This is a genomic window from Paractinoplanes ferrugineus (genome assembly GCF_016862195.1).
GTDB lineage: Bacteria > Actinomycetota > Actinomycetes > Mycobacteriales > Micromonosporaceae > Actinoplanes > Actinoplanes ferrugineus.
This window is the reverse complement of record NZ_BOMM01000014.1, coordinates 56,524-114,194: the sequence shown is the minus strand read 5'-3', so window position 1 is coordinate 114,194 and position 57,671 is coordinate 56,524. Positions and strand designations below refer to the sequence as shown.

Genomic DNA, 57,671 nt, shown 5'->3' with positions numbered 1-57,671 from the left:
CCTCGTAGACGACGCCGTGCCAGACGACCTTGTAGCCGCCGATGTACATCGCGGTCATCCGCCAGATCGGGTACGGGCTGACCTTCGGGTCGTCCACGGTGGTGGCCTGGTTGGGGATGTCGACCGCGTCGTGGGTGCCGCTGCCGGCGGCCTTGCCGGGCAGGCCGGCGAAGACCTTGGAGAACGCCAGCGCGTCCTGCTCGACGCCGCTGCACGTGTTGGCGTGCACGACGACGTTCTGGAAGGTGCCCCGGCAGGACGCGTCCCGGTTGAGCGACCACATCGAGACCCGGCCGAGGCCGTTGTCGACGGCGAACTTCGCCAGGCCCTGGGCGTCCTCGAGGGTGAAGCGCTCGGCGTCGACGTCGTTCTGGCCGATCATCGGGGTGGCCCCGATCCGGGACCAGACCTGCGGCGAGGTGAGTTTCTGGCCGAGGCGCAGGTAGAGGTCGGAGATCTGCTTGTGGGTGCCGTTCAGTGCGCTGGTGCTCAGCGACAGCATCTTCGGGTGGGCGTCGCCGCTGTTGAAGTCCATCGTCATCACGTTGACGCCGCGCAGGTCGACGTCGCCTTCCAGCATGCCGCGGACGGCCGCGACGCCGTCGTCGGTGAGGCCGCTCGGCGCGACCGGCAGGGTCAGCCAGACGGTGAGCGGTTTGCCGGACTTCGCGCGTTCCTTCTGCACCGTGGCGACGGCTTCCACCCGGCGTCCCAGGGAGGCCTGGTCGGCCAGGGCGGTTCCCTCGATGTCGAGGTCGAGGGTCTTCACGTCGTACCGTTTGACCAGCTGGCGGTAGGAGTCGGTGAGCCGGGCCTGGTCGGTGCACGCGACCGCGAGCTCTTTGTTGTTGAGCCCGCCGAGGCTGAGCGTGATGTCCCCGCCGGCCTGACGCAGCTGGTCGATGCGGCGGTCCAGTTCGAGCGAGGAGGCCGCCTCGTCGAGCGAGTAGGACCCGCCCCAGCTCGGGGTGCAGGGCTTGTCCGGGTCGGCGACGACGAATCCGAGGGCGACGTCGTTGGCCGGGTTCGCGGTCGGGTCCTGGAACTGGAACGTCGGGGTCAGGGTGACGTCGACGTACGGCACCGCCCAGGACTTCGCGGTCGGGCCGGCCGTGTTCCGCAGGTGGATCACCTCGAAGGTGCCACCGGCCCCGATCGCGCCCAGCACCAGGATCAACAGACCGAGTCTCGTCCACGACAACCGGCGCCGCGGCTGCTCCGGTTCCTGCCAGTCCGGGTCGGCGAGCGGGTCGTACTCCGGCCGCACGGCTACGGATGTGGCTCGGTCCGTCATGAAGGCCCTTTCGTTTACTGAGTCGCCACACGCTGGCGTACCTCAGCGGCTTCCACGATCGGGCAAAGGGTCAGGAACTCCGGGCCGCGGGCCCGCGGCTTCGACCCGGATTCCGGAGCGCCAAATCTGGCTCTTGCCGTGACAATTCCGCCGGACATCGCCGTCCGGGGCAGCAACAAACCAGCATCGAAGGGCCCAAATCGCATGCCACGCACACTGGCGGACCAGCGCAAGCCGGACGCCCAGCGCCAATGGGGGGCCGACCGGCGGACGGAGCCTCATCCGATCGTCCCGCCCCCGGTCTCCGAAGGCAGGATCACCCGTGGCCGTTTAGCGATCGTGGTGACGATCACGGTCTGGGCCTGTTACCTCACATACACGATCATCCAGCAGTTCATCGCGGGTCACGCCGCCAGCGTGCGGCTCGCGATCGAGGCGATCGTCTACATGCTCGTCGTCACCGGCCTGGCCGCGTCCGCGATCGCCTACCTGATCACGCGGATCGGCTACTTCTATCGGGCCCGCGGCCACCAGCGAGCGCCGCGGATCATGCTCGACGAGTTCATCGGCGGGAAAACGCCATCCGTGACAGTTCTGGTGCCCTCATATCAGGAAGACGAGCGGACCAACCGCACCACGCTGCTGTCGGCGGCGCTGCAGGAATATCCCGGCCTGCAGGTGACGCTGCTGATCGACGACCCGCGGCAGCCCAAGACCCGCGCGGCCCGCGACATGCTGCTGGCGGCCCGCGCCCTGCCCGGCATGATCGAGGCGGAGCTCAGAGTCCCGTTCCGGCGGGTGTCGACCGCGTTCGCGAACTTCGACGAGCAGGTGCGCTTCCGCGGCGGCTACCTGGTCGTGATCGAGGACATGCGCCGGCTCGCCGATGAATACCGGTTCGCCGCCGACTGGCTCTACGATCTCGGCGCCCGGCAGGAGATCGTCGACCACACCGACACGTTCTTCGTCGAGAACATCCTGCACCCGCTGGCGGCCGAGCTCGGCCAGATCTCCGGCGCGCTCAACAAGGGCGCCGACGAGCAGGTCGCGCTGCCGGTCGCCCGGATGAACCAGCTGTTCCGGCGGCTGTGCGCCATCTTCGACGTGCGGATCAGCAGCTTCGAACGCAAGAAGTACGTGTCGCTGTCGCACGAGCCGAACAAGGCGATGAACCTCAACAGCTACATCGGGCTGATGGGCGGCGCCTACCAGGAGACGAGCACGCCGCTGGGCATCGCGCTGGTGACGGCCGGACCGAACCGGGCCGATCTGGTCGTCCCCAACCCGGATTACGTTCTCACCCTCGACGCGGACAGCGTTCTTCTTCCCGAGTACGCGCTGCGCCTGGTCCACCTGCTCGAACAGGGCGCGTACGCGCAGCACGCCGTGGCGCAGACGCCGTACAGCGCCTACCCCGGGTCGGCGACCCGGATCGAGCGCATCTCGGGCGCCACCACCGATATCCAGTACATCGTCCACCAGGGCATGACGCATTACGGGGCGACGTTCTGGGTCGGGGCCAACGCCGTACTCCGCAAGAAAGCTCTTGATCAGATCTGCGAGACCTCATATGAGGGCGATTGGGAGATCAAGCGCTACATCCAGGACCGTACGGTCATCGAGGACACCGAGTCGACCATCGACCTCGGGGTGCACGGCTGGTCGCTGCACAACTACCCGGAGCGGCTCGCCTACAGCGCCACCCCGCCCGACTTCGGTTCGCTCACCATCCAGCGGCAGCGCTGGGCCAACGGCGGCCTGCTCATCCTGTCGCGGCTGAAGGACCAGTTCCGGGCCAAGTCGAAGCGCGCCGACAAGAACCGCTTCGGCGAGTACTTCCTGCGGGTCAACTACATGGCGTCCATCTTCTGGAGCTCCGTGTGCCTGGTGGTGATGCTGGCGTACCCGTTCAACAACGAACTGCTCAACCCGATCCTGCTGCTCGTCTCGGTGCCGTACTTCCTGATGATGGCCGCCGACCTGAAGCACCTCGGCTACAAGCGGTCCGACATGCTGCGGATCTACGGCTTCAACCTGATCCTGCTGCCGGTCAACCTGTCCGGCAGCATCGCCTCGCTGCTGCAGTTGCTGACCGGTGAGAAGAGTGCGTTCAAGCGCACCCCCAAGGTCCGCAACCGCACCACCACGGCGACCAGCTATCTGATCCTGCCGATCGCGCTGATCGTGCTCTGCGTCTACACCACCTGGCACGACATCCAGCTGCACCAGTGGAACAACCTGGTGTTCGCCGGCCTCAACCTGCTGCTCTCGCTGTACGCGTTGATCGCCTTCGTGGGTCTCGGCAACACGGTCGTCGACCTGCTGACCCACCTGCGCGACTGGCTGGTGCGCCCGGTCACCCCGAAGAAGTCCAGGAAGAAGGCGCGGCCGAAGGCTGCCACCGGGGCCCAGGCCGCCACCGCCGGCGCGATCGGCGACTGGGCGACGGTGCTGCACTACCGCAACGACAACGGGCCGTCCGCCGGTCAGGTCACCGTGCGCCTGCAGCGCGCCGAGTCGGGGGACTGGTCGGCCGACCGGGCCAAGTCGTCGGCCAGCCGCGCCCACTCGTTCGAGGAGTTCAGCTTCTTCACGGTCTTCCAGCCGATCTACAACATGATCAACGGCCATGTGGTCGGTTACGAGGCGTTGAGCCGCTTCGCCGACGGCAGCAGCCCGCAGGAGGGCCTGACCGCCGCGGCCGAGCGCGGCGTGCACATCCCGCTCGACGCGGCCCTGGTCCGGGCGGCCATCGCCTCCTCGGCGGCGCTGCCGAACGGCACCTGGCTGTCCATCAACGTCACCGCCGACCTGCTGCGCTATCCGCAGGAGCTGGCTCCGCTGCTGGCCGAGTCCCGCCGCCCGGTGGTGCTGGAGATCGGCGACGCGAGCCCGGCCGGCCTGGCCCAGTTGGGCAACGGCATCCGGCTGGCGGTCGACGACCTGGGTGCCGGTTACGAGACGCTGGCCCTGATCGAGTCGGTCCGGCCGACGTTCCTCAAGCTGGGCGTGGGGTCCCTGGTGGGCGTCGAGAACCAGACGGCCCGGCAGGCCGCGATCCGGGCGCTTGTCGAGTTCGCCGACCAGCACGGCTGTGCCGTGATCGCCGAGGGCATCGAGACGGCGGCCCAGCGAGACGCGCTGGTGGCCTGCGGCGTGCCCTTCGGACAGGGCTTCTACCTGGGCAAACCGGTCCCGGTGGAACGAGTCCTGGCCGGCGTCGGCGGCTGGTGACGAGGTCGACACGGGGCAAAGGCTTTCTGCTGGGCCCTTTCCCCTGCAGTAGAGACGCGGCCGCATCCCAGGGGAAGGATGCGGCCGCGAGCTTCGAGGGGTCGGGTCAGTTCGGGTTTCCGACGCCGGTCAGGATGCGGCTGCGGATGTAGCGCCCGGCCTCGGTCAGGACGGCGGTGCCGGCGAACTTGGTGCCGGCGCAAGTGCCCTGCCTGAAGGCCGAGTTGGTCTCGCGGCCGTCGGAGAGGCTCCACATGCCGTACGAGATCTTGTTGGCCTTCAACAGGTCGAGCCACTGATCGGTGCTCTTGAAATCGTTGTTGCCGTCGCCGGTGAACGTCTGGGTGCCGAACTCGCTGACGAACAGCGGCAGCTCCTTCGCGGCCCGGGCCACCACCGCGCGCCGGTCGGCGCCGTGCGAAGCGGCGTAGAAATGGAACGTGTACATGACGTTCTTGAAGTCGACCGGGTCGGCCAGGATCTCCTTCTCGTCGGCGCCGTCGGTGAGGCCGAGCGAGGAGAAGCCGCGGGTGCCGACGAGCACGACGCTGTTCGGCGAGTTCTTGCGGATCACCGGGATGACCTGGTCGGCGTAGTTCTTGATGCCGTCCCAGCTCACGCCGTTGGGCTCGTTGGCGATCTCGTAGAGCACGTTGTTGTTGCGGGCGTGCTTGGCGGTGACGTTGGCGAAGAACGTCTTGGCCAGCGCCGTGTTCGCGTTGGGGTCACCCGGGGTGAGGATGTGGAAGTCGACGATCGCGTAGAGGCCCAGCTTCGTCGCCTGGTCCACGAGGCCGTTGACCTTGTTGGTGAAGCCTGTCGGGTCGGTCTCGAGGCCGCCCTCCTGCACGTACATGGACAGCCGGATGAAGTCGGCCTTCCAGTCGTTGCGCAGCGCGTCGAGCGAGCCGGCGTTGACGCAGTTCGGGAAGAACTGCAGGCCGTGGCTGCTCATGCCGCGCAGCTGGATCGCCTTGCCGGCGGCGTTGCAGAGGTTGTTGCCGCAGACGCTGAGCTGACCGTTGACCTGGACCGGCGAGCCGGCCGGGGTGCCTTCAGCGGCCGGCGTCGCCGGCGCGGGGGCCTGGGTCGTCGGAGCCGCCGTGGGTGCCGCCGTGGGTGCCGCGGTGGGCGCGGCGCCGCCGCCCTGGTTGAGCTTGCACGCCGAGAGACCTTCGGCGTTCAGGTCGGGCTTGGCCGCGTTGCGGCCGATGGCCGTCTCGATCCGGTTGATGGTGGCGAACCGCTTGTCCTTCAGCGGTCCGAGGATCGCGTTCTGGATGAAGTTGGGTCCACCTTGACCGACGGTGGTGCGCAGGCGCTCGTCGGCCTCGGCGATCTGCGTCTTCAGCAGCGCCAGGTTGCGGTCCACATCGGCCCGCTGCTGGGCCGGGACGGCTCCGACCTTGACGTCGGGGCAGCTCACCGTGGGCGTGCCGGTCGCGGCGGAACCGGCGGTCGCGGCCGCCGACGGGACCGCGGTGTTCTGCGCCGGCGACTTGCCGCCGCCCTGGTTGAGCTTGCACGCCGAGAGGCCTTCGGCGTTCAGGTCGGGCTTGGCCGCATTGCGGCCGATGGCCGTCTCGATCCGGTTGATGGTGGCGAACCGCTTGTCCTTCAGCGGTCCGAGGATCGCGTTCTGGATGAAGTTGGGTCCACCTTGACCGACGGTGGTGCGCAGCCGCTGGTTCGCCTCGTTGATCTGCGTGTTGAGCAGTTCGAGGTTGCGCTGGACGTCGGCCTTCTGCTGGGCCGGCACCGCGACCTTGAGCGCGACCTGCGGGCAGTTGACCGTGGGCACCGCCTCGTTCGCGGAGGCGACACCCAATCCGACGCCGACGATGACCACGGCGACTCCGGCGACGGCGCCGATCTGCCACCGGCGCATCTTCGACCGGCCAAGACCGGACCTGGATCTGTACATTGGAATCGTGCCTCCCGACGAATGCCTACGGCCGGCAATACGGGAGCGCTCCCACGAGCGGATCAAGCCTTAAGGTTTATTTCATCTACGCAGGTGATTGCCGGGCACGTGACCGGTCCGTTTGGTCCGACATCGAGGGTTGAGAACGTTCTCACAATTCCCACGATGCAGGAGGCGAACCGCGGCACTTCCTCCCTCGCATAGGCGTTGACCTCGGTGGATGCCGTCAAGGCCGGCGATCGACAAATCGGCGAGTGGGATTGCGGCAGATCCAGGTCATGGCGTACGGCCGGTACGGTGCCGTCGTGTCCGAGGTGATCGCCGAACGTTACCGCCTGGTAGCGCCGCTGGGCGAGGGCGGCATGGGCCGGGTCTGGCAGGCGCGCGACGAACTGCTGAGCCGGGACGTCGCGCTCAAGGAGATGGTGCTGCCCCGCGGTCTGACCGGCGCCGAGATCCGCGAGCTGCGGGAACGGGCCATCCGGGAGGCGCGGGCCATCGCCCGCATCGAGCACCCCAATGTCGTACGCATCTTCGACGTGTTCCTCGACGACGGTTCGCCCTGGCTCGTGATGGAGCTGGTGCTCGGGCGCTCGCTGTTCGAGGAGCTCCGCGACGACGGGCCGATGGCACCGCAGCGGGCCGCCGCGATCGGGCTCGACCTGCTGGCCGCCCTGCGGGCCGCGCACCGGGCCGGCGTGCTGCACCGCGACGTGAAACCGGCGAACGTGCTGCTCGGCGATGACGGCGGGGTGAAGCTGACCGACTTCGGGCTGGCCGCGGCGAGCGGTGACTCGGGCATGACGACCACCGGCGTGGTGCTCGGCTCGCCGTCCTACCTTGCGCCGGAGCGGGCGCTCGACGACGAGATCACCCCGGCCGCCGACCTGTGGTCACTGGGCGCGACGCTCTATGCCGCCGTCGAGGGGCGCCCGCCCTATGCCAGGTCGACGCCGATGGCGACACTCGCGGCGTTGGCCACCCAGCCGCCCCGCCCGGCCGAGCAGGCGGGCGTGCTGCTGCCGGTGCTGACGGGGCTGCTGCGCAAGGATCCGGCCGAGCGGATCGGCACCGACGAGGCGGAGCACCTGCTGCACGCCGCCGCCGACGGGGCGCTGGGCGAGGTGAGTGCGCCGCCGCGAACCGCGGTGCCTCCGGGGCCGGCCGAGCCGGCCGACGAGAGCGGGCCTGCCGCCCGTCGCAAGGGTCTTGTCTGGTGGGCCGGTATCGCTGCGGTGCTGCTCCTGGTCGGCGTGATCGCCGGCCAGCCCGTCCTGCACTCCGACGCCGGCGAACTGGCTCCGGCACGACCGCTCTCGGCGCCGGCCGAACTGCCCTCGACCGGTTCCACGGGGCTGCCCATCTCGGCGGGGGCGTCGTCGCCCGTACCCCGGAAAAACCCGACAAGCGCCACCGCGAAACCCAGACCGAGCACCGCCAAGCCCGCGCCCGGCCCGCCGCGGACCAGCGCCGTGGCCACCGTGGCGCCGGCCGTCGGCCGGCCGGTGCAGAACATGCAGACCGGGTCTTGCCTGCAACTCGGCGGCGGCGCCGCCATCGAGCTGTGGAGCTGCAACGACAGTGACGCGCAGAAGTTCGACTTCCCGGGCGACGGCAGCATGCGCGTGCTCGGGCAGTGCGTGCGGATCCTGGGCCACGACAACGGCGCCCACCTCGGCGCCGGGGCGTGCGACGGCTCGGCCGCGACCCGGTGGGACCTGAACAGTTCGGCCGACCTGGTCAACCTCGAGGTGGTGAAGTGCGCGGACGTGCCGGACGGCAACGGGGCGGACGGGGTGGCCGCGCAGATCTGGGCGTGCAACGGCACCGGCAACCAGAAGTGGCGCCATCAGGAGGCGCGGTCCCTCAGTTAAGGCGCTTCCCGGCCGAACAGTCCGATCGTGCGGCATGCCCGAATCCTGGACACCGAGAGGCTGAGCGCCCTGCGGGCCACCAACCTGCTCGACGCTGCCGTTCCGCTGCCGTCCTTCGACCGGTTGACCGGGCTGGCGGCGCGGTTGCTCGGTACGCCGGTGGCGATGGTCACGCTGATCGACGCGGACCGGCAGCAGTTCGCCAGCGCCTGCGGCTTGCCCGCGGCGCTCGACGAGAAACGGGAATCGCCACTGACCTATTCGATCTGCCGGTACGTGGTCGAGGACGACGCCCCGCTGATCGTGCCGGACACCAGCCGCGACGAGCGGTTGCGGGAGAACCCGGCGGTGACCGTGCTGGGCGCCGCCGCCTATGCCGGCTTCCCGCTGCGGACGCCGGACGGCCGCGTGCTGGGCTCGTTCTGCGTGGTGGATTCGAAGGTCCGCGAGTGGACGGCCGAGGAACTCGGTACGATCGCCGACCTGGCCGGTGCGGCCGAGTCGGAGATCGCGCTGCGCCTCTCGTACGGCGAGCATGTGCTGGCCGCGGCCCGGATGCAGGCCGTGCTGGACACCGCGCACGACGCCTACGTCTCGATCGATGCCGACAGCGCGGTGGTGGCCTGGAACGGTGCCGCCGAGCGGTTGTTCGGCTGGAGCGCCGCCGAGGCGATCGGCCGGACGATAGGCGAGCTGATCATTCCGGAGCACCTGCGGGAGGCGCACCTGGCCGGGATGGCCCGGGTCCGCACCACTCTGAGATCACGGCTCTCCGGTAGCCGCCTGCAGCTGTCCGCGGTGGATCGCGCCGGTCGGGAGTTCCCGGTGGAGATGAGCCTTCAGGTGTGCTTCGAGCGTGATGTCCCGTATTTCCATGCGTTCCTGCACGACATAAGTGACCGGATCGACGCGCTCATCGAACTGGAGCGGCAGCGTCGTGAGCTCGACGACGACCACACCTTCCTGCATTCGCTGCTGGACAGCCTCGACACCGGCGTCGCCGCCTGCGACAGCGACGGCAACCTGACCTTCTTCAACCGCGCGCTGCGCGAGGCGCACGGCCAGGACGCGACGCAGGGCGAGTCCGGGGAGACCTGGGCGCAGCAGTACGACCTGTACGCGCCGGACGGCGTCACGCCGCTGCGGGCCGACGAGATCCCGCTCGCTCGCGCCCACGCCGGGCAGGTCGTCCGCGGCCAGCAACTGGTGGTCCGGCCCGCGGTGGGGGAGCAGCGCCGGTTCGTCAGCAATGCCCGCGCGATCGACAGCCCGGACGGCCGTCGGCTGGGTGCGGTCGTGACCATGCACGACATCACCGAGGCCCATCGCCACGAGGAGTTGCGCCGGGCCCGGCACGCGGTCGCTCAGGTGTTGTCCGAGGCCACCAACGCCGACCAGGCCGCGATCAGCGCGCTGCGGGTCATCACCGACCGGCTCGGGCTGGCCTGCGGCGAGTACTGGCAGGTCAGCGAGGACCGGACGCGGATCGAGCGGCTCAGCTCGCACGTCACCGGCGGCCTGGACCTGTCCCGGTTCACCGGTGACGAGCCGCTCGCCTTCGCGTTCGGGGAGGGCGTCGCCGGCCTGGTCTGGAAACTCGGCGGCGAGATCTGGACCGGCGAACCGCCGGCCACCGACGGCCGGGGGCAGGCCGCCGTCGACTGCGGCCTGCGCACCGCGATCGGCCTGCCGGTGCGGGCCGGCCGCCGGGTGATCGCGGTGCTCGCCTTCTATTCCGCCGAGGACCTCCCCCACGACCCGGACATCTCGGCGATGCTCGACACCGTCGCCGCCCACCTGGGCCGGTTCGTCGAGCGCCGCCGCGCCGAGGACCTGACCCTCGACCTCGCCGAGGTGCGCCGCGAGCAGGTCGAGCAGTTGCGCGAGCTGGACCGGATGAAGGAGGAGCTGTCCGCCGTCGTCATCCATGAGCTGCGCAATCCGCTCGGGGTCATCCGCGGTTACACCGAGATGTTGCTGGAGAACCCGCGCCTCGACGACCTCGGCCGGCGGCACGCGTCCACCGTCGAGCGCACCATCGGCCACCTCCAGCGACTCGTCGACGACCTGCTCGACCTGGCCCGGCTCGACGCGGGGCACCTCAGCATCCAGCCGTTGCCGATGCCGCTGGGCAGCCTCGTGCACGACGTGGTGGACAACCACCGCCCCGGCGCCTACGCCAAGCGGCTGACGATCACCGAGCGGCTCGACACCCATCTCCCGGTGCTCGGCGACGCTCAGCGGCTCCGGCAGGCGCTCGACAACCTGATGTCCAACGCGATCAAGTACACCCCCGAGTCCGGCACCATCACCGTGCTGGCGGAGGAGGCCGGCGACCGGGTGGTCATCGAGATCAGCGACACCGGCATCGGCATCCCGCCGGAGCAATATCCGCACCTGTTCAGCCGCTTCTTCCGGGCCAGCAACGCCGCCCAGAAGGGGATCAAGGGAACCGGTCTCGGACTCGCCGTGACCAAGGCCATTGTGGAGGCGCACAACGGCACGCTGGTCGCGCGCCCGGCCGGGCCGGCCGGCGGCACCACCTTCACGATCTCGCTGCCGACCGGCGGGGATCCTCAGACGAGCGCCGGCTCGGCCGGAGCCGGCTCGTCGGCGGACGACTGCTCCACCGAGCGCAGCGACCAGAGCGCCACCGGGACGCCGAGTGCCACCAGGATCGCGGCCACCACCAGCGAGAACTGGTAGCCGGCGAGGTAGCGGTGCAGCTCGGCGCCACTTGCCGCGTTCGATCGGTTGGTCAGGATCGCGCCCAGGATCGTGATGCCGAGCAGACCGAACACCTCACGCGAGACGTTGAGCATGCCGGAGGCGATGCCCGCCCGGCTCGCCGGCAGCGCTCCGACGATCACGTTGTTCAGCGGGACGAGCGCCCCGCCACCGATTCCGTAGAGCGCGAACCAGGGGAGCAGCTGGAGATAGCTGGTTCCCTCGCCGTAGCCGGAGATGCCGAAGATGGCGATCGCCATCAGGGCCAGACCCACCGCGACCGTACGCGCGGCCCCGAACCGGGCCTCGACGCGCGGCGCGACGATCGCGGTCACCGCCATGATCAGGGCCATCGGGATGAACGCCGAGCCCGCCTCGGTGGGCGAGAAGCCGAGCACGTTCTGCAGGTAGATGGCCATGTAGAAGTAGATGCCGAAGACACCGAACGCCCACAGGCCCATCACCAGCAGGCCGCCGGTGAACACCCGCTGGCGCAGGAAGCCCAGGTCCATCATCGGGTTGGCGGAGCGGGTCTCGACGACCACGAAGGCGATCGCCGCCGCGGCCGCCACCGCGAAGGCGGCCAGGATGGTGCCGGAGGTCCAGCCGCGTGACTCGCCCTCGATGAGGGCGTAGGTGAGGGCGAACAGGGCAAGTGACGAGGTGGCGACGCCGGGGACGTCGAAGCCCCGGTTCGTGCCGGAGCGAACCGCCGCCGGAAACGTCGCGAGGGCGAGCGCCGCGGTGGCCACCCCGATCGGTGCGTTGATCAGGAAGATCCAGCCCCACGAGGCGTGCTGGCTGAGGATGCCTCCGGTGAACGGGCCGATGGCGAGGGCGAGCGCGCCGACGCCGCCCCAGATGCCGATCGCCGTGGCCCGCTCCCGCGGGTCCGGGAAGAGCTGGGTGATCAGAGCCAGGGCGGCCGGGGTGAGCAGGGCGGCACCGACACCCTGTACGGCCCGCATGCCGATCAGCACCTCCTGGCTGTCGGCCAGACCGGCGCCGATCGAGGCCAGGGTGAAAACGGCCAGGCCGCCGAGGAACACCCCGCGGGTGCCGAGCACATCGGCGATCCGGCCGCCGGCGAGCAGCAGGCCGGCGAAGACGAGGACGTACGCGCTGGTGATCCACTCCAGACCGGAGATGCTCAGCCCGAGGTCGCGCTGGATCGACGGGAGGGCCACGTTGACCACGTTGTTGTCGAGGTAGGTCATGAAGGTGCCGAGCGCCACCGCGACGAGCGCCCACCATTTTCGGTCCATGTCGATCTCCTGCTCGAGGAACTTACGTCGTACATGTACGACGTACATGTACCTCGTATATGAACCTGTACGTCGTATGGTTGTCAAGTGGCAGCCGAGCGATTGAGCAGGGTGGCAGTCGCCGAGCGCGCGTTGCGCCTCGGCGATGAAGAGGGCGTGGAGGCCATCACGATCCGTCGGCTCGCGCAGGAGCTGGGCGTGACGCCGATGGCGCTGTACTGGCACTTCAAGAACAAGGACGAGCTGCTCGCCGGCATCGTCGACCACGCGCTGTCGAGCGTCCGGGCCGACCGGTCCGCCGGCGACCCATGGCAGAAGCAGTTGCGCGCCATGGTCGAGGCGCTCGTCACGGTGATGCGCGAGCATCCGTTGCTGCCCGAGCTGATGCACGCTGTCGCCAAGGACGAGGGGGAGAGCTTCCGGCGCGCCGGCGACGACGCGCTCGCCCTGCTCACCACGGCCGGATTCGGCCTGCGGGAGGCCTGGTGGGTGGCGACCTACCTGCTGAACGCGGCGATCGGGATGGTGCAGGGTCAGCCCGACTGCCCGGCGAACGTGCCGCCCGGGGCGGCCCCCGAGTGGCGCCGGCGGAAGCGGCTGATGCTGGAAAGCCTGCCCGCCGACCGGTTCCCGATGATGGTGGCTTTCGGTGCCACCTACGCGACCGCGCTGGACAGCGAGCGCTACTACGCGTTCTGCGTCGACCTCGTGATGGCCGCGGTGGAGGCGATGGCACCCGGCGCGGCGTAACGTCGGGGTCGTGACGCGAGTCGACTTCTATTTTGATCCCGCCTGCCCGTTCGCCTGGATCACTTCCCGCTGGATCGTCGAGGTCCAGCGCCAGCGCGAGATCGACCTCAACTGGCACATCATGAGCCTCTACGTCCTCAACGAGGGCCGCGACGTGGACGAGTGGTACCGCGACCTGCTCGACCGATCGCTCGGCACGGTGCGGGTGGTCACCGCCGCCGCCGCGAAGCACGGGGAGCAGGTCTTCGCCGACCTCTACACGGCCCTCGGCACCCGCATCCACAACCAGGGCAACAAAGACTTCGATGTAGTGATCAATGAGGCCCTCGCCGAAGTCGGCCTGCCCGCCGAGTTGGCCTCCGCCGCGACGAGCGACGAATTCGACGAAGAGTTGCGACGCAGTCACCACGAGGGCATGGACCCGGTCGGTAAGGACGTCGGTACGCCGACCATTCATATCGATGGAGTCGCCTTCTTCGGGCCGGTGCTTTCCAGCATTCCGCGGGGCGAGCAGGCACTGAAGGTGTTCGACGGGGCGGTCGCGTTGTCGTCGTACCCGGACTTCTTCGAGTTGAAGCGCACGCGCACCGGTGGCCTCAATTTTGACTAACTAGGACAAATTGCCCAGGACTTCGACAGGTTTGATGCGGCTGAACTCCCGTTTATGATCATTTGCCGTACTCGATACCGGTGGCCGATGCCGCGGGACGGGTGGGCGGCCAGGTGGGGCAAACGGTTGCGCAGCAAGGGGAAAACCGGTCGAAGCCCGCTCCGCAGGTACCGCGGCGGGAAACGGTCAGTCCTTTCTGTGGCGCAAATCGGTACAGGTGCCCTTCCCAATCATGAATGGGTATCGCGACACCGTAGTGTGGCTCCCGGTTGCCATCATGAAATGGCTGTGCTGGAGAGGACCCGGGCTCGGTGCAACAGGTGGATCGCACAATCAGCGTCGTGATCTGTAGTTATGCGGACTGGCGTTGGGACGATTTCCAGCGTGCCTGCGTGTCCGTCGACAAGCAGCTCACTGAAGGTGACGAACTGGTGGTCGTGATCGACCACAACGACGGGCTTCTCGAGCGTGCTCGCGCCGAGTTCCCCAACGCCCGGGTGGTGGCCAACGCCGGCCGCAAAGGCCTCTCCGACGCCCGCAACACCGGCGTCGAGACCAGCCGTGGTGACGTGGTCGCGTTCCTCGACGACGACGCGGTCGCCGCCCCCGGCTGGGTGGCCGGCCTGCGCGAGGCGTTCGCGCCGGACGAGGTGGCCGTCGCCGGCACCCTGGTCCGGCCCAACTGGGAGGGCGGGCACAAGCCCACCTGGTTCCCGGAGGAGTTCGGCTGGGTCGTCGGCTGCAGCTACCGCGGCCTCCCCGAGGTCAAGACCACCGTCCGCAACCCGATCGGCGCGTCCATGGCGGTGCGGCGCACCATCTTCGGGAAGGTGGGCGGGTTCTCCGACGCCATCGGCCGGGTCGGCACCAAGCCGGTCGGCTGCGAGGAGACCGAGTTCTGCATCCGGGTCTCCGCCCACGATCCCAACTACCAGGTGGTGTTCGACCCCTTCGCCGCGGTCGACCACTACGTGCCCGCTGGGCGGCAGACGATGAAATATTTCGTCAGCCGTTGCTACCACGAAGGCCGCTCGAAGCGCATCGTCTCGCTCCTGCAGGGGACGACCGCGGGCCTGTCGTCGGAGCGACAGTACGTCCGGGTGACGCTGCCGTCAGCGGTCGTCAAAGGTGTCGCCGGCTCGTTCCGGCGTCCGTCCGGACTGCTCCGCGCCGGCGTCGTGGTGATCGGCCTGGGCAGCACCGTCCTTGGCTACGTGGTCGAGTCCTTGCAGCGAGGACAGGTCACCGTTTCCCCAACCTAAGTCGTGCCCGCTGACGAGGGCACCTCGTGGGCAACTCGCCGATCCGTCTGCCGTCGCGTCCGCGACAGGCGGCCGGGGGCACTCGGCGACATGTCCGGCCCTCGTCTCACTAGCCGAAACTGGAGCAAGGCAACCGTGGACGCAACACACCCCTTCCGGTTCAGCATCATCGTTCCCACCTACAACAGACGAGAAATTCTGCTCGACTCGGTCGCCTCGATCGCCGCCACCGACCGGCCCTGGCCGTGCGAGCTGATCGTCGTGATCGACGGCTCCCAGGACGGGAGCGCCGAGGCGCTGCGGGCCCTCGACCTGCCGCTGCCGCTCACCGTCGTCGAGCAGGAGAACCAGGGTGCCGCCGCGGCCCGCAACACCGGCGCGCTGGCCGCGCGAGGTGAGCTGCTGCTGTTCCTCGACGACGACATGGTCGTCGAGAAAGACCTGATCACCGAGCACGAGAAGACGCTGATGGCAGGGGCCGACGCCTCGGTCGGACACATGCACATCGACAAGCGCTCGCCGCGCAACCTGATGACCCGCGGCGTCGAGCGGTGGGCGGCACAGCGCCGCGCGCGGCTCGAGAAATCCGGCGGCAAGCTCGGCATGAGCGACTTCCTCACCGGCCAGCTGTCGGTACGCGCCGACTACTTCCGCAAGGTGGCCGGCTTCGACGGCGGGATCACCGCCGACGGCACGTTCGGCGGCGAGGACACCGACCTCGTCTACCGCCTGCTGCAGAACGGCGCCAAGCTTCAGTTCAGCGCCAAGGCGATCTCCCACCAGCGGTACGTCGTACCGGCCGCCAAGAGCATCCGCCAGTGGGAGCAGGCCGCGCACGCCGACGTCGCGCTGTCGCACAAGCACCCCGGCATGGGCACCATGCTGTACGCGAACTACGCCGGCGACTCGGTGATCGGCCGGCTCACCCGGACCCTCGCGGCCCTGCCCGCCGGCGTGTTGAAGCCGGTCCAGGAACGGGTGACCAAGCGGGTCGACAACGGCCGGATGGACACCGCCACCGACGCGGTCTTCACCATGCTGCGCCGCGTCGCCTACTGGCGCGGTGTGCGGTCCCGCGGCGGTTACGACATGGCCTCCGACGCGGGCGTACGAGTGGTGGCCTACCACGGTGTCGAGCAGGTCGACGACCCGCGCATCGGGCAGTACAGCGTCGCGCCGGAGCTGTTCGAGAAGCAGATGGACGCGCTGTCCGGCGCCGGTTACACCTTCATCACCGGGAACGACCTGCTCGAGCACCTGGACGGGCGGCCGCTCAAGCCGCGCAGCGTGCTGCTCACCTTCGACGACGCCTACGAGAGCCTGCTGACCCACGCCGCACCGATCATGGCGCGGCACCAGGCACCCGGCATGATCTGCGTGGTCAGCGACGAGCTCGGCGGCTACAACTCCTGGGACGCCGACTCGGGCGCGGTCAAGATGCCGCTGCTCAGCACGGAGCAACTCGACCACATGCGGCGCACCGGCTGGGAGATCGAGTCGCACACCCGGCGGCACGCGCATCTGCCCCAGCTGAACCCGGCCGCGCTGGCCGACGAACTGGCCGGCTCGCGCGACGAGCTCGACCGGGCCGGATTGGGCACCCCCCGGTTCATCGCCTTTCCCTTCGGCGAACACGATCGACGCGTACGCTCGCAGACGCGCAAGGCCGGTTACTCGGCCGCCTTCGCGCTCCTGACCGACGGTGCGTACCCCGCGAACGGGAACCGCTATGCGCTGCCCCGGGTCGAGGTGCAGCGCGACACCACACCGGAGAAGCTGCTCCGCCAGCTCGACGCCCCGGGGCGGATCGGCCGTGGCGACACCCTCCGGCGGGAACTGATGGGCCTGGCCAGCGGGGTGCTCGCCCGCGTACGGCGTACCCCCGAGCACAGCCACTCGGTGCACAGCCACTCCTAGGACACTGACGGAGCCACGTTGACTCTCCCGACCGTTCGCACCGGTGTCTGGTGCTGCGACTTCGAGCTCTCCGGCGACGGGGCGTTCAGCTCGATGGTGCCCGCCCGCGCCGAGACCAGCATGCGGGTGCTGGTGCGCCTGCACGGTGAGCCGCTCGGCTACCTCACCCTCGGCCGCACCGGCACCGACCGGGACGCCGCCGCGATCCGCGAGGCCGCCTGGGCGGAGTACGCCGATTTCCTGGTGGAGCACCTGACCGCCGAGGGAACCGCGGTGCCCGAGGTGGCCGAGCGCGACGGCTGGCACCCGCCGGTCCAGCCGGCGAGTTGCCCCAACCGGGTCGAGGCCACCGACCTGGTGTCGGTCGTGGTCTGTACCCGCAACCGGAGCGAGTCGCTGCCCGACTGCCTCGACCGGCTGGCCGCGGTGACCTACCCGAACGTCGAGTTCATCATCGTGGACAACGCGCCCAGCGACGACTCCACCGAACTCGTGGTGAAGCGCTACGCGGCCGAGGACGAGCGCTTCCGGTACGTCCGGGAGTCGCGGCCGGGCCTGTCCCGCGCCCGCAACGCCGGGCTGGCCGCCGCCACCGGCCGCTGGCTGGCCTATACCGACGACGACGTGGCGGTCGACAGCGGCTGGATCCACGGCCTGGTCCGCGGTTTCCAGCGCCGGCCCGACGTGGCGTGCGTGACCGGACTGGTGTGCACCGCGGCGATCAGCAACGGCTCCGAGGCCTACTTCGACGCCCGGCTGGCGTCCTGGTCGACCCGGTGCCGGCCGCAGTTCTTCGACATGTCGATGCGGGCGAAGCACGGCGTGCTCTACCCATTCTCGCCGGGCATCTTCGGCACCGGCGCCAGCTTCGCGTTCGACCGGGAACGGCTGGTGCGGCTGGGCGGGTTCGACGAGGCGCTCGGCGCCGGCACGCTCACCCGCGGCGGCGAGGACCTCGACATCTTCGTCCGGGTGATGCTCGACCACGGCGCGATCGCGTACGAGCCGTCCGCCGTCGTGTGGCACCACCACCGGGCGGACGAAGCGGCCCTGCTGCGCCAGATGTACGGCTATGGCACGGGTTTCACCGCGTACGTCACCAAGCTTCTGCTGTCCCCGCACACCCGTGGTGAGGTGTTGCGGCGGGTGCCGGCCGGTCTGGCCAAGATGGTCCGGATCAAGCGGCAGACCGACCAACGCCTCAACGACAACCCGGTGCCGACGCCGGCCGGCGCGATGCGTCGCGAGTTCACCGGCTACCTGACCGGTCCCGTGCTCTATGTCCGTGCACGGAGGGCGGTCCGCCGCGAACTGGTCAGTTCGTGACGACAATCGCTACCCGACTTCGCCGCAACAAAACCCAAGTAAGGTCAGCTGGATGACGGACGTGTCGGCCGGCAAGAGCGAGGAGAAGAACCACCTCGCTCAGCTCTTCGGCCGCGACTCCATCTATCTCGTGGTCTGGGCGATCCAGCTCCTCTGTTCCGCCCTGTTCACCCCGGTGCTGACCCGCATCCTCAGCGCGGGCAACTACGGCACGGTCCAGTCCGGCATCGCGATCATGCAGGTGCTCTTCATCTTCGCCGCCCTCGGCCTGCAGGCCGCGGTGCAGCGGGAGGACTCCGGCAACGACAACCTGCTCGGCGCCCGGCGGCTGGTCGGGTTCGGCGTGGTGGCGGCCAGCGCGATCACCTTCACCGCGTGGTCCACCGTCGGGCTCTGGGCCGGTGCGATCGGCCTGCACGACGGCCACTACGAGATCAAGATGGCGGTCGTCTGGGCCGGCGCGTCCGCGGTCACCAACACCTCGCTGGGTCTGCTGCGCAGCCGGGACCGGCTGGTCCCGTTCGTCGTCGTGGGCCTGATCCAGTCGGTGGGCGGCCAGCTGGTCGCCCTGGCGCTGTGCAAGTTCCTCGAGCCCACCGCCGAGAACTACCTGCTCGGGCAGACGATCTGCCAGGTGCTGGCGATGCTGATCGCGCTGGCGATCTTCCCGCCCGCGTTCTTCTGGGTGCGGCACTTCGACTTCCTCGGCCGGGCGCTGCTGTTCGCGCTTCCGCTGGTGCCGTCGACGCTCTCCACGTTCGTGATCGAGAGCTCCGACAAGCTGGTCATCAACGCGATGCTGGGCAGCGAGTCGGTGGCGCGATATCAGATCGCCTACAACATCGCGAGCATGCCGATGCTGCTCCTGGCGGTGCTCAGCTCGGCCTGGATGCCCCGCTTCTTCAGCCTCAACGAGCCCGGCGAGCGGGCCAAGGTGCTGCGTGACAGCCGCGACGCGCTGAGTCGGCTGATGGTGCCGGTGGTCCTCGGCTTCGCGTTCGGCTCGCCGCTGATCCTGCGGTTGTGGGTGCCACCCTCGTACCGTCCGGATGAACTTCAAATGGTCGTCGCGGTCGTGCTGATCACCGTGGTGCCGTTCGCCGCGCAGCTCGCCGTGGTCCGCACCCTGATGACCTACGGCCGCACCGGATCGATCGCCCTCGTCAACTTCCTCGGCGCCGGCCTCAACCTCGCCGTCAACCTGGTGCTGGTCCGGCACTTCGGGCTGATCGGCCCGGCCGCCGCCACCCTCGTCGCGTTCACCGCCCTGTGGCTGATGTTCGCCTGGGTCGGCCGGGACATCTCGCCCGGCCGCGCGCCGATCGAGCTCCTCGCCCAGCTGGGCGGCGCGTGCGCGGTCGCCATCGCCATCGCCCTGATCCCGGAGAGCCTTCCGGTGATGATCGCCCGCGCGCTGCTCAGCGTCGGCGCCGTGGTCTGGTTCGTGCTGATCTTCCTGAAGATCAGGCAGTCGCCGGTCGACGAGCCGATGATGGTCGAGGAGAGCGTGACGACTCTGATGCCGGCCATCACCGAGACCATCTCGTTCTCGGCGCAGGTGCCGGTGCGGATGCCGGCGATCGGCCGGGCCACGGTGCGCCGGCCGTCGAACATCGAGCAGACCGCGAAGATCTACTACGGCGGACGGTACGTCACCCGGCTCTGACCGACGGCTATGAACGTCAATGTACGCGACCTCGCACCGTCAATCGAAGCGCTGATCAGACGGGGTGCGGTCGCCGATTCGCCGGGCCTCGCCGACTCCGTGGTCGGGTTGTCCGACCTTTCGTCCGGATCGCACTCCCGGTGCGATCTCGCCCCGGCGGATCGACGACCCTTGGGCTCATGAACGGCTGGCACGCCCAAGTGCTCTCGCATGAACGACGTGGTTCCGACGTCGCTGTCTTCACCTGTCGAACGGGCGAGCCCCTGCCATTCCACGCGGGGCAATTCGTGACCATCGAATGCCCGTACCGGCCGTGGCAATCCCGGGCGTACGCCATGGCCAACGCACCCCGGCCGGACCGGGTGCTCGAGTTCCACGTGCGGGCCGACGGCCCGGCCGGAGTGTCGGCCGCCCTGGTCGGCCGGCTGAAACCGGGCGACATGCTGCGGCTCAGCGAACCCCACGGCACTCTCGCGCTCGACCACTTCTCCCGCCGCGACGTGGTCCTCGTCGCCGGCGGCACCGGCCTCGCCCCGGCCAAGGCCCTCATCGACGAACTGACCCGGGTCAACCGCACCCGCTGGATCCACCTGTTCCGCGGCGCCCGCCGGCGCAGCGACTTCTACGACCTCAAGAGCATCGACGCCCTGGCGGACCGGCATCCATGGCTCTCGGTGATCCGGGCGACCAGCGACGAACCCGATGAGAACGGCGACCAGGCCACCGTCGACGACCTCCTCGCGCGCCACGGACCGTGGCCCGACCACGACTTCTACATCTTCGGCTCGAACCCGATGATCGCCGCCACCCTGCGCCGCCTCGACGAGCTCGGTGTCGCCGCCGAACGAATCCGGCACGGGGCCCACCCGCGCGCACACCAAGGAGTAGCGAATCGGTGACACAATGTGGACATGGCGGTGACAAGTGTCGATGGACGTCGCACCACGACCGTTGTGCGCCTCGCCTTCGTCGCGCTCGCCTTCGTCGCCCTGATCCTCGGATACATCGGGCTTGATACCTACTTCGTCGAACAGCGGCTCGAGGGGCACACCTTCCTCAACGTCGCCTACTTCGATCTCCAGCTCTTCGTGCTCGGCTCCGACCCGCTGCAGAACGCCACCTCCCTGCCGCCGACTTTGCAGGTCGCCCGCTTCGCCGCCCCCGCGGTGACGCTGTTCGCGCTGGCCGAGGCGGCCCGGTTGCTGCTGTCCACCGAGTTCAGCCGGTTTCGCACCCGTCGGGCCCGAGGGCACGCGATCGTCTGCGGCGACTCGACCGCCGCCGCCACCCTGGCCCGCAACCTGGCGAGAGCACAGCGTCGCACGGTACTGATCCGCAGCCGGCCGATCGGCCCGCTGGCCACCCGCCGCGAACATCTGCTGAGCGTCACCGGCGACGCCACCGACCCCGACGTGCTGCGCGGCGCCGGCGCGGCGCACGCCAACGTCATCTACGCGTGCACCGACGACAGCGCCACCAACGTGGCCATCGCTGCCGCGGCCGGCCGAGTCATGGGCGACGACTCGGTCGGCACGGCGGTCTACGCGCAGATCCACGACCCCGACCGGGCGGTCGCGTTGCAGGCCCGGCGGCTCGGCGTGGACGACGCGCCGGGCCTGCGGCTCGACTTCTTCAACCTCGACCAGCTGGCGGTGCAGGTGCTGCTCGCCGACCGTCCACTCGAGCCGGTCAGCGGTGCGATCCCGCGCCTGCTCGTCGCCGGGGACGCGCCGTTCGCCCGGGCCCTGCTCGTCTCGCTCGCCCGCGACTGGCGCCTGCGGCGTACCGGGCCGGCGAAACGGATCGTTGTCGACTTCGTCCGGCCCGACGCCCCGGCCGCCCTGAAGTTGCTGCGCTCCCGCTATTCGATCCTCGACCAGGCGTGCACGATCACCGCGTACGACACCGACGTGCACACCCTGCTGGCCGAGCGTCCATCGCTCACCTATGACGACGCCTACCTGTGCTACCAGGACGAGGAGTACAGCCTGCAGGTGGCACTGACCGCCTACGAGCTGTGGCACCGGGTCGCCGGCACGGTCCTGGTCCCGGTCGACCGCCTGGCCGGCCTGACCGACGCATTCGGCGACGAACACGGCCGCCGGCTCCTCGACCAGGTGCACGGGAAGATCAAGCTGTTCCCGAAGCACGCCGCCGCTTGCGACCCCGACCTGATCGCCGAAGACCTGGTCGAACGCTTGGCCCGGCTGATCCACGAGCGCTACGTGGTGGCCTGCCGCGAACACCCCGACGAGCCCACCGACCCGGCCGCCCTCGTCGAGTGGGCCGCCCTCGACGAGGAACGCCGAGCCTCCAACCGCTCCCAGGCCGACTCCATCGGCGCCAAACTCCGCGCGATCGGCTGCACGATCGTCGCGCGCAGCGGCCCGGGCGAGTTCACCCTGTCCACCGAGGAGATCGAAGACCTCGCCCAGGCCGAACAGCAGCGCTGGGCCCGCGAGGCAGCGGCGGCCGGCTGGCGGTACGGCTCCGTCCGCGACCCCCACGCACGCCGTACGCCCTACCTCCTGGACTGGGCCGAGCTACCCGACGAACGCCGCGAGAAGGACCGCTCCGCGGTACGCGACCTGCCCGCCATCCTGGCCGACGCCGGCTTCCAGATCGTCCGGATCGCCGACCCCCAACTGGGCCGCACCGCCGAGCTCGTGTGACTCAGGTGGGCGGTGGCTCGATGTCGCACTCCAGCCGCATGCCGGCCAGGGCCGCCGCCACCTCGGGGTGATCCGGCCCCAGCAGGGCGGTCAGGCGCTCGACGGGCTCGCGACGTGAACTGTTCTGGTCCAGCGCCAAGTTGGCGGCACATGCCCACGTCTCCGGGTGATCGTCGCCCCGCACCTGCCGTAAGCGCTTCAGCGTTGCCGAACCCAGCGCGACGGCGTCCTTCTGCAGGTGATGGTGCGCCAGGTCGTTGGCGAGGCCGATCGCGGTGGCCAACGTGTGCGGATGGTCCGGACCCAGGATCCGGCTGGTCTGCTCGTACGTCAGCTCGTCGATGTTGTACGCCTCCCGCCACTGACCTAGTGCCCGTAAGGCGACAGCCAGATTTGTTGACGCGGCCAGGGTGAGTGGGTTCTCCGCCCCGAACAGCCGCCGGTATCGGTCCAGAGCCTCGGTCGCCAGGCGGCGGGCACCCATCGCGTCCCCCACCGCTCGCAGGGTGTTCGCATAGGTCATGATCGAGGCCAGCGTCAGGTGGTGATCTGGCCCGTTGAGGCTCTGGCAGGTCCGGTAGTTGGCGGCAGCGGTTCGCAGCGCCGCATCGACTCGACCGAGCTTCCGCAGCGCGACCGCCAACGCTTGCTGGACCAATGCGATCTCACTGGCGGCGCGTCGCCCCCGATGCTCGGGCTGGGACCGAACCGCGTCGCTGAACCGGCCGAGGCCGAGCAGGTCCCACATCTGATTCCGCATGGCCACGAGCGTGCGTTCGTTCTCCGCGCCGACGGCTCGGCTGAGCGTGCTCACCAGCGCCGCGTCGTATTCGAGTGCGGCCGCCGGCTTACCGAGCAACCGGAGGTTGACTGCGAGGTTGCCGGTAGCCTCCGTCGTCCTCACATCCTCCGGACCGTGCAACCGGCGCAGAGCTTCGACCCGGCGGCGGTCCTCCTCGAAGGCCTTCTGATATTCGCCGGCGAGCCGTAGATAGAACGCAAGGACGTTGGCCGTCTGAAGCGTGTCAGGGTGGTCGGGACCGTATGCGTCGCTGGTCCGAAGTACCTTCAAAAGATCAACGATCATGTTGCGCGATAGGTTGTACGACCCCAGGGAGCGCAGCGCGTTGGCGAGGTGACGGGTGGCCCGCGTGGTGAGTCTGTGCTCCGGACCTAACTCGCTGTCGGCCCGCCAGGCATCGACGGCGAGTCGGCACAACTTGGCTGAGGCCTCGAAGTCGCCGATTCGCTCCAGATAACGAATCTGATCGAGCACGGCCTCCCGCGCCGGCATCTCCGGGGAGCGGAGAGCATCGGAGGTGACCAGGTGTGGCCCGATCTCGCTGTGCTGAGGCCATGTCCGCGAGTCGTCAGGGTTTTTGGGGTTCACCTCGACGAGGAGCCGATGGACATCCAGGCGACGAACGTAGGCCTCCTGCTCGCTCAGTCTTTCCCGAACCATGACCTGCACGAGGCGATGCATCTGAAGCTGTTGTCCGTCGCTGCTCACTTGCGCCAGCCCGTACCGGCCCAGTTGTAGAGCCAACCTGGTCAGTTCCTCGGAGCTGTAGAGCGACCGGCCTAAAGGGAGCGTGACCTCGGCGCCACGGCCGGCGTGCAGCAGATAGATCGGTACTGGGGAGGGGGCCATGAACGCCAGAAGCTCCAGAAGCTGGGAGGCCGCGACGGACTCCGCCCGGAGACGTCCGGCAGCGACATTCACAAAGGTGGCAACGGTGGTGGTTCGCGAACCTGGTCGCAGCCCCGCAGCCAGCAACTCGTCGAGGTGCTCGGCGAATAGGCGCAGGTAGTCCGCCAGGGGCATGCCGGTCGCGGTCTGCATCGCACACACCTGGTCGACCGCGAGCGGAAGATCGCCGAGCTGCTCGGCCAGGGTGTCGCAGTCGTCGGCCGGCGCGGTCACCCCCCACTCGCGCATGAAGGCGATGCTCTCGTCGCGGGAGAAGACCCCTACGCTGAACGGGGTTCCGGCCGCCGACGCCCAGGCATAGTTGCGCGACGTGACGAGCACTTGGCCGCCGGCCGCGGGAAGAAGCGTGCTCAGGTCTTCCGGTTGATCGGCGTTGTCGTAGATGAGCAGCCAGCGCAGTGCACTTTCCTCGAGCGCGGCAAGAACGTCCCGGACGATCTGCCGCATGTCGTTGGAGAGGCTGATCCCGAGCTGGTCGCCCAGCGCCGCGAGGGCTGCGATCGCCTGCGAGGGTTGTTCGGCCGGCACCCACCACAGCACGTCGTACTCGGCTGCCCAGCGGGCGACGTACTGCAGGGCGAGTTGCGTCTTTCCTACGCCTCCGAGGCCGACCAGCGAGAGCGGCATCCGGTTCGAGCCACTCAGCACGGCTCGGATCTCGGCGAGGAGCCGCTCACGTCCGGTGAAGTGCCGGGCCGGGGCGGGGACATTGGTCAGCGTCGCACCGGGGGCCGGAGCCGGGCCGGCCGGGACCGGCGCCGGTCGCTGAGACGGGACGAAGTCATTCCGTACCCCGGCCGGTACCGTGCCATCGAGACCGTCGTCGTCGGCGGCGAGCCAGAGTTGATGGAAGCGACGAACTTCCCGATCGGCGTCGAGCCCGCTTACCGACCACTCGGCCAACTTCCGCACGACACACTCGACCTTCACCCACTTCGGCAGGCCGGTTCCTCGAAGCATCGCGCTGATCGTCTCGTGGCTGACTGTGTCGCGCAGGGACTCGTCATCCCGGATCGCGATGCTGACCCGGCGGGCTCCGGGCTTTCCGGCGTCTCGGTGCAACTCGTGCAAAGCACGGACAAGTTCCGCCAAAGGGCTGTCGGGGACAGGAGCCGGCCGAGGCGCTCTCACCACGATCAAAGTCCCCCGTTCGCCGGCGCGAGCCGTCAACAATCGTCAAATTCTGCCAACCGCTAGAAGTCCATTGGAAGTCCTCGAGTCAAAAGTCGTCAACTTGTGCCTGGGCTTGACAGAAGGTCAGCAGGCAGTCATCGGCTGAACGACGATAAAGGCGTGGTTCGATCCTGCAACTATGTTTCCGAGTGCGTGCCGGAAGGAGGGACCGATGACCTCTGTTGATCAACCGATGCGGACGCGTGAATTGCTGGCCAAGGAATTCGCCCAGCTCGGTGTACGTGCCGGGGATGTCGTACTGGTACACAGCTCGATGCGATCCATCGGCTGGGTCTGCGGCGGTGCCACCGCGGTCGTTCAGGCACTACTCGACGCGGTGGGGCCGAGCGGAACGCTTGTCGTGCCGGCGCAGACGCCGGAGAACCGTGACCCGTCCCGATGGTCGCATCCGACCGTCCCGCCGGAGTGGTGGGACGCGATTCGCCAGCATCTGCCGCCTTTCGAGCCGGCTCTGACACCCAGCCAGACCATGGGTTCAGTGGCCGAGCGGGTTCGCACGTGGCCCGGCTCAGCCCGAAGTGAACACCCGCTGACCTCCTTCGCGGCCGTGGGCCGCCAGGCCGGCGCTCTGATGGCCGAACATCGGCTGACCTCTCTGCTTGGCGACCACACACCGTTGGCCGCGCTGGAGGATGTCGGTGCCAAGATCCTTCTCGTCGGCGTCGGGTTCGATAAATGCACCGCATTCCACCTGGCCGAGTCGCGTTTGCCGAACCTGCGGGTCGTCGAGATGACCGCCCCGGTGCGAACCAGAAACGGCCGTGAGTGGGTAAGCTATAAAACGCCCGGCCTCGATGATCACGATTTCGGTGACCTTGGCGCCGCGTATGAGGCGGTTGGTGACAGAGACGGCTCTCTCTGCCGAGGGATGGTCGGCGCAGCGTTGAGCCGTCTATTCCCTATTCGCGAGGCGGTTCGTTTCGCGGAAAGCTGGTTGGCTCCCCGGCGACCCGTGTGCCCGAATCCCCGTCGCGGCACGGGCAACGAAAGCGAGAAGCGATGACGTCACCGCACGCCCCCACCATCGAGACCGGACTTCTGCGCGTGGCTGACCTGCCACTCCATGAGCTCCTGGCCTTGCGCAAGGGTGGCGACTCGGCGCTTGATCACTGTCTGCGCCGGCTGTCCGAACGCGATGCCTCCGAAGAGCAGGAGAGCGTCGCAGCCTTCAACGCCGCGCCACTGCGGCGTTCCTGACGCCATGGTTGTCACCAAACTCGGGTTGCCACGAGGCAGGTCCGGGCCGGCTGTCCCCGCCGAGCCGTTCCGCCAGTTCATCGTCAAGGTCCACAGTCGGTGCAATCTGTCTTGCGACTACTGCTACGTCTATCACCACGTCGACCAGAGCTGGCGCGATCGCCCGATGGTAATGAGTGCCCGAACCATCGCGGCGCTTGCCGAACGGATCGGTGAGCACACAGCGGCCCACCAGCCCAGGAAGATCTTTCTCGTGCTCCATGGCGGGGAGCCCTTGCTTGCCGGTCACAGTGTCATTGACGACGTCATCTCGTCGGTGCGGGCGCAAGTACCCGGCAGTACCGAGATCGATGTTTTGCTGCAGACCAACGGCACCTTGATCGACGACGATTTCATCGAGGTGTTCCGGCGGCATCAGGTCGACGTCGGGGTCAGCCTCGACGGTGGCAGCGAGGCAACGAACCGGCACCGGCGTTTCGTCAGTGGACGACCCAGCTTCGATCTGGTCGAGGCGGGCATCGCGCGTCTACGCGCGGCCGGGGACGTTTGGACCGGTCTGCTCTGTGCGGTCGACCTGGACAACGACCCGATCCAGGTGTACGAGGATCTGCTGGCCCTCGGGCCGCCGAGCATCGACCTGCTGTTGCCGCTGGCCAACTGGGTCTATCCGCCGCCCGGCCACAACCCGGCGGCAACTCCATATGCGGAGTGGTTGATCCGCGTCTTTGACCGGTGGTTCGACGCACCCGTCCGCGCGACCGGCATCCGGCTGTTCGAGTCGATCATCATGCTGGCCCTCGGCGGCGCCAGCGATACCGAGGCGGTCGGACTCAACTCGCCGGCAGCGATCACCGTCGAGACGGACGGCAGCCTGGAAGTCACCGATGCGTTGAAGACCACCGCCCCCGGGCTGGGCGCGCTCGGGATGTCAGTGCATGATCACTCGCTCGACGAGGCCGCTGCGCACGTGGCCGTCCGCGCCACTCACCGGATAGTCGCGAATCTGGCGACAGGGTGCCAAATTTGCCCGGTGCAGGCGGTGTGCGGCGGCGGGCAGTACTCCCATCGGTTCGGGACTGACGGCGGTTTCGCCCATCCGTCGGTCTACTGCCGTGATCTGTATCGCCTGATCGATCACGTCCGCGGACGGGTCCGCGAGACCTTCGAGGACCGGGAAGGGCGCTGAGTTGCGGGAGTACGCCCTTACCGACCATCAGTTCCGCAGTCTGGCCGAGGGCGGCGGTTCCCCGGACGCCATCGACCTCCTGGCCGAGGCTCAACTTTCAGGCCGACGTCTACGCCTGCTCGCAATCGCCGAGAACTGGGACGCCTTGCCGCCCGCACTCCAGGATGCGCTCTCGCTTGTGATCCAGATCGACCAGACATCGCCCCAGGCCGGGCTCGACCTGCTGCGATATCCATTCCTTGGTGCCTGTTTAGCTCCCCTGTTGGCGGCGTTGCCCGCGGTGGCGTCCCGCGACCAGCAGGCCGCCCTCCAGGTCGCGGAACAGCTGGGATCTCTGGCCGCCGCCACCGCCATCGCTGCGGGCATCCCGTTCGAGATCGTGCTCACCTGTTCTGGTCGCGATCTTGTACTTCCCCGAATCGGTACGGCGATCGGTGTCGGCCCGGCTCAGGTCCGTGTTCAGTTCGACGGAGCCATCGTGATGGTCGGGCAGACTCTTGAGCTTTCGATTCCCGCCGACGAGCCGCGCTGCGGTTGGCGTCCTGCCCACCTTGTCCGGCTGTCCAACCACACGCTGGAGATCGTCGACACCGACCCACTCCGAGCGCGCTTCCCCGAGCCTCCGCGGGACGCTTTTTCCTCGGCTGACCGGGCCTCATTTGATCGCCTGGTGCGGGACGCGTGGCAGATCCTCGACGACGACCAACCGGAGCACGTGCGGGCCATGCGGACCGCCCTCCGGGCGCTGGTCCCGTTGCGTACGCCGGCGGACGCTGCCCAGGTCAGCGCGTCGGTCCGCGGTTGCTTCGGGGCGATCGGAATATCGGTGCCTGGAGATCCGGAGGTGATGGCGGAACTGCTGGTCCACGAATTCCAGCACGAAAAGCTTGGGGCTCTGCTCGACCTCGTCGACCTCTGTTCCGACAGCGACGATCGCCGATATCACGCACCCTGGCGTCCGGACGCCCGGCCAGCGAAAGCTCTGGTGCAGGGCGTCTACGCGTTTGCCGGGGTCGCCGGCTTCTGGCGGGCCCGCCGGTCTTCCTTTCGCTACTACTCCTGGCGTGAGCACGTGAGCTACGCGCTGGACCAGCTGCTTGGATCAGGCGAGCTGACTCCGGTAGGCGTCCAGTTCTTCCGTGGGCTGGACGCGACGCTCGCCTCATGGCGCAGCGAAGACCCGACGCCGCCGGTGGCCCAGCTTCATTCTGCTGCGCTGCACGTGGCGTGGAGGCTCACTCATTACCGTCCGGCATCGGACGACATCGCCACCATCGTCGCGACCTGGCCCTCGAAGCTGCCTGCTAACTCCTGGGCGGCGCCCGCCGTTGCCGAGAGCTCGATTTCGAGCGAGCCGGCTGGGCTCCTTGACGGCCGGGGTGCCGTCAACCGCGACGGCACGTCCGAGGCCGAACGAGCAATCCTCAACGGCGAGCCGGCATATGCCCTAAGTCTCCTACCCTCACCCGGTAGCGACCGCGAATGGACTGCGGCCGCCGTTGCCCTGTATTCGCGGGAGGGTCAGGCCGCGATCGCATATCGGAGGCCGGACGTGTTGAGGGCCGTCTTCGAACAGCTCGAGGCCCAGGGGCAACGACCCGATCTGGTAGCCCTCCACACGTGGTTAGGGTCGCGCTAGATGCTGAATGGCGCGATGTCCTGATCGATGCGCTGCCAGTCGCGGGCGGCGGCCGTCCGTTGATGATGTGCGCCCAGTTTGTCCTCGAGCATCATGAGCGCTTCGTCCCGCCGGCGGCTGGCGGCGCTCTGGTCGATCTCGCGGTGACTGATGGCCCAGTTGACCGTGGCGATGAGAACGGTCGGGTGGGAATCCTTGAAGACCCTGCGGGCGCGTTGTAGTACGCCGGTGTCGGTCTCCTGGACCTGACGGAGCGAGCCGTCCGCGAAGTGGGCGTTGGCCAACGAGATCATCGCCGCGAGGGTGTAGGGGTGGCCCGGCCGGAACAGGTTGTCGAGGAGACCGAATGTCTGTTCCGCCAGTGCGAGCGCGCCGTGCACGTCGCCGGACAAACGCCGGAAGATGGCAAGGTCATTTCCGGCGGCGATGGTGTCAGGATGCTGCTCGCCTCGCGTCTTGCGGAAATCGTCGTAGACGTCCTCGCCGATCTCCCTTGCTTCCCTGATCCGTCCCTCCGCCCAGCGCACGTCCGCCTGCTCCAGTCGGCCGGTGAGGGTAACCCGATGGTGGCGTCCGAGAACCGTGCCGTCGCGTCCGACGGTGTCGTCGATGACCGCCGCCGCCTTCGATACCTCGTTCAGACGACGCAGGGCGACCGAGTAGGTCACGGCGGCGCGCAGGGTACGAGGATGGTCCTCCCCGTAATCCGCCCGGTAGGTCTCGTACGCCTCTTCGAGAAGGTTGCGGGCGGGAACGAGTTCGCCCAGCTCGATCAGATCGGTACCGAGATTCTCATTCGAGCCGAGGGTGAAGAAGGATCTAGGGCCGAGCACCTCCCGGCGACGGCGGAGCGTGTCGCGGTCTCGGCTGGCGGCCTCGTCGAAATCACCGACGAAGCGCAGGGAGACTCCGAGGTTACTGGCCGCGTTCAACGTCTCGGGGTGATCGTCGCCGTACACCTCACGGAAGCCTCGGAGGGTCCGCTCGTCGAGGCTGACCGCCTTCTCGTATTCGCCGCGGGCGCGAAGGTCCGCACCGAAGATGCTGGCCGTCGAGAGGGTGTAGGGGTCATCGTCGTCCAGGGTGCGGCGCAGTCGTTCGAGGCTGTCGGCGTTCATCTCGTATGCCTCAGCCTCGTGACCCTGCTCGCGCAGAACCAGGGCCAAGGTGCGCTTGAGCCGCAGCGCCCACACGTCGTCGGCGCCGAAACGGGGGAGCCACTCCTTCAGGGTGGCCTCGGCCAACTCCCGGCAGCCCTCGTAATCCCCGCGCATGAAGAGGTAGCGCGTCATGTCGATGATGAGCTGGCGGGTCTCCGGGCGGTCGGAGGTGAGCGCTCCGCTGGGCTCGAGGTGCGGGCGGATAGCCTCGTAGGCCTCCCGGTTCTCGAGGTTGTCCGGGTTTCCCCGTTCCGCTTCTGCCAGCACGCTCTGGATCTCCTGTTTTCGGACAGACTGCTCCGCCGGTGCGAGCCGAGACCGGACGATATCCTGCGTCAGCCGGTGAACAACGATGCCACGCCTGCCCGGTGCCGGTTTCCCTTCGTTCGTGCCTGCATCGACCCGGGCAAGCCCGAGCCGCCCGATGTCCTGGATGAGCGACCCGTGTCGTGCCGGGTCGTACATGCGCTGGTCAATCGGGGCCAACAAAGTGGTTAGCTGTTTGTTACTAATCATGCGATAAGGGATTACTTCGGGCGCCATGAATGCAAGAAGTTCAATCAGACGGGTGGCTGCCGGGCTGGTGTGCGTCAGCCGCTCGTAGGCCACCCCGACGGTGGAGGCGACGGTCTGGTTGTAGATCGCCGGAGCACTCTCGCTCATCGCCTCGGCGGTGCTGCGGTCGAGCAGATCGAGATAGTCCGGGACCGCCATCGCCGTGCTGCCGAGCCAGCCGCCGGCCTGTTCCAGGGCCAGCGGGAGATCGCCGAGACGGCCGGCGAGCTGATCCGCGTCGGCGGTGCTGAGGTTCGGAACGCGCCGGCTGAGCAACTCGACGCTCTCGCCTCGCTTGAAGACTCCCACATCGATGGAGTCCAGCTCGTTGGCCCACTGCGGGTTCCGGGAGGTCACCAGCACGTGGCCCGGACCGGACGGGATGAGGCCCTCGAGATCCGCGGGTGCGTCGGTGTTGTCGAGGACGACCAGCCACCGGCGGACCGGGACGGCGCGCCGGAAGGCTTCCAGAACCGCGGCGATCTGCTCCTCGACGGTCCCGCCGGGCAGGGACAGCTTGGTGGCGATCTCGGCGAGGGCGATCCGTACCCGGCTGGGCTGGGCCGCGGAGATCCACCAGACGCCGTCATAGCTGGCGGCGAACCGGTAGACGTACTCGAGCGCGGTCTGGGTCTTACCCACCCCGGGCAGGCCGGTCAGGGCCAGCCGAGCGCCGCTCGCCTCGCTGCTGAGCAGGCGGTTGCGGATGCTCTCGATGACTCCGCCGCGGCCGGAGAAGCGCGGATTGCGGGTCAGGCCGACCTGGAAGAGCGGTGGAAGGTCGGCCGGATAACGCACGTCACCCGGTTCCGGCCGGCCGCTCGGCAGGCTGACGGTGTCGAGGGTCAGCGTGGTCGAGACCGACTCGAGAACTCGGTCCTCGCTGGCGCCCATCACATCGACCAGCACGCGCGACGGCACTCGGCTCTCGCGGGGCGTCGCGTCGACTCGCAGGACCGCGACGAGGTTCTCCTGACCCTGCGCGATCCGGTCGCGGGCGGTCCGCAGCAGTCGCAGGCCACCTTCGCGGGCGACGAGATCTCGGGAGTAGATCACCAGGAGGTGGTCGATGGTGTCGAGGTCCGGCACGGACTCGCGAACGCTCTGCAGGATCACCCGATGGGCGGAGCCGCGCAGACGGTCGCGCAGCCATTCCGCCCAGATGCGGTCCAGCGGGGCGTAGGCCACCATGATCGTCCGCTTCTCCTGCGGCACGGACTGCTCGAAGGAGCGCAACACCCGCTTGCGGTCGATCTCCGGCACGACCGCCGCCGGGCACTCCGTGCCGGCAATGCGAGAAGCCAGATTGACGTACGGGGTGAGCAGCCGGCCGTTCTGCTGGGTGGTGTCGCCGAAGACCGCCAGAATCTCCTCGTACGCGTAGTACGGCAGGTACGGGACCTCCACGCTGTTCCAGTACTCGTCGGCGGTCTGGTCGCCCAGGAAATCGAGGTACGGCTCGAAGCTGCGCCGGGAGAACACCCGACCGCGTTCGAGTTTCGCTTTCTCGCCGTCCTCGATGCGGGTCGGCACCGGCAGCACCGTTATGTCCGACGCCAGCTTGCGGATCGTCGCCGTGACAGCCGCGGCTCCGTTCACGCTCTGCGTGTTCAGCGTGAAGCAGTTGACCACGGTGTCCGGCAGATAAACCGTGCAGATGCCGCCGGTGTCGCTCGTGCCGGTGCGGCTGTCGATGAGCACGTAGTCGTAGTGGCGCGCCATGTCTTCACGCAGTGCGTCCAGGAGTTGACGACCCTGACGCACCCGCCAGAACGAGTCCCAGTCGAACGTGCTGACCGCTTCCGCGTAGCCCAGGTCCTGCCGCCCGGCCGGCACGAAGTCGAGCAGACCGCCGCGTGGGAAGTCCCATTCCAGCGAGGCGGCGTACTCGTGGATCTGGACCGACGCCTCGGAGGCGTCCGGCGTGTCTTCCAGCCGCAGGTTCACCTCGGAGTGCTTGCGGATGAGGTCGAGGATGCCCTCGGAGCTGCGCAGGCTCTTGTCCCGCAGGAACGGGTGGAAGTAGCGGTGCAGACCGGGCGACTCGAGGTCCCAGTCGATGGCCAGCACCTTGTAGCCGTTCGTCGCCAGCAACCACGCGACGTTGGCAAGTGCCATCGTGCGACCGGTGCCGCCCTTGTACGAATAAAAGGTGATGATCCGGCCGGCGGGGCCGCTGTCGGCGCTGACACTCATCGAGGGTCCTCAGGGAGATTGGCGTTGAGGATGGGCCGGTCGACGAGGGACGACGACCGTCGGTTCGAGTGGCGAACCTTTGCCGCACCATTGCCGGCCGAAGGCCGGGGTGCGGGCATGGAGGTGAAGGCGGAGAGGATCTCGTCGAAGCCCGGTCGAGCCGCTGTCGCGGCCACCGGCACTGCCGTGGCGTGCTGGAACACGCGCTGAGCGAGCTTCTGCACGAAAGACTTGTAGTCGTCGCCGTGCCTGCCCTCACGAATCAGCGCACGCAGCTTGACCTCTTCGTACTTGGCTCCGAAGGACGTTTCCTTGAACTGATAGGGCTGCGCGATCGCCGGCACCGTCATCGGAATCCACAGCAGCGGAATGATCGACGAGTCCTGCGATTCCGGTCGTGCGTCCTCGTCCAGCCGGGAGGCGAAGACCGACCACTCTTTGCCGCACGCCTCGCTCTGGAAATACTTCGGACTGAGGATCGGAATGAATACCTGAGCCGTGCTCAGGTTGTCGACCAGCGTCCGGGACCACCGTTGACCCAGCCGGAGCGACGCGTCGCAGAAGCCGGCGGTCTCGTCCCGGCTACCGGCGAACATCAGCACGTCATGGTTCAGATCGCGATAGAAGCGATCGACATGCTGGTCGTCGTCGCCGAAAGGGTCGTGGGCGTAGCTGATGAAAAACAGGGGAGGCGTGACTGACGATCCCACGTGCCTTCTCCCAAGGACGATTGATCGTAAGTAGTCGATCACTCAGTGTACTTTCCCGGCGCCATCACGGACCACGAAGGATGGGCCGCTCGACGATCGGCTCATCCGTGGCCGGCCTGGTGCTGTCGGTACGGAAAAGTCGGTTACGCGCCTCCTCCAGGACCCCCGCGAGATCGGCGTCGAACGCGTCCGCCGTGGCGATGTCCCGGTGCAGGAGAGTCTGCGACTGCTTCCAGCTCTGCTTGAAGGTGCTCCGGAGTCCGAACCGGAGTTCCGCGACGTTCTCCATCGACTCGCGATCGGTGCGGCTGGCCGGGACCATCACGACGGCCTCACCGAGCCCGCGACGATCGATCTCGGCGAGAATGTGCTGATAGGCATCGAGCTGGGTCAGCCACCAGTCACACAGGATGACCACGATCTCGTGCGAGGCGCGGGCATGCTCGATGCGGTCGAGGACGTCGTCGAGGGCGGCCACTTCGCCCCGCAACGCCTGGTCGGCGGCGAGCAGGCGAGCGCGGGTCGCCAGCGACTCGGGATCGTCCGGAAGGTAGGGCGCCCAATCCCGGGCCTCGGCTCCGTAGTAGGCCAGGTTCTTGCGGACTTTGTCCATCTCTTCTCGCGATGCCGCAGCGATGATGATGTGCACGCGGGGATCGCTGCTGGACGCCGAGAACGCGTCGGGCACGGACGCGAAATCCGTCACCGGTTCGGCGGCCGGCGCGGGAGTGGACTCGCCGATGGCGACGATCCGATGGGCCAGATCGTCGAGGAAGGACTCGTATACCGAGCGGAGGCCCCGCAACCGGATCAACTGCCGCAACCCGCGGGGGCCGCCGGCCGACGGCGCGGTCAGCGGCGTGCCCACGAGCTCCGGGACCGCCGCGAACCGCGGGGCCGTGGCGTCGACGGCCCAAGCGACCGGGAGCATCGCGGACCGGTCGTCGCCGGGCGCGAACCGTCTGGCGAAGATCTCCCATTGTCGGCCGCAACTCGCATTGCGAAAAAACCGAGGTGATATCAGTGCCACGAAGACATCGCACGAGGCCAGCCGCAACAGCATGTCGGACGGCAGGGTCGTATCCCTATTTCCGACGGTGCCGAGAAAAGACAGATCCGCACCATGATCGGAACTGGCGGCCGAGACTCGGCTTCGAAGATCATCAAAAAACTGCCGAACGTACGGATCGTCGTCGCCGGCCGCCGAACTCAGAAAGAAATTCGGCACTACAGACCCCCGGCTCGTTGACGACGCCTGGACTGCCCTAGCGTAGCGACAACGGCACACAGCGCGAAAGACGAGCCGTTGCCAGGTTTGGACATGGAAGCCTCTTTCGCCGGTCACCAGGTCGACAAGCGCGGCGTGTGGGGATGCGCCGGCGCGGTTGCCGATTCTCGGCTACCCCCCGGCTGGCACGCACTGACCGACGGACCCCGACGAGGGTAATGGCTGGCACCGCACCGGGACAATCCCGAAACCGAGTCGTTTTACAGTGTCCTCCGGCCGTGCAAGTCCTGCTTGACGAAAAGGTGCTGCATGGCTCGGCGTGTCCGTCCGCAAACAACTGACCTGCCGAAATGCGACACCTTTTCGGTTCCTCGATCGAGCTCGGACCGGCACTGTCGGGCCGGTGTAAGCACGTGCTCATGGAATAGACCTTCCTATGTAGGGCCCGCCGGTGGGGGACTGCGCCGTTGGGGGTAGGCCCGACATTCCTGCCTCGATCGGCGATCGTCAGCCTCTACTGTGGACAGAAGCCGCTCGGTGGTCGCGGGTCTGCCCAGCTTGTCAGAGCCGAAGTCAATTCCGGACCGAGCGACGTGTTCGGCCGCCGGTGAGCAGTCGACGGCGTCGTGGAAGTAGCCGGCGAGGGCCGACCGGAGTGACCGTCCCGCCGCCGCCGCGGTCAGCGCGGCATCCGCCACGTGCGTGAGGTCGTCGAGCACCAGAGCGTCCCGGACGCAGGCAGCCGTCCCGATCCGCGCAATCGGTGATCGCCTCTAGTTCAGCGGGGTATGACTGAGTCATGGACATCCTCGTAGCCGGCGGCCACGGCCAGGTCGCCCTCCGCCTGTTGAAGCTGCTCGCCGCCGACGGGCACACCGCGCGTGGCCTCATCCGCAAGCCCGAGCAGGCCGAGGCCCTGACGGCCGTCGGAGCTGTGCCGGTGCTCGGCGACCTGGAGAACGAGCCGTCCCTCGCCCCCTACGTCAAGGGCGCCGACGCCGTGGTCTTCGCTGCCGGGGCCGGCCCGGGCAGCGGCACCGCCCGCAAGCGGACGGTCGACCTCGGCGGCGCGATGAAGCTCGCCGACGCGGCCATGGCGGAGCGGGTGAGCCGCTACGTCATGGTCTCCTCGATCGGCGCCCAGGATCCGTCGAGCGGCGGCCCGAACATGCAGCCCTATCTCGAGGCCAAGGCCGAAGCCGACGCGTACGTGGTGGCCAGCGGGCTGGACTACACGATCGTCCGACCCGGCAGCCTCACCGACGACCCCGGCACCGGCCTGGTGACAGTCACTCGGGAGCTGGGCAACCGCGGCCCCGTCCCGCGTGACGACGTCGCCGCCGTCCTGGCCGCCTGCCTCGGCACGCCGGCCACGATCGGCGTCACCTTCGAGCTGTTCACCGGCGACACCCCGATCGTGGACGCGCTGAACCTCTAGGCACTCGGGTCGGCACCTACAGGTGGGCGGTCAGTACCCGGGCCTCACCGCGCAACTTCTCGGCGCGGTCCGGGTATCCGGCCTCGTCGTACTGCTCGGCGGCGGTCTCCCGTTCCGTCACCTCGTCCCGCACGATCTGCTCGACCTCGTGCTCGGTGAGCGTCCGGCGGGCCACCTCGGTAGCGCCCACCCCGATCGCCACCTGCTCGATCGCGAGGCCTCCCGGCGCGCTCCCCGCGGGCTCCACTGCCTCGGCATTGTCGATCGCCGCCAGGGTGGCGCGGAGCGCCGACGTGGCGGTCTGGTCGCGGGCCTTCATCGCGGCCGGCAGCGCCGTCCGGAGCCGGTGCCGCAGCGAGCTGTCTGTCATGCTCGCGACGGTAGCGACCACGCAGCCTCCACGGCATCGGTTTTCGCTGACTGTTCCCAACGTCGCTATGGAGTTGTCGTGTCGCCGAACTCCCGTCGGCAATGTGGTAGCAGCGCGTCAAGCGCCGGGCTAGAGCGCGGCCGCCACACGAGAGCGAGCAGTGCCGGAACGTCAACTCCGGTGATCGGCACGGACACCAGACCAGGGTGCACCGATGCCATCGACTCGCTCAGCACAGCGACTCCCATGCCGCGCGACGCCAGCTCCGCGACAGCGCCGGGTGCCGACGCGACCAGCACGACATCAGGAATCAAGCCCGCGGTCACACACGCCTCATCGAATGAGGAGCGGATGCCGGTCCCCTCGGGCAACGTGACCAGAGGATAGGACACCAACTCGGTCAGGGGTAAGCCCGCCGGCCCCACCACTGGCGAGTCGGGCGGGACCAGGGCGATCAGTCCCTCGTCGGCGACCACCAGGGCGCCCAGGTGCGGGGGAACAGCGCCGGCCACGCCGACCAGCGCGAGGTCGGCGGTTCCGGCGATCACTGAAGCGATCAGGTCGGCGGAGTTGCCCTCGACGAGTTCGAGATCGAGCGCCGGATGCTCGCGGTGGAAGGCGGCCAGCGCGGCGAAGAGCGGGGTGATCTCGCAACCGGTGACCATGCCGACCGTCAGCCGGCCGCGGACGAGCCCGTTGATCTCGTCGATCGCCTCCCGCAGGTCGGCCGCGGCGTCGAGCGCCACCCGGGCGTACGGCAGGGCAGCCGCGCCGGCCGCGGTGAGCCGGGCGATCCGGCCGGACCGGTCGAGCAGCTCTGCCCCGAGTTCCGTTTCCAGGGCCTTGACCTGCGCACTAACGCCCGACTGGCTGATGTGCACCCGCTCGGCGGCGCGGGTGAAGTTGGCCTCCTCGGCGACGGCCAGGAAGTATTCGAGCTGCCGGAGTTCCATAACCAGAAATTCTAGTTCCCATGAAAACCATGCGTTGGACTTCTGTACGCCCCCCGAGCAGGGTGGAGGCATGACCGACAACGAGAAAGCCCTCAAGCCGGAAGATCTCACCCGCCTGTTCGTCGAGCGTGCCAACGCCAAGGATGCCGAAGGCCTCGCCCAGCTCTACGAGGAAGACGCCGTGATGGCCTATCCGCCCGGTCGGCAGACGGTAGGCCGGGCTGCGATCCAGAAGCTGTGGGAGGAGGCGTTGCCGCACATGCCGGCGTTCGCGCCGGAAGAGCCGTTACCCACGCTGATCAGCGGTGACCTGGCGCTGACATCCACTCCGCCGAAGGACGGCTCGGGTGCCCGTGCCCAGGTCGTGCGCCGCCAGCCCGACGGTTCCTGGCTGCGAGTGCTGGACCAGCCGGAATTCCAGAAGCCAGCCGGCTGACGGCCGTCTTCAGGGCGCAGGGCTGACAACCTCGGCGGTGCTGCACAGCGCCGTGCCCAAGTCGGCAATCTCTCGAAAGCCTTGCTCGCTGGCCTGCGAGATGGCGTCGGTGACGAGCACGACTCGGTAATCGCGTTCGTGGGCTTCGATCATGCTGGCGCGTGGGCAGTTCGGCAGATTGCAGCCGGCGAAGACGAGGGTGTCGACGCCGTGCCGGATAAGCAGTTCGTCGAGGAGGGTGCGATAGAAGGCACCCCAGCGCGGCTTGTACAACGCATATTCGAGCGGCCCCAGCAATTGAGGCTCGCCACTCAGGAGCAGTTGGTCGTCGAGCTCATGGGCGGGGGCGAGTCCCTCAGCGAGCAGGCGGCCAGGTTTGCCGGGCTGCGCGAATTCGGCGCCGCTCCGCACGATCGTCCGACGCACACGGTCGACGTCTTCGCCGTCGGCCGGATACAGCCGAACTATGTGGACGATCGGCCGCCCGGCCGCACGGAACGCCTTGGTGAGCTTTCCGAGGTTGGGCAGGATCTCGGTGGTGCCCGCAAACCCGAATGCCCCGTCGGAGAGGAAGTCACGCTGCATGTCGATGGTGATCAACGCCGCGCTGTCCCAGTGCGGTTCGAGATGCGGGTCGACAGCCATCACCCCACCCTGGCACAGATCCGCGGTGGTCGCGGTGGCCGCAATGGGTGAGTGGGGTGTGGCCCGGCCGCCATGGGGGACGGACGACCGGGCCGTCAGCTCTGAATCAGAGCGTGATGCGCTGACCGGGGAAGATCAGGTTGGGGTTGCTCAGAGTGCCGCGGTTCAGCTGGTAGAGGGTGTGCCAGCCGCCGGTGATGTGGTTCTTGGTGGCGATGGCCGCGAGCGTGTCGCCGGAGCGGACGACGTACTGCTTGCCGATGGCCTTCACGGTCGCCGAGCGGGTGACCTTCGGCTTGGTGTGGGTCGACGCCTTCTTGGTCGACTTGGTGGCCTTCTTCGTCGCCTTGTGGGTGGCCGACTTCGAGGACGACTTGGCCTTCGAGGACGACTTGGCGCCTTCGGTGTTCGAGCTCTTGTACTGCTTCGACGAGCCGGCCTTCTTGCCGCACACCGGCCACGCGCCGATGCCCTGACCGGAGAGCACCTTCTCGGCGATCCGGATCTGCTCGGACTTGCTCGCCTTGTTGGCGGTGCTGGCGTACTTGGTGCCGCCGTAAGCCTTCCAGGTGCTCCGGCTGAACTGCAGGCCACCGTAATAGCCGTTGCCGGTGTTGATGCCCCAGTTGCCGCCCGACTCGCACTGCGCGACTGCGTCCCAGTTCACACTCGACGCCTGCGCCGGCGACGCCGGGCCGAACAGGGCTGCTGCGCCCGCGACACCGGCGGCGGTGAGGCCGAGGGCCAGGCGGGCGTGCTTGCGGGCCCCGGAAATGCGGGCATGCTTGTGGATCTGTGCCATGACAGAGAAACCTCCACGCCTACGAGGTCAGCTGTCGGGTTCGGGCTGAGGTGCCCGGCCGCTCCTGGCGGCTTCACCCCGAGGCGCGCAGTTCGCGCGCCGAGGAACGTTGGGTCCCCCGCTCCCTGCCACGGGTTTGAGATCCGGTGGACGGCGGCAGGAACTCGGCGTTCCGCCCACGGTGCCCACGTTCGTGGGACCGGCCGACGGTAACCACGCAGCAACCGCATCGACCAAGTCTCGCCCTTGAATGGTGACGTTCTTCTCAGTGTTTGGCCTATTCGATCTTGCTTTAGGGAGAGAATGACTGATTCGCGAGGATTTACGATTACCTATCGGTAACTTGCCGTTGCGTGAACAGAAACCTGATGGAGAATCGGCAACCATGAGTGATCACGTCCGCGAGCACGACATCGTTGTCTACGGCGCCTCCGGCTTCGTCGGAGTGCTGGTGGCGAAGTACCTTGCCGAGCACGCACCGGCTGGCACCCGGGTTGCCCTGGCGGGCCGCTCGGAGACGAAGCTCACAGACGTCAAGCGACGGCTTGGTGTCGACTGGCCGGTGTTAGTGGCCGATGCCACCGACGTGCCGGCGCTGGAGAAACTGGCGTCCTCGACGCGAGTGGTGATCACTACAGTCGGGCCGTACGCGAAGTTCGGCCGGACGATCGTGGGCGCGTGCGCCGCGGCCGGCACCGATTATGTCGATCTGACCGGCGAGGTGCTCTTCGCCCGGGCGAGCATCGACGCCAACCATGAGGTGGCCCGCTCGACCGGGGCGCGGATCGTGCACTCCTGCGGTTTCGACTCGATTCCGTCCGACATCGGCGTGCACGTGCTCGACCGGCAGGTCAAGGCCGACGGCGCGGGCGAGCTCACCGACACCACGCTTGTCGTCACCAGCATGCGGGGCGGCTTCAGCGGCGGCACGATCGACTCGATGCGGCACCAGCTCGACACCGTCAAGACCGACCGTAAACTGCGCCGGCTCGCCGCCAGCCCCTATTCACTCAGCCCCGACCGGGCCGCCGAGCCCGACCTGGGCCGGCAGGACGACGTCGCGATCCTGCGGGGCGAAGACGTCAACCCGCAGCTGCGGGGGCGCCTCGCGCCATTCGTGATGGCGTCTTACAACACCCGGGTGGTGCGGCGCAGCAACGCATTGCGGAATTGGGCGTACGGGCGGCAGTTCCGCTACCGCGAGGCGATGAGTGTCGGTGCTTCGCCGCTGTCGCCGGTGATCGCGTTCGCGACCAAGCTGGGCCTGGGTGCGCTGATCGTCGGGTTGTCGGTGCCGCCGACCCGCTTCGTGCTCGACCGGGTGCTGCCGAAACCGGGGGAGGGGCCGAACGAACGAGCTCGTAACTCCGGCCATTTCACGACCGACCTGTTCACCACGACGACGACCGGCGAACGCTACACGGCTCGGGTCCGGGCCAAGGGTGACCCGGGCTACGCGGCCACGGCGGTCATGCTCGGCGAGTCCGCGCTCACCCTCGTGCACGATCGAGACAAGCTGCCGCCGACCGAGGGAGGCGTGCTCACTCCGGCTACGGCTATGGGTGACGCCCTCGTCACGCGACTTCGGGCAGCGGGAATGGAGATAACCGCGCGCAAGTGCTGAGCGTCAGGGGACGAGCAGGTCGAGGATGGCCAGGCAGTAATCGGTCAGGTGGTCGGCCAGGGGTCCCGGTTCCTCGGACATGTCCCGGGACAGCCAGTCGATGATGACCTCGCTCAGACCGGCCACCAGGGCGAGCAGCATCCGCTCGTACCGGAGCTGGTCGGTGGGGTGACCACTGACCCGGCGCAAGAGGTCGCCGAGAAACTGGGCGTCCTCGCGGAGCACGCCCCGTCGTCGCGTCTCCATGCGCGGGGCGTTTATGTAGATGACCTGCGCTCGTTCCGGGTTGGCGCGCAGCAGTTCGAGGAGCCGGTGCACGGCGGGCCGCAGCATTCCGTCGAGCGAGTCGCGGGTCTCCGGTGCGGCGGCTGCGACTCCCTCGAGCAGCCACCTGTTCTGCTCGCGGTGCAGGGCGCGCACCAGGGCGGGCCGGTCCTCGAAATGCTCGTAGAAATACCGCTTCGAGACCCGGGCGGCGGCGCAGACGTCCGCGACCGTCACATCGTCGTAGTCGCGCGTCCCGAACAGGTGCAAGGCCGACGTGAGGATGCGCTCACGCCGCTCGGTCGCCCGCTCCTCGCGGGACCGCCCACCGTAATTCTCGCCCCGCCGCGTCACCAACGCAGTCCGCTCGTCCACAACGTAAAACCTAGGCCCTGACACCCATATCCAACCCTGTTACGCACCGTCCATGTTGATCACTGTTAGCGAAAATCGCGTGCTTCGTAACGATCGTTACTGGCCGGAGCCGGGTCCTTACGGGCAGGATCAAGTTGTGGCCACCCGTCTTCCCTACCCGCTCACGTTGACGGGAGACGGCCTGGTGCTGCGCGACTGGCGGGCCGAGGATCTCGACGACCTGGTCGCGCTGCTCGACGATCCGGACATCGCGCGCTGGACGCCGATGACGTCACCGTTCGACCCGGAGGCCGGCCTCGCCTACCTGAAGCGCGCCCACCAGGGCCGGATCAGCGGGCGGCGCATCCAACTCGCGATCACCGAGGACGGTGGCCGACCGCTCGGCGAGGTCCTGCTCTTCGGCGTCGACGCCGCCAACAGAGAAGCCGAACTCGGCTATCTGGTGGGCGCCCGCCATCGCCGGCGCGGGCTGGCATCGGCGTCGCTCTCACTGCTTTCGACGTACGCGCGGAGCACCCTCAAACTGGGTCGCCTGCTCCTGCGGATCGACCCGGCCAACGTCGCGAGCACCGCCGTGGCGCGCCGGTGCGGCTACCGGCTGACCGGGGAGGCGCCGATCCTGCAGTTCGGCCCGTACGGGTCGAGCAGTCTGGACACCTGGGAGCTGTCCGGTGACCGGGCCGCGACCCGCCTGGAACGACTGAAAAATGTCGCCGCCCGGCGGTACGGTCGTCGCAGCTAGGAAGTCGGACGCCGCGGCCTCGTCGCAGGGAGGTGTCATGGGCGGCATTGATCGGGCCCGGGTAATGGCTTATCGGGTGGCGGCCCTCGGGCTGGCGGCGCGGAGCCGGAAGCGGCCCGCCGACCTGGACGTGCTCGACCTCGGGGTGCAGGAATACACGCCCGGGTCGCACCATGTCGCGCTGGCCGCCCGCACGAGTGCCGGCCTCGACGACGATCGACTGATCATGGTGTGGGCCGCCCGCGGGGCTCCGCATCTGCATCGTCGCGACGACCTCGCTGCTCTGGTCAAGCAGCTGTGGCCGGTCAGCGACCTCGACGCGACCAGCCGCATCCAGAGTGCGCAGATCCCGGAAGGCATGAAACTCGGCGTCGCCGCTCTCACGGCCACCGCCGCGGCGTTTCGTGAGGTGGTGACCCGCTCGATGCCTCGGGGTGAGGCCAGTGCCGAGGTCAGCAAGCGCGTGCCCGAGTCGCTGACCTTTGACTGTCGTGGTTGCGGGGCTCGGCACATCGCGGGCAACGTCTGGCAGCACTCGGGGCTTGCCGGCGGTGTGCGGGTCGAGTCGCGCGGCCGTGATGCGATGCTCGGGCCGATCCCGGACGCGCCCTCGCAGCCCGTCGAGAACGACGGCATCGGCGATCTGATCACGACCTATCTGCGGTTCCTCGGTCCGGCCGGGCCGGCTGAGGTGGCGAAATACCTGGGCGGCAGCGCCACCGAGATGAAGCGGGTGTGGCCGGACGGGCTGGCCGAGGTCACAGTGGACGGTAAGAAGCGGTGGCTGCCCGAGTCGCAGATCACGGCCCTCTCGAAGGCCGAGGCCCGGTCAGGTGTGCGCCTGATCCCGGGGATGGATCCGCTGCTCCAGGCCCGCGACCGTGACCTGATGGTGCCCGACCGGGAGCAGCAGAAACAGGTGTGGCGGGTGCTCGGCAACCCGGGCGTGTTGCTGGTGGACGGCGAGGTCGCGGGGGTCTGGCGGGCCAAGATGGCGGGCCGCAGGCGGGTCGACTTGACGGTCACCGGGTTCGGCACGCTTCCGGCGCCGCGCCGAAAACAGATCGAGGAGGAAGCGGCCGAGGTGGCGCGCGGTCGCGGGGCGACCGAGGCGACCATCGCTTTCGAGTGACTTCCTCGAGGGGTTGCCGGTCTTGGGAGGAAATCGGAAGTATGGCGGGGACTGGCACACCGGGAGGTATCCGAAAGGCAACGCGCGAGTAACAATGGCAGCGATCGAGGCGGTTGCTTGTCGATCGTGGGCAGGCCCGGGGCCGACCGGAGGTGGCGACATGCTGAGCAGGGAAGACAGCCGCCGTCTGGCAGAGCTTGAACGCCAGTTGCGGCATGACGATCCCGAGTTCTGTGCCCGCATGTCGGGCGGCGACATCACTCCGGTGCCGCGCAAACGCCATTCGCTTTCCCTGCTCTTCGCCGCCGCCGTGATCTGGCTGGCCGCGATCACACTGGGCGTCCTGGGCTGGTGGCCGGCCGCCATCCTGTCCGCCCTGTGCGGCACCGCCGTCTTCGCCGCACTGATCTACCGCCGTCTGCGCCGAAGCCGCTCGACGGGCTGACCGCCGCCGCCCAGCTTCACCAACACGGGCCCCCGAGCCAGCCAGCCCCCGAGCCAGCCAGCCCCCGAGCTGAACGGCAGGCGAGCTGAACGGTCCCGAGTCGACCGGCAGGCGAGCTGAACGGCCCCGAGTCGACCGGCAAGCGAGCTGAACGGCCCCGAGTCGACCGGCAAGCAATTCGGACGGCCCCTGAGCCGAGCGGCCCCTGAGCCGAACGGCAAGCCTGCGGGGTGGCGCACGGCGGCGGGTGGGCTATGGCGGCGGGTGGGCTGCGGCGGCGAGCGGGCTGCGACGGCGGGTTGGGCTGAGACGGTGGGTGGGCTGCGGCGTCGGGCGGGCTGCGGCCGTAGTGGCGAGCGGGCTGCGACGGCGGGCGGGCTGCGGCGGTTGGGGGCGGGCTGCGGCGGTTGGGGGCGGGCTGAGACGGCGGGCGGGCTGCGGCGGCGGGTGGCGGGCGGCTGCGGCTGCGGGCGGTGGCGGTGGGGACCGGCGGTCAGCTCTTGCTGGTGACTCGGCGAGCGCGGAAGACCCAGATGCGGAGCATCAGGAAACGGACCGCGGTGGCCAGCAGGTTGGCGAGGACCAGGACGGCCAGTTCCAGCGGCTTGGCCGGGTTGGTGGACAGCCGGTCCAGCAGGGCCAGGGAACCGCTGGTCAGGCCCAGGCCGATGGCGAAGACGAGCAGGCCCTGCACTTGGTGACGCCAGGCGCCGTCGTTGCCGCGTACGCCGAAGGTGACCCGGCGGTTGACCGCGGTGTTGGCGATGGCGGTGACCAGCAGTGCGATCAGGTTCGACCACTGTGGGCTCACGGCGGTGCGGAGGAGCGCGTACAGCAGAAGGTAGGCGAGCGTGCTCGCCACCCCGACCGCAGCGAAGCGGATCAGCTGGCCGGTCAGGCCGGCGGGGACGCCGGCCACCGGAAGCGGGTTACGGCCGAGCTGTTCGCGCAGCGTGCCGAGGGGCAGTCGGCCGGAACCGAACGCGCGGAGCAGGCGGATGATGCCCTTGAGGTCGGCGACCGCCGTCGAGACGATGTCGACGCGGCTGTCCGGGTCGTCGACCCAGTCGACCGGCACCTCGTGGATGCGCAGGCCCGCCCGTTCGGCGAGCACCAGCATCTCGGTGTCGAAGAACCAGCCGGTGTCCTCGACCATCGGCAGCAGCCGCTCGGCGACGTCGGCGCGGATCGCCTTGAAACCGCACTGCGCGTCGGAGAACCGGGCGGACAGGGTGCCGCGCAGGATCAGGTTGTAGCTGCGGGAGATGAACTCGCGCTTCACGCCGCGCACCACCCGGGAACCGCGCGCCAGCCGGGAGCCGATCGCCAGGTCGGAGTGCCCGGAGATGAGCGGGGCGACCAGGGGGAGCAGGGCGCTGAGGTCAGTGGACAGGTCCACGTCCATGTAGGCCAGGACGGCCGCGTCGGAGTGGGTCCAGACGTATTTGAGGGCGCGGCCCCGGCCCTTCTCCGGCAGGTGTACCGCGGTCACGCCCGGCAGTTCCCCGGTGAGCCGGCGGGCCACCTCGGCGGTCGAGTCGGTGCTCGCGTTGTCGGCGACGGTGATCCGGAAGCGGTACGGGAAATGCGCCGAGAGGTACGCGTGCAGACGCCGTACGCACGGCTCCAGGTCGATCTCCTCGTTGTAGACGGGAACGACCACATCGAGCACCGGAGCGTCCAGCCGGGTCGAGTCGGCGGCGTGCGATGGCAGCGTCGTAAGGCTCATGTCGTCCACGGTCGGCCACGCAACTAGGCAATACGTAAGGCAACACTGTGCGGACCCTGTGAGTCCGTTTTCTGCTTTGTGAACATGCCCCGGACGGGTGACGGGCGGCACCCGTTCGGGTGCCGCCCGTCGATAACTGTAAATGCCTGGTCAGGAGGTCAGGTCGTAGACGGTGGTGGTGCCGACGGTCGATGAGGTGAAGTTCTCGGACACCCACTGCGCGATCTCGGAGCTGGCACTGCTGCCGCTGCTGTTCGAGCCGCCCCTGCCGGTGCGCCCGCTACCGATGAAGTAGTGGATCTTCCCGTCGGCGACGTACTGCTTGAACTGGGCGAGTGTCGGTGACGGGTCGGTGCCGTTGAAACCGCCGATCGCCATCACCGGGTCGCCGGTGGCCAGTTGGTAGCCGGACGCCGTCTGCGAGCCGACCGTGGCCGCCACCCAGGTGTATTTGTCGGCGTCGGCCTGGAGAAATGCCCTCATCTCGGCGCTTACCGGCACGGCGTCGAGCAGTCCGCCCATGCCCCCGCCACCGCGCATCCCACCGCCGGCGAAACCGCCCTGAGCTGAGCCGCCCTGAGCTGAGCCGCCCTGAGCTGAGCCGCCCTGAGCTGAGCCGCCCGGAGAACCTCCGCCCGGGAAGCCGCCACCCGGGAAACCCCCACCCGGGAAACCCCCGCCCGGGAAGCCGCCCCGGGAACCGCCTCGGCCGCCTCGGCCACCACCGGGTCCACCACCGAAGCCGCCCGAAGTGGACGGTCCGGCGGACGGAATCGAGCCGGTGTATCCCGACGAGGCGGTCTGCACCGCGTACGCCGCGGGCCCGGCAAGAACCGCGACCAATGCGGCGCCCGCGGCCACCATGCCGAGCCGCGCTCCGAATCGAGAGGCGAGCTGCGAAGCAGCGAGTACGCCGGCCGCCGCGAGCAGGCCGCCCACCAGCACCACCCACCGCAGCCAGGGCAGGAAGTCGGCCGAGCGGGTCAGCAGGTGGTAACACCACCACGCGGTGATCGCGATCGCCGTGGCCAGCGTCGCCGAGGCGATGATGGTGCGCCGGTGGCGCCAGAGCAGCACCGATCCCATGCCGACGACCGCGCCGACCCCGGGTGCCAGGGCAACCGTGTAGTACGCGTGGAAGATCCCCTGCATGAAGCTGAAGACGAGGCCGGTGACCACGAGCCAGCCGCCCCAGATGACGAAGCCGGCCCGTTGCACGTCGGTGCGAGCCCGGGACGCGGTGAGCACGAGGCCGGCGATCAGGACGATGAGCGCGCCGGGAAGCAGCCAGGAGACCTGCCCGCCCTGGGAGCTGTCGAACATGCGCAACAGGCCGGTCTCACCCCAACCGCCGCCTCCACCGCCCCCGCCGACGCTGCCGGTCTCGTCGCCGGAGAGCCGGCCGAGGCCGTTGTAGCCGAGGGCGAGCTCCAGGATGCTGTTGTTCTGCGAGCCACCGATGTAGGGCCGCATCGAGGCCGGCACGAGTTCGACGACCGCGATGTACCACCCTGCCGAGATCACGACGGCGACCAGGGCCAACAGGAGTTGACCGAGGCGCTTGCCGAGCTTCGGTGGACCGGCGATGAGATAGGCGAGCGCGAACGCCGGAACCACCAGGAGCGCCTGCAGCATCTTGGCCAGGAAACCGAACCCGACGAAGACCCCGGCCCAGATCAGCCACCTGGTGTGTCCGGTCTCGATCGCCCGCGAGGTCGCCCAGGCGCCCGCCACCAGGAGCAGGACCAGCATGGCGTCGGGGTTGTTGAAGCGGAACATCAGCACCGCGATCGGGGTGGTCGCGAGCACCACGCCGGCGATGAGCCCGGCGGCCGGGCCGAACCAGCGCTTCACCGTGCTGTAGAGAATGCCGACGGTGGCGACACCCATCAGGGCCTGCGGAACGAGAATGCTCCACGAATTGACCCCGAAGATCCGCGCGGACAGCGACATCACCCACAGCGCCGCGGGCGTCTTGTCCACCGTGATCGAGTTGGCCGCGTCGGAGGAGCCGTAGAAGAGCGCCTTCCAGCTTTCCGAGCCGGCCTGCGCGGCCGCCGAGTAGAACGCGTTGGCCCAGCCCGACTTGTTCAGGCCCCAGATGTAGAGCACGCCGGTGAACAGGAGCAACGCGTAGAACGAGGGTCGCACCCAGACCGGATCACGCGCCGGGGTGGGGCGACGTGGCGGCGAATCCACAACAGTCGGGGCGGGCAGCGTCGAGGTCATGGGAAGAACTCTCGACGCGCGCCCTGTCCCGCTTTTGTGTCGTTCCTGTTTGCCGGCTGTGAGTTACCGGCCGCGCCGCTTCGCCACCGCCGAGGCCAGCCGCTCGAGCACCCCGACGGTCGGTTCCCAGCCCATGCAGGCGTCGGTGACGGACTGGCCGTAGGTCAGCTCGCCGCCCAGTTCCTGCCGGCCGGGAACGAGGAAGCTCTCCAGCATGACGCCGGTGATGCCGCGCTGCCCGTCGGCGACCTGGCCGGCCACGTCGTCGGCGACCAGGGGCTGGCGCAGGTGGTCCTTGCCGCTGTTGCCGTGCGAGCAGTCGATCACCAGGCGCTCCGGCAGGCCGTCCTTGCGCAGCAGCTGGAGCGCGGCTTCCACGTCGGCGGCGCTGTAGTTCGGCCGGCCACCGCCACCGCGCAACACCAGGTGGGTGTCAGGGTTGCCGGTGGTGGTCAGGATCGCCGGCGTGCCGGAGTAGTCGATGCCGGGGAAGACGTGCGGCACCGCGGCGGCCTGGATCGCGTCGACGGCGGTGCTGATGCTCCCGTCGGGACGGTTCTTCATGCCGATCGGCATCGAAAGACCAGAGGCCAACTGCCGATGGACCTGCGATTCAACGGTACGGGCACCGATGGCGCCCCAGGCCACGGTGTCGGCGATGTACTGCGGCGTGATCGGGTCGAGGAACTCCACGGCGGTCGGCAGGCCGCGCCCGACGATCTCGAGCAGCAGCTTGCGGGCGATCCGCAGGCCGGTGCCGACGTCGCCGGTGCCGTCCAGGGCGGGGTCGTTGATCAGACCCTTCCAACCGACTGTGGAGCGCGGCTTCTCGAAGTAGACGCGCATCACGACGAGCAGGTCGTCGGCGAGCCGGTCGGCCTGTTCGCGCAGCAGCCCGGCGTATTCGCCGGCGGCTGCCGGATCGTGCACGGAACAGGGCCCGACCACCACCAGAAGCCGGGGATCTCGGGCGTTGAGGACGTCCTCGACCTGGCGTCGGCCGTCGAGCACGGTGTCGTGCAATTCGGCGGTCAAGGGCAGCTCGTGGTGCAGCAGCGCGGGGCTCATCAGCGGGACGACGGCGGCGATGCGCTGGTCACGGACGCGCTGAACCTCGGGGATGGTCACGTGGTTTCATCTCCTTCGCCGGCGCCCAGGGCGAGAGCCGGCATGCTCGTGGCAAAACAAAAGGCAGCGACGTCGCGTCGCTGCCTTGGCCGGCTCTGGCTGGTGTCTCAGATCATGCGGTGACGACCGAGGCACCGGCGTGAGCCGGCCCGGTAAACCACCGATACATGCGAGACATGTCCGACAGCATAGCGCCTCACCGGGGCCGCGCCCCCATCTGCGCCAACTGACCAGCAGATGGGACGAGCGTGGGCGGCCTGAGCGGCAGGGTCACGGTGAAGACGGTCTCGCCCTGGACACTGCGTACGGAGACGGTGCCGCCGTGCGCGGTGACCACGGCGTGCACGATCGACAGGCCGAGCCCGGTGCTGCCGGCTGCCCGGGAGCGGGAGCTGTCGCCACGGGCGAACCGTTCGAAGATGTGCGGCTGGAGCTCGGCCGGGATGCCCGGTCCGCTGTCGATGACATCCAGGATCGCGGCGTCGCGGTCGGCGCGCACGGTGACGGTGACGGCGGTGCCCTCGGGCGTGTGGGTGCGGGCGTTGGCGAGCAGGTTGGCCAGCACCTGGTGCAGGCGCGCGCCGTCGCCGACCACGGTGACCGGCTCCTCGGGCAGGTCCAGCTGCCAGTTGTGCCGGGGCCCGGTGGCGTGCGCGTCGCTGACCGCGTCGACGACCAGCATGCTCAGGTCGACCGGGTCGTGCGCGAGCGGCCGGCCGGCGTCCAGGCGAGCCAGCAGCAGCAGGTCCTCGACAAGTCCGGTCATCCGTTTGGCCTCGGACTCGACCCGGCCGAGCACGTGTGCGATCTCTTCGGGGATGGGCGCGCGGCTGCGCCGGCTCAGTTCGGCGTAACCGCGGATGGCCGCGAGTGGCGTGCGCAGCTCATGGCTGGCGTCGGCGACGAACTGGCGGACCTGCATCTCGCTGGCGTGCCGGGCCTCGAGGGCGCCGCCGACGTGGTCGAGCATCCGGTTGAGGGCCGCACCGACCTGGCCGACCTCGGTGTTCGGGTCGGTGTCGGCCTCCGGCACCCGTTGGGCCAGCTGCACCTCGCCGCGGTCGAGCCGCAACTCGGAGACCCGGGTGGCGGTGTTCGCGACCCGGCGGAGCGGCCGGAGCGTGCGACGGACGATGAGTGCGGCCGCCCAGCCGGCGATGACCAGAGCGATGAGCACCGCCCCACCGGTCACCAGGGCGACCTTCAGCAGCGTCTGGTGCAGGGGCGAGAGCGAGAGGGCGACGACCTTGACCGTGTTGTTGCCGATGTCCTCGGCGGTGACCCGGAAGGTTCCGAGCGAACCGAGGTCGATGTTCTCCTTGTGGCCGTCGGCCTTGATCGCGACCAGTTTGGTCTGCTTCGTGGCGTCGAGGTCGTTCCACTTGAGCTCGAGCTGGTTGGTGGTGCTCGCGGCGCCGGTGTCGAAGTCGACCACCCCACCGAGGAAATCGCTGGGGTACTCCGAGTCGTAGAAGGCCGTGATGGAACCGAGGTCCGAGCCGGGGGAGGGCCGGTCCGGCAGATAGGGCCGGTTGCCGGGCGAGCGTCCGTTGCCGAACGGCTGGTTCCCGTTCCCCCGGAACGGGTCCATCTTCTGCTCGATCTTGGCGTCGAGCTGGGCGTACAGCTGCTGGCGCAGGAAGATCCCGGCGGTGCCGCCGACCGCGACCCCGACGACGGCGAGCAGGGTGATCACGATCGCCACGATCCGGGTGCGCAGCGACCAACCTGACGGGCTACGCCATCGGGCGCGCCGGCTCGGCGCGGCTTCAGTCAGCCGGCTTGAGGACATAACCGGCCCCGCGCATCGTGTGGATCATCGGCGCCCGGCCGGCGTCGATCTTCTTGCGCAGGTACGAGATGTACAGCTCGACCACGTTGGCCTGGCCGCCGAAGTCGTAGTTCCACACCCGGTCGAGAATCTGGCTCTTGCTCAGCACCCGCCGCGGATTGCGCATCAGGTAGCGCAGCAGCTCGAACTCGGTCGCGGTGAGCGTGACCAGGTCGCTGCCGCGGCGCACCTCGTGGCTGTCCTCGTCGAGGGACAGGTCGCCGACGACGAGAAGCGACTCGGTGCGCATCGGCGAGTGGCCCATCCGCCGCATCAGGCCGCGGAGCCGGGCCACGACCTCCTCCAGGCTGAACGGCTTGGTGACGTAGTCGTCGCCACCGGCGGTGAGGCCGGTGATCCGGTCCTCCACCGAGTCCTTGGCCGTCAGGAACAGCACGGGCACCTCGGGGGACTCGCCCCGCAGCCGGCGCAGCACCTCCAGCCCGTCGATGTCGGGCAGCATCATGTCGAGGACGACGGCGTCGGGGCGGAAGTCGCGGGCGGTGCGCACGGCGGTCTGGCCGTCGCCGGCGCTCTTGACGTCCCAGCCCTCGTAGCGCAGCGCCATGGAGAGCAACTCGGCCAGGGTCGGTTCGTCGTCGACCACGAGGACTCGAACCGGACCACCGTCGGGACGACGGAGCTCGGTACCGGATTCTTGGTTCGCCATCGTCATGCCCCCACTGTCACCGGTCTCGCTTTGCGCCGCCTATCCGGTTCCTGTGTAGCAGCTGTGACCGCCTCCGCCGAAGCCCCCGGCGAGGGTCAGTCGCTCGTCACCGCGAGAGCGGCGTCCCGGATCTGCTCCGCCCCCTGCTTGATCCGCTCGGTGGCGGCCGGGCGGTTCCAGTCGTCCCAGGTCACCTGCCCGATCTCCTGGTCCTTGCCGGAGGCCGACAGGTTGACCGTCACGCCGGGGCTGCGCTGGGTGGTCAGCTTGCCGGCGCGGGGCACGCCGACCGCGTGCGACGAGGGGTCGGCGAAGGCCATCATGGCCCACGGCACGCGTACGGTCAGGGTGTCGTCGTCGAGGTTCCACAGCGCCCGGCTGTCCGCGCCGCCCTTCGCCGGATCCCACCCGCCGTACTGGAGCAGGCCGGCGTTCTGCATCTCGATCGGCATCCGGGCGCCCGTGCTCGGCACCGTCTGCGGCCGGTTGACCAGCAGCTCGAACGGCCGCCAGCCGTCCGGCGCCTGGGCGCGTGCCGAATCCGGGACGTCGCCGTCGAGTTGGAGCGGGTCGAGCTGCTCCCGCACGTACGCCTGACCGGTGTGACCCACCAGGTTGAGCGCGAAGATCGCGTCCGGCCGATGGTCGGCGCTGCCGGCCATCGGCGTGCCGGTGAGGCTGGGCAGCGCGTCGAGGCCGACCATCAGCGAGCCCGGTCGGGAGTCGCCGAGCTTGATCTCCAGGTGCAGGTACGACTCGTCGACCCGCGCCCGCACCCGGGTGGCCGGCCAGCCGCCGTCCGCGTCGAGCAGCGTGCTGCGGTCGGTGCCGCCCGCCGGGTCCATCGCCAGCAACCCGAAGTACTGCTCGTTGGTGAGCGGGTCGTGCCACAGCTGGCGCCGGGTGGGCAGCTGGTGGGCGACGGTGTTCCAGGAATAGCGGTACCACTCGTCGGCCCACTCGTACAAGAACCCGCCGGCCAGCCCGATCGCGGCCATGTCGCGCAGCAGGCCGGCGGACATCCGGGTCGCCTCGACCTCGCTGTGGTTGCCCTGGTCGCGCTCGAGCGGCCCGTTGTGCGCCGAGCCGATCGACGACGGCACCCCGAACTCGGTGATCATGGTCGGCATGTCCCGGTGGTGGTCGCGCAGTGCCTTGAGATAGGCCAGGTAGGGGTCGCCGCTACCCTGCAGTCCCGGCTCGTACCGCAGGAAATCGGGATAGTAGGGATAGGCGTGGTAGCTGGCGAAGGTCCCGGCCGGCCAGTGTTCGGTGGGCCGCACGTGGTTCGCGTCCAGCTGGATCTGGTCCTCCTGCCGCAGCGGTTCCTCGGGGTGCCGCAGCGGATCGGTGGTCGCCCAGTTCACGAACGCGATCGGCTGGGACAGCTTGCGCGCCGCCTCGTAACCGGCCAGGTCGTTCATCCGGTTGGCCAGCCAGCGCTCGGTCGGCGTCGCCTCCGGCGTGCTGCGGAAATACTTGCCGGTCACCGGCTTGGCCTTGGCGTTCTTGCGGTCGGAGGCGGCGGTGGCGGCCGGGTCGAGCTCCGAGCCGATGAGCCAGCCGGCCAGCCAGGGGGTGACGTCGGCGGTCCATTCACCGCCCACCCGGGTCGGCAGGGAGGTGCGGGCCAGCTGCCCGGACACCGCCTGCGTGGCGTCCTTCAGTTCCTGCCGGAACGCCTCGGTGACCTGCGGGTCGTAGAGGTTGCCCTGCTTGATGTACGCGTCCCCGACAAGCGAGACACCCTGCATCACGTAGAGCGGCCGGTCCGGGTTCGCCTGGTTGTACGCCAGGAGCTGCTGGTAGAACGCCGGCGGGTGGATGTCGTAGATCCGCACGACCCGGATGCCGAGCCAGGTCATCGCCGCGAACCACGCCCGGTACTGCGCCGCCGAGATCGACACGTCGGCGGGCACGTGCCCGGGGGTGGTGTTGCCGAGGTCGACCCCGGGCAGGAAGCTGCGTTCGCCGGCCGCGGTGTGCAGCACGAAGCGCCGGCCGTCGGCCCCGGCCACCATGCTCAGCCCGTTCGCGTCGACCGGGGCCGGCCGCCACGGGGTGCCGGTCGGCGGCGACGGTATGTCACGCATCCCGGCGATCAGCAGCGCCGGCGATCGCAGTGCCGGCGACGACGTGGCACCCGACAGCATCAGGCACAGCGCGCCGGCGAACACCGCGAAGGCCGTCGCCCGCGTACGCCCGAATCGTGGACGGGCCGGCATGGACACGACATGACTCGGAAAGTCCCCCACGCAGGCATTGTCCGACTAAATAGTTGCTGTATGAGGTGAATTGTCGGGAAGCTCGAAGCGCCGGAACACTCGCCGTCCGCCCGATGTTGTGCCAGCGTTGATGTTCGAGCTTTGCTCGCGAGCGTGGGGAGCGTGTTCGTGGATCTTCTCGAGGAATACCGCAGGGCCACCTTCTTCTTCGAGTCCGGCGACCCGCTCGGCGCCTCCAAGCTGCTCGAACCGATCATCGAGGCCGAGCCGCACAACACCGCCGTGCGTCAGCTGCTGGCTCGGGCATATTTCAACTCGGCCCAGCTGAAGAGGGCAGAATCCCAGCTCAGAGCTCTGATCGAGCATGACCCGTCGGATCATTACGCGCACCACGTGCTCGGCCGGACCCTGGAGCGGGACGGTCGTTTCCGGGAGGCGCTGCCACACTTGCGTCTGGCCGCGGCGATGAAGCAGCACGCCGATTACGAGGACGCTGTCCACCGCGTCGAGGAATGGCTGGGGAAACCGTGAAGATCAAGCTCGACCTGCACGACATCTTCAACAAGGGCCAGGAGATCGACCGTGCCCTGCGCGGCGTCATCGACGAGGCCATCGCGAAGAAGGCCGCCATGGTCGAGATCATCCCGGGCAAGGGCAGCGGCGCGTTGAAGAAGAAGGTGCTGCGCTTCCTCGACCAGCGGGAGATCAAGCAGCTCTACCACCGGGTCGAGAAGGACGGCGACAACTGGGGCCGCCTCTTCGTGCATTTCCGGCACGACGCCCCCACCGGCCGGCGGGGGCGCGGTCGCTAGAGCTCGTAAGTGGCGGCCACCGCCAGCATCTCGCTGCTGTGTGAGCCGACGACGCCGACGCCGGCCGGGCGCGCCTTGAAGCCGGGCAGGCCGGTCAGCCCGTCACTGCCGTCCATCGCCCGAAACTTGACCTTGCCGGCGGTCTGCACGGTGAGCGTGACCTCGACGCCCTCGGTCGGGGGCGCGTGGAACACGAAGCCGAATCCCCATGGACCGTCGTCGGCCACCTCGCCGACGACGGTCTCCCGTCCGCCGATCGTGGCCGCCGTGACTTTCACCCCCTTCGCCACGTGCAGCGTCGTCAGCCGTACCGGTCGCTGCGGTTGAAGGCGCAGCTTCAGCACCCGGCCGTCACCCGATCGGGTCTCCGACTCCAGCGTGAGCTTCGGAGCGGGCAGCGAGGCCGGTTGAGCCGGGCCGGTGTGCAGTTCCTCCGGCCCGAACGCGGGCAGTGTCGTGTTGACCAGGTGCGGTTTGCCCGAGACGTACTGCGCTGTCCAGTTCTGGACGGCGGACTCGTCGCTGAGCCACTGCGCGGTGCCGTTGTCGGCGTCGAGCGCGTACATCAGGTGGGTGAGAGCCGGGTGTTCGGCGTCGAAGCGGTCGACCCGAAGGCCGACGACGGTGCCGAGCACGACCGCGAGCAGGGCGGCGAGGGCCGGTAGCGAGGCGACGCGGCGGGCCCGCAGCGAGTCGAGCCCGTTCCGGGTCTCCGCCCGCGGATGGATCAGCTCGAGAACCGGAAGAAGGGCGAGACCCAGCAGTACGGTCAGGAACGCGCCGGTGGCACCGAGCTTCAACCCCAGGGCCGGGAACAGCATGATCACCGTGGGCAGCAGGATGACCACCGCCACCGCCCCACCGAGCGTCACCGCCAGCACCGACCACCAGCCGCGCAGCAGGATCGCCCCGATGCCGCCGAGCGCGCCGGCCAGGGCGGGCAGCGTGGCGAGGTAGGAACCGCCCGGCGTGACCGCGGCCAGCACCAGGCCGAGCACGGCCAGCCAGCCGAGACCGGCGACGGCGAGAGTGGCCGGGCCGAGCCGGCGGCGCAGCCAGCCGAACCAGGCGAGCACGACCAGGACGGCGATCGCGGCGACGGCCAGGCGGTACCAACCCGGTCGGTACGGGTCGATCGGCATCGCCGTGTACTGCGGGCGGATCAGCTTCAACAGCGCCCAGTAGAGCTGGGCCAGCACCGGCGCCACGAGGATCGGCAGCACGGTGAGGGCGCCCGCCTTGAGCAGCCGGCGGCCGTCGGTGACCGCTCGCCGCCGGGCCAGCCAGGCGAGCGCGAACACCGCGAGCAGGGCCAGCGCGGCCAGCGGCCGGACCAGCCCGCCGGGGTAGCGCACGAGCAGTCCCGGTGCCGGGAAGTAGGTGGCGTCGGCGCCGCTGCGCAGCGTGGCCAGGTCGCGGTCGCCGAGCGCCCGGGTCACGGCCAGGGCGTTGTCGCCGTGGTGCTGCAGGCTGTCGGTGTTCATCGACGCCGGGGTGTCGGTGGGCGCGTGGTAGACCGCGGCCCCGTCGATGTACGCCGAGTTGAGCCCGGTGAAGCCGGCCTCGCGGAACGCGGTGAAGTCGGTGTCGTTCGGCAGCAGCCGGTAGATCTCGACGGCGAACGACGTGCCCACCGGCTTGGGGGCCCGGCCGTAGACCTCGACCAGCCGGCTGTTGTTCCGCGCGGTCTCGAACATGATCGCCGGCCCGCCGCTGCCGCGCGCCTCCAGGTTGAGCACGATGCCGCCGCCCTTGGCGAGCGGATGCTGGTCGACGAACGCCTTGGCGCCGCAGAGGCATGCTTCCTCACCGTCGGTGAGCACCAGCACCACGTCGTTGCGCAGTTTCGGGCCGGTGGTCAGGGCCCGGGCGACCTCGATGATCGTGGCGGTGCCGGCCGCGTCGTCGTTGCCGCCCGGTCCGACCTGTGCCGAGTCGGTGTGCGCGACGAGGAAGATCCGGCCGGTCGAGGCGGTCCCCGGAATCGTCGCGATCACGTTGCGTACGCGTCCGAAGCCGGCGCCCCCGGCGCTCGCCGACAGCTTCGCCCCCTGGACCGACACCGTGTCCTGCACCTCGGGGGTCAGCCCGAGCCCGCGCAGGGTGCCGAGCAGATAGTCACGCACCCGGTCCTGCGCCGCGCTACCGACCGGATGCGGCTCCGTCGCGATCGCCTCCACCTGGGCGAACGCGCGGCCGGCACTGAAGTCGGCGGCGGGTGCTCGCGCGTCCCGGGCGGCCGGCGGCTGCACCGACCAGATCGCGGCGGCGCCGATCGCCACCAGCGCGGCGACGGCGGCCAGCGCGGCTGGGGCCCGGCGGGGGACGCCGGCGAGGGCGGGGGCACTCATGGGTGACATCTAAGCGGCTCCGGATCACACCGGGTAGCCCAAAGATCGTTTTAAGCGTGGCCTAGCGTTGACGACGTGAGCGCACCGATCGACCCGGCCGCCGTCCTCGCCGAATTCATCGACGCGGTTGCCCCCTATGACCCGAATCCGGGGGCGGATCCGGTCGCCGTCGT

At 68.9% G+C, this 57,671-nt stretch carries 42 protein-coding genes, 1 pseudogene and 1 riboswitch (2 of these 44 only partly in view); of the genes and pseudogenes, 24 read left to right on the top strand and 19 right to left on the bottom strand.

Features of this window, described 5'->3' with window-relative positions:
• Positions 1-1,294, bottom strand: partial view of a chitinase gene (locus Afe05nite_RS10070; RefSeq protein ID WP_203816728.1) — the 5' portion only. 311 nt of this gene lie to the left of the window's left edge; the window shows 1,294 of its 1,605 coding nt (coding positions 1-1,294); its start codon is at positions 1,292-1,294; the stop codon falls past the left edge of the window.
• A 204-nt stretch (positions 1,295-1,498) separates the two neighbouring features.
• Between Afe05nite_RS10070 and Afe05nite_RS10065 the strand changes: the two genes are divergently transcribed.
• Entirely contained in the window at positions 1,499-4,528 is a 3,030-nt protein-coding gene (locus tag Afe05nite_RS10065; RefSeq protein ID WP_203816727.1) for an EAL domain-containing protein, read from the top strand.
• Between the two features lie 106 nt (positions 4,529-4,634).
• On the opposite strand, the gene Afe05nite_RS10060 is transcribed toward Afe05nite_RS10065, so the two are convergent.
• On the bottom strand, positions 4,635-6,452 hold the full coding sequence (locus tag Afe05nite_RS10060) for a glycoside hydrolase family 5 protein (protein ID WP_239117695.1): 1,818 nt from the start codon (positions 6,450-6,452) through the stop codon (positions 4,635-4,637).
• A gap of 278 nt (positions 6,453-6,730) precedes the next feature.
• On the opposite strand from Afe05nite_RS10060, the gene Afe05nite_RS10055 reads away from it, so the two are divergent.
• Both Afe05nite_RS10055 and Afe05nite_RS10050 read left to right on the top strand, forming a co-directional pair.
• On the top strand, positions 6,731-8,326 hold the full coding sequence (locus Afe05nite_RS10055) for a serine/threonine protein kinase (RefSeq protein ID WP_275407460.1): 1,596 nt from the start codon (positions 6,731-6,733) through the stop codon (positions 8,324-8,326).
• 27 nt (positions 8,327-8,353) lie between these two features.
• Positions 8,354-10,879, top strand: a pseudogene (locus tag Afe05nite_RS10050) (sensor histidine kinase); the annotation flags it as partial.
• A 23-nt stretch (positions 10,880-10,902) separates the two neighbouring features.
• On the opposite strand, the gene Afe05nite_RS43670 reads toward Afe05nite_RS10050, so the two are convergent.
• On the bottom strand, positions 10,903-12,318 hold the full coding sequence (locus Afe05nite_RS43670; protein ID WP_239117694.1) for an MFS transporter: 1,416 nt from the start codon (positions 12,316-12,318) through the stop codon (positions 10,903-10,905).
• Positions 12,319-12,405: 87 nt separating this feature from the next.
• On the opposite strand from Afe05nite_RS43670, the gene Afe05nite_RS10045 reads away from it, so the two are divergent.
• The 8 genes from Afe05nite_RS10045 (at position 12,406) to Afe05nite_RS10010 (ending at position 22,521) form a co-directional block, all read left to right on the top strand.
• Positions 12,406-13,068 carry a TetR/AcrR family transcriptional regulator gene (locus Afe05nite_RS10045; RefSeq protein WP_239117693.1) on the top strand — a complete coding sequence of 221 codons (663 nt, stop codon included), beginning with the start codon at positions 12,406-12,408 and terminating at the stop codon, positions 13,066-13,068.
• Between the two features lie 10 nt (positions 13,069-13,078).
• Positions 13,079-13,678 carry a mycothiol-dependent nitroreductase Rv2466c family protein gene (locus Afe05nite_RS10040; RefSeq protein ID WP_203816724.1) on the top strand — a complete coding sequence of 200 codons (600 nt, stop codon included), beginning with the start codon at positions 13,079-13,081 and terminating at the stop codon, positions 13,676-13,678.
• Between the two features lie 311 nt (positions 13,679-13,989).
• Positions 13,990-14,940: a glycosyltransferase family 2 protein gene (locus Afe05nite_RS10035; RefSeq protein ID WP_307835629.1), complete on the top strand. Its 951-nt coding sequence runs from the start codon at positions 13,990-13,992 to the stop codon at positions 14,938-14,940.
• A 135-nt stretch (positions 14,941-15,075) separates the two neighbouring features.
• Positions 15,076-16,857: a glycosyltransferase gene (locus Afe05nite_RS10030; protein ID WP_203816722.1), complete on the top strand. Its 1,782-nt coding sequence runs from the start codon at positions 15,076-15,078 to the stop codon at positions 16,855-16,857.
• Between the two features lie 18 nt (positions 16,858-16,875).
• Positions 16,876-18,183, top strand: coding sequence for a glycosyltransferase family 2 protein (locus Afe05nite_RS10025; RefSeq protein WP_239117691.1), 1,308 nt, complete (start codon positions 16,876-16,878; stop codon positions 18,181-18,183).
• Positions 18,184-18,235: 52 nt separating this feature from the next.
• Positions 18,236-19,849, top strand: a complete 1,614-nt coding sequence (locus tag Afe05nite_RS10020) for an oligosaccharide flippase family protein (protein ID WP_203816721.1) — start codon at positions 18,236-18,238, stop codon at positions 19,847-19,849.
• Between the two features lie 179 nt (positions 19,850-20,028).
• Complete coding sequence (locus Afe05nite_RS10015) at positions 20,029-20,748, top strand: FAD-binding oxidoreductase (RefSeq protein ID WP_239117690.1); 720 nt, start codon at positions 20,029-20,031, stop codon at positions 20,746-20,748.
• Positions 20,749-20,760: 12 nt separating this feature from the next.
• Positions 20,761-22,521, top strand: a complete 1,761-nt coding sequence (locus Afe05nite_RS10010; RefSeq protein ID WP_203816719.1) for an NAD-binding protein — start codon at positions 20,761-20,763, stop codon at positions 22,519-22,521.
• 1 nt (position 22,522) lies between these two features.
• Here the strand turns inward: Afe05nite_RS10010 and fxsT (Afe05nite_RS10005) are convergent, their stop codons facing one another.
• The gene (gene fxsT, locus Afe05nite_RS10005) at positions 22,523-25,135 is read right to left on the bottom strand and encodes an FxSxx-COOH system tetratricopeptide repeat protein (protein ID WP_203816718.1); all 2,613 of its coding nucleotides are present in this window, start codon (positions 25,133-25,135) and stop codon (positions 22,523-22,525) included.
• A gap of 442 nt (positions 25,136-25,577) precedes the next feature.
• Between fxsT (Afe05nite_RS10005) and Afe05nite_RS10000 the strand changes: the two genes are divergently transcribed.
• Genes Afe05nite_RS10000 through Afe05nite_RS09985 form a run of 4 tightly spaced genes read left to right on the top strand, consistent with a single transcriptional unit; the run spans position 25,578 to position 29,448 of the window.
• Positions 25,578-26,429, top strand: coding sequence for an AAC(3) family N-acetyltransferase (locus tag Afe05nite_RS10000; protein WP_203816717.1), 852 nt, complete (start codon positions 25,578-25,580; stop codon positions 26,427-26,429).
• Positions 26,426-26,623 (top strand): FxSxx-COOH-like cyclophane-containing RiPP peptide, encoded by a 198-nt coding sequence (locus tag Afe05nite_RS09995; protein ID WP_203816716.1) that lies wholly within the window; start codon positions 26,426-26,428, stop codon positions 26,621-26,623. Before Afe05nite_RS10000 ends, Afe05nite_RS09995 begins: the two co-directional genes overlap by 4 nt.
• A gap of 4 nt (positions 26,624-26,627) precedes the next feature.
• A complete protein-coding gene (locus Afe05nite_RS09990) occupies positions 26,628-27,809 on the top strand; it encodes an FxsB family cyclophane-forming radical SAM/SPASM peptide maturase (RefSeq protein ID WP_203816715.1) in 1,182 nt (393 codons plus the stop codon).
• 1 nt (position 27,810) lies between these two features.
• Positions 27,811-29,448 (top strand): aKG-HExxH-type peptide beta-hydroxylase, encoded by a 1,638-nt coding sequence (locus Afe05nite_RS09985; RefSeq protein WP_203816714.1) that lies wholly within the window; start codon positions 27,811-27,813, stop codon positions 29,446-29,448.
• Here the strand turns inward: Afe05nite_RS09985 and fxsT (Afe05nite_RS09980) are convergent.
• The 3 genes from fxsT (Afe05nite_RS09980) to fsxC are packed head-to-tail and all read right to left on the bottom strand — an operon-like array spanning position 29,445 to position 35,000.
• Complete coding sequence (gene fxsT, locus Afe05nite_RS09980) at positions 29,445-33,359, bottom strand: FxSxx-COOH system tetratricopeptide repeat protein (protein WP_203816713.1); 3,915 nt, start codon at positions 33,357-33,359, stop codon at positions 29,445-29,447. The two genes, Afe05nite_RS09985 and fxsT (Afe05nite_RS09980), sit on opposite strands and share 4 nt — an antisense overlap.
• A complete protein-coding gene (locus tag Afe05nite_RS09975) occupies positions 33,356-34,111 on the bottom strand; it encodes a TIR-like protein FxsC (protein ID WP_203816712.1) in 756 nt (251 codons plus the stop codon). Before Afe05nite_RS09975 ends, fxsT (Afe05nite_RS09980) begins: the two co-directional genes overlap by 4 nt.
• Positions 34,112-34,133: 22 nt before the next feature.
• Entirely contained in the window at positions 34,134-35,000 is an 867-nt protein-coding gene (gene fsxC / locus Afe05nite_RS09970) for an FxsC protein (RefSeq protein ID WP_203816711.1), read from the bottom strand.
• 1,096 nt (positions 35,001-36,096) lie between these two features.
• On the opposite strand from fsxC, the gene Afe05nite_RS09965 reads away from it, so the two are divergent.
• Entirely contained in the window at positions 36,097-36,735 is a 639-nt protein-coding gene (locus Afe05nite_RS09965) for an SDR family oxidoreductase (RefSeq protein WP_203816710.1), read from the top strand.
• Positions 36,736-36,751: 16 nt separating this feature from the next.
• On the opposite strand, the gene Afe05nite_RS09960 is transcribed toward Afe05nite_RS09965, so the two are convergent.
• Positions 36,752-37,105 (bottom strand): GatB/YqeY domain-containing protein, encoded by a 354-nt coding sequence (locus Afe05nite_RS09960; RefSeq protein ID WP_203816709.1) that lies wholly within the window; start codon positions 37,103-37,105, stop codon positions 36,752-36,754.
• A 65-nt stretch (positions 37,106-37,170) separates the two neighbouring features.
• Positions 37,171-38,058 (bottom strand): LysR family transcriptional regulator, encoded by an 888-nt coding sequence (locus tag Afe05nite_RS09955; RefSeq protein WP_203816708.1) that lies wholly within the window; start codon positions 38,056-38,058, stop codon positions 37,171-37,173.
• A gap of 70 nt (positions 38,059-38,128) precedes the next feature.
• On the opposite strand from Afe05nite_RS09955, the gene Afe05nite_RS09950 reads away from it, so the two are divergent.
• The gene (locus Afe05nite_RS09950; protein WP_203816707.1) at positions 38,129-38,494 is read left to right on the top strand and encodes a YybH family protein; all 366 of its coding nucleotides are present in this window, start codon (positions 38,129-38,131) and stop codon (positions 38,492-38,494) included.
• Positions 38,495-38,503: 9 nt separating this feature from the next.
• Here the strand turns inward: Afe05nite_RS09950 and Afe05nite_RS09945 are convergent, their stop codons facing one another.
• Both Afe05nite_RS09945 and Afe05nite_RS09940 read right to left on the bottom strand, forming a co-directional pair.
• Positions 38,504-39,139: a cysteine hydrolase family protein gene (locus Afe05nite_RS09945; protein WP_203816706.1), complete on the bottom strand. Its 636-nt coding sequence runs from the start codon at positions 39,137-39,139 to the stop codon at positions 38,504-38,506.
• Positions 39,140-39,245: 106 nt separating this feature from the next.
• Positions 39,246-39,941, bottom strand: a complete 696-nt coding sequence (locus tag Afe05nite_RS09940; protein WP_203816705.1) for a LysM peptidoglycan-binding domain-containing protein — start codon at positions 39,939-39,941, stop codon at positions 39,246-39,248.
• Between the two features lies 1 nt (position 39,942).
• Positions 39,943-40,100: riboswitch (cyclic di-AMP (ydaO/yuaA leader) on the bottom strand.
• 226 nt (positions 40,101-40,326) lie between these two features.
• On the opposite strand from Afe05nite_RS09940, the gene Afe05nite_RS09935 reads away from it, so the two are divergent.
• Positions 40,327-41,565 (top strand): saccharopine dehydrogenase family protein, encoded by a 1,239-nt coding sequence (locus Afe05nite_RS09935; protein ID WP_203816704.1) that lies wholly within the window; start codon positions 40,327-40,329, stop codon positions 41,563-41,565.
• 3 nt (positions 41,566-41,568) lie between these two features.
• Here the strand turns inward: Afe05nite_RS09935 and Afe05nite_RS09930 are convergent, their stop codons facing one another.
• Positions 41,569-42,204: a TetR/AcrR family transcriptional regulator gene (locus Afe05nite_RS09930; RefSeq protein WP_239117689.1), complete on the bottom strand. Its 636-nt coding sequence runs from the start codon at positions 42,202-42,204 to the stop codon at positions 41,569-41,571.
• 136 nt (positions 42,205-42,340) lie between these two features.
• Here Afe05nite_RS09930 and Afe05nite_RS09925 point away from each other — a divergent pair, with 136 nt between their 5' ends.
• From Afe05nite_RS09925 to Afe05nite_RS09915, 3 genes are all read left to right on the top strand, one after another.
• Complete coding sequence (locus tag Afe05nite_RS09925) at positions 42,341-42,946, top strand: GNAT family N-acetyltransferase (protein ID WP_239117688.1); 606 nt, start codon at positions 42,341-42,343, stop codon at positions 42,944-42,946.
• 37 nt (positions 42,947-42,983) lie between these two features.
• On the top strand, positions 42,984-44,078 hold the full coding sequence (locus Afe05nite_RS09920; protein ID WP_203816702.1) for a DNA glycosylase AlkZ-like family protein: 1,095 nt from the start codon (positions 42,984-42,986) through the stop codon (positions 44,076-44,078).
• Positions 44,079-44,238: 160 nt separating this feature from the next.
• Entirely contained in the window at positions 44,239-44,523 is a 285-nt protein-coding gene (locus Afe05nite_RS09915; RefSeq protein ID WP_203816701.1) for a DUF3040 domain-containing protein, read from the top strand.
• 493 nt (positions 44,524-45,016) lie between these two features.
• Here the strand turns inward: Afe05nite_RS09915 and Afe05nite_RS09910 are convergent, their stop codons facing one another.
• From Afe05nite_RS09910 to Afe05nite_RS09885, 6 genes are all read right to left on the bottom strand, one after another.
• A complete protein-coding gene (locus tag Afe05nite_RS09910; protein ID WP_203816700.1) occupies positions 45,017-46,252 on the bottom strand; it encodes a bifunctional glycosyltransferase family 2/GtrA family protein in 1,236 nt (411 codons plus the stop codon).
• Between the two features lie 150 nt (positions 46,253-46,402).
• Positions 46,403-48,481, bottom strand: coding sequence for an ArnT family glycosyltransferase (locus Afe05nite_RS09905; protein ID WP_203816699.1), 2,079 nt, complete (start codon positions 48,479-48,481; stop codon positions 46,403-46,405).
• Between the two features lie 63 nt (positions 48,482-48,544).
• The gene (locus Afe05nite_RS09900) at positions 48,545-49,609 is read right to left on the bottom strand and encodes a 3-deoxy-7-phosphoheptulonate synthase (RefSeq protein ID WP_203816698.1); all 1,065 of its coding nucleotides are present in this window, start codon (positions 49,607-49,609) and stop codon (positions 48,545-48,547) included.
• 196 nt (positions 49,610-49,805) lie between these two features.
• Positions 49,806-51,401 (bottom strand): sensor histidine kinase, encoded by a 1,596-nt coding sequence (locus Afe05nite_RS09895; RefSeq protein ID WP_203816697.1) that lies wholly within the window; start codon positions 51,399-51,401, stop codon positions 49,806-49,808.
• Entirely contained in the window at positions 51,379-52,116 is a 738-nt protein-coding gene (locus Afe05nite_RS09890; RefSeq protein WP_203816696.1) for a response regulator transcription factor, read from the bottom strand. Before Afe05nite_RS09890 ends, Afe05nite_RS09895 begins: the two co-directional genes overlap by 23 nt.
• Positions 52,117-52,205: 89 nt before the next feature.
• On the bottom strand, positions 52,206-54,365 hold the full coding sequence (locus Afe05nite_RS09885; RefSeq protein ID WP_239117687.1) for a hypothetical protein: 2,160 nt from the start codon (positions 54,363-54,365) through the stop codon (positions 52,206-52,208).
• 138 nt (positions 54,366-54,503) lie between these two features.
• Between Afe05nite_RS09885 and Afe05nite_RS09880 the strand changes: the two genes are divergently transcribed.
• Together Afe05nite_RS09880 and Afe05nite_RS09875 are read left to right on the top strand one after the other, a co-directional pair.
• Entirely contained in the window at positions 54,504-54,866 is a 363-nt protein-coding gene (locus tag Afe05nite_RS09880) for a tetratricopeptide repeat protein (protein ID WP_203816695.1), read from the top strand.
• Positions 54,863-55,147, top strand: a complete 285-nt coding sequence (locus tag Afe05nite_RS09875; protein ID WP_203816823.1) for a Smr/MutS family protein — start codon at positions 54,863-54,865, stop codon at positions 55,145-55,147. Before Afe05nite_RS09880 ends, Afe05nite_RS09875 begins: the two co-directional genes overlap by 4 nt.
• Here the strand turns inward: Afe05nite_RS09875 and Afe05nite_RS09870 are convergent.
• Positions 55,144-57,498 (bottom strand): M28 family peptidase, encoded by a 2,355-nt coding sequence (locus Afe05nite_RS09870; protein WP_203816694.1) that lies wholly within the window; start codon positions 57,496-57,498, stop codon positions 55,144-55,146. The genes Afe05nite_RS09875 and Afe05nite_RS09870 overlap by 4 nt on opposite strands.
• A 75-nt stretch (positions 57,499-57,573) precedes the next feature.
• Here Afe05nite_RS09870 and Afe05nite_RS09865 point away from each other — a divergent pair, with 75 nt between their 5' ends.
• On the top strand, positions 57,574-57,671 hold the start of the coding sequence (locus tag Afe05nite_RS09865; protein WP_203816693.1) for a hypothetical protein. Its footprint extends 238 nt past the window's final position; 98 of the gene's 336 nt are visible here — the first part of the coding sequence; it begins with the start codon at positions 57,574-57,576; its stop codon lies off the right edge, out of view.

What these genes read in the sequence shown, in the direction of transcription:
- Afe05nite_RS10015 (WP_239117690.1), top strand. Translation starts at nt 20,029, where the DNA reads ATGAACGGCTGGCACGCCCAAGTGCTCTCGCATGAACGACGTGGTTCC.
- Afe05nite_RS09920 (WP_203816702.1), top strand. Translation starts at nt 42,984, where the DNA reads ATGGGCGGCATTGATCGGGCCCGGGTAATGGCTTATCGGGTGGCGGCC.
- Afe05nite_RS09960 (WP_203816709.1), bottom strand. Translation starts at nt 37,105, where the DNA reads ATGACAGACAGCTCGCTGCGGCACCGGCTCCGGACGGCGCTGCCGGCC.
- Afe05nite_RS09895 (WP_203816697.1), bottom strand. Translation starts at nt 51,401, where the DNA reads ATGTCCTCAAGCCGGCTGACTGAAGCCGCGCCGAGCCGGCGCGCCCGA.
- Afe05nite_RS09890 (WP_203816696.1), bottom strand. Translation starts at nt 52,116, where the DNA reads ATGACGATGGCGAACCAAGAATCCGGTACCGAGCTCCGTCGTCCCGAC.
- Afe05nite_RS10000 (WP_203816717.1), top strand. Translation starts at nt 25,578, where the DNA reads ATGACCTCTGTTGATCAACCGATGCGGACGCGTGAATTGCTGGCCAAG.
- Afe05nite_RS10010 (WP_203816719.1), top strand. Translation starts at nt 20,761, where the DNA reads ATGGCGGTGACAAGTGTCGATGGACGTCGCACCACGACCGTTGTGCGC.
- fsxC (WP_203816711.1), bottom strand. Translation starts at nt 35,000, where the DNA reads ATGCTCCCGGTCGCTTGGGCCGTCGACGCCACGGCCCCGCGGTTCGCG.
- Afe05nite_RS09990 (WP_203816715.1), top strand. Translation starts at nt 26,628, where the DNA reads ATGGTTGTCACCAAACTCGGGTTGCCACGAGGCAGGTCCGGGCCGGCT.
- Afe05nite_RS09945 (WP_203816706.1), bottom strand. Translation starts at nt 39,139, where the DNA reads ATGGCTGTCGACCCGCATCTCGAACCGCACTGGGACAGCGCGGCGTTG.
- Afe05nite_RS09995 (WP_203816716.1), top strand. Translation starts at nt 26,426, where the DNA reads ATGACGTCACCGCACGCCCCCACCATCGAGACCGGACTTCTGCGCGTG.
- Afe05nite_RS09915 (WP_203816701.1), top strand. Translation starts at nt 44,239, where the DNA reads ATGCTGAGCAGGGAAGACAGCCGCCGTCTGGCAGAGCTTGAACGCCAG.
- Afe05nite_RS09965 (WP_203816710.1), top strand. Translation starts at nt 36,097, where the DNA reads ATGGACATCCTCGTAGCCGGCGGCCACGGCCAGGTCGCCCTCCGCCTG.
- Afe05nite_RS43670 (WP_239117694.1), bottom strand. Translation starts at nt 12,318, where the DNA reads ATGGACCGAAAATGGTGGGCGCTCGTCGCGGTGGCGCTCGGCACCTTC.
- Afe05nite_RS09870 (WP_203816694.1), bottom strand. Translation starts at nt 57,498, where the DNA reads ATGAGTGCCCCCGCCCTCGCCGGCGTCCCCCGCCGGGCCCCAGCCGCG.
- Afe05nite_RS10060 (WP_239117695.1), bottom strand. Translation starts at nt 6,452, where the DNA reads ATGTACAGATCCAGGTCCGGTCTTGGCCGGTCGAAGATGCGCCGGTGG.
- Afe05nite_RS09955 (WP_203816708.1), bottom strand. Translation starts at nt 38,058, where the DNA reads ATGGAACTCCGGCAGCTCGAATACTTCCTGGCCGTCGCCGAGGAGGCC.
- Afe05nite_RS09905 (WP_203816699.1), bottom strand. Translation starts at nt 48,481, where the DNA reads ATGACCTCGACGCTGCCCGCCCCGACTGTTGTGGATTCGCCGCCACGT.
- Afe05nite_RS10055 (WP_275407460.1), top strand. Translation starts at nt 6,731, where the DNA reads ATGGCGTACGGCCGGTACGGTGCCGTCGTGTCCGAGGTGATCGCCGAA.
- Afe05nite_RS10065 (WP_203816727.1), top strand. Translation starts at nt 1,499, where the DNA reads ATGCCACGCACACTGGCGGACCAGCGCAAGCCGGACGCCCAGCGCCAA.
- Afe05nite_RS09910 (WP_203816700.1), bottom strand. Translation starts at nt 46,252, where the DNA reads ATGAGCCTTACGACGCTGCCATCGCACGCCGCCGACTCGACCCGGCTG.
- Afe05nite_RS10020 (WP_203816721.1), top strand. Translation starts at nt 18,236, where the DNA reads ATGACGGACGTGTCGGCCGGCAAGAGCGAGGAGAAGAACCACCTCGCT.
- Afe05nite_RS09940 (WP_203816705.1), bottom strand. Translation starts at nt 39,941, where the DNA reads ATGGCACAGATCCACAAGCATGCCCGCATTTCCGGGGCCCGCAAGCAC.
- Afe05nite_RS09935 (WP_203816704.1), top strand. Translation starts at nt 40,327, where the DNA reads ATGAGTGATCACGTCCGCGAGCACGACATCGTTGTCTACGGCGCCTCC.
- fxsT (WP_203816713.1), bottom strand. Translation starts at nt 33,359, where the DNA reads ATGAGTGTCAGCGCCGACAGCGGCCCCGCCGGCCGGATCATCACCTTT.
- Afe05nite_RS09950 (WP_203816707.1), top strand. Translation starts at nt 38,129, where the DNA reads ATGACCGACAACGAGAAAGCCCTCAAGCCGGAAGATCTCACCCGCCTG.